The 57671-nt window shown below is 47.9% G+C and carries 34 protein-coding genes and 3 CRISPR repeat arrays (2 of these 37 only partly in view); of the genes, 18 read left to right on the forward strand and 16 right to left on the reverse strand.

Annotation, left to right across the window (positions count from 1 at the left end; translation table 11 throughout):
* Positions 1–638, reverse strand: partial view of a DUF305 domain-containing protein gene (locus AC286M_RS36675; protein WP_488208907.1) — the 5' portion only. Its footprint begins 52 nt before the window's first position; the window shows 638 of its 690 coding nt (coding positions 1–638); the start codon lies at positions 636–638; the stop codon falls past the left edge of the window.
* Positions 639–820: 182 nt separating this feature from the next.
* Positions 821–2932 carry a copper-translocating P-type ATPase gene (locus tag AC286M_RS36680; RefSeq protein WP_488209102.1) on the reverse strand — a complete coding sequence of 704 codons (2112 nt, stop codon included), beginning with the start codon at positions 2930–2932 and terminating at the stop codon, positions 821–823.
* A gap of 215 nt (positions 2933–3147) precedes the next feature.
* Here AC286M_RS36680 and AC286M_RS36685 point away from each other — a divergent pair, with 215 nt between their 5' ends.
* On the forward strand, positions 3148–3339 hold the full coding sequence (locus AC286M_RS36685) for a hypothetical protein (RefSeq protein WP_488209103.1): 192 nt from the start codon (positions 3148–3150) through the stop codon (positions 3337–3339).
* A gap of 66 nt (positions 3340–3405) precedes the next feature.
* Here AC286M_RS36685 and AC286M_RS36690 read toward each other — a convergent pair whose 3' ends face one another.
* Entirely contained in the window at positions 3406–3990 is a 585-nt protein-coding gene (locus tag AC286M_RS36690) for a DUF305 domain-containing protein (protein WP_488209104.1), read from the reverse strand.
* Between the two features lie 534 nt (positions 3991–4524).
* Between AC286M_RS36690 and AC286M_RS36695 the strand changes: the two genes are divergently transcribed.
* The gene (locus AC286M_RS36695) at positions 4525–5946 is read left to right on the forward strand and encodes a multicopper oxidase family protein (protein ID WP_488209105.1); all 1422 of its coding nucleotides are present in this window, start codon (positions 4525–4527) and stop codon (positions 5944–5946) included.
* A gap of 388 nt (positions 5947–6334) precedes the next feature.
* Here the strand turns inward: AC286M_RS36695 and AC286M_RS36700 are convergent, their stop codons facing one another.
* The gene (locus AC286M_RS36700) at positions 6335–9586 is read right to left on the reverse strand and encodes a DUF3854 domain-containing protein (RefSeq protein WP_488209106.1); all 3252 of its coding nucleotides are present in this window, start codon (positions 9584–9586) and stop codon (positions 6335–6337) included.
* Positions 9587–10205: 619 nt separating this feature from the next.
* Here AC286M_RS36700 and AC286M_RS36705 point away from each other — a divergent pair.
* Positions 10206–10817 (forward strand): helix-turn-helix domain-containing protein, encoded by a 612-nt coding sequence (locus tag AC286M_RS36705; protein WP_488209107.1) that lies wholly within the window; start codon positions 10206–10208, stop codon positions 10815–10817.
* 221 nt (positions 10818–11038) lie between these two features.
* Complete coding sequence (locus AC286M_RS36710; RefSeq protein ID WP_488209108.1) at positions 11039–11224, forward strand: hypothetical protein; 186 nt, start codon at positions 11039–11041, stop codon at positions 11222–11224.
* Positions 11225–11484: 260 nt separating this feature from the next.
* On the opposite strand, the gene AC286M_RS36715 is transcribed toward AC286M_RS36710, so the two are convergent.
* Complete coding sequence (locus AC286M_RS36715; RefSeq protein WP_488209109.1) at positions 11485–11961, reverse strand: AF_0619 family ribbon-helix-helix protein; 477 nt, start codon at positions 11959–11961, stop codon at positions 11485–11487.
* Positions 11962–12460: 499 nt separating this feature from the next.
* On the opposite strand from AC286M_RS36715, the gene AC286M_RS36720 reads away from it, so the two are divergent.
* The 4 genes from AC286M_RS36720 to AC286M_RS36735 all read left to right on the forward strand — a co-directional run bounded on the left by AC286M_RS36720 (position 12461) and on the right by AC286M_RS36735 (position 18199).
* The gene (locus tag AC286M_RS36720; protein WP_488209110.1) at positions 12461–12694 is read left to right on the forward strand and encodes a hypothetical protein; all 234 of its coding nucleotides are present in this window, start codon (positions 12461–12463) and stop codon (positions 12692–12694) included.
* Between the two features lie 153 nt (positions 12695–12847).
* Positions 12848–16198, forward strand: coding sequence for a DUF4347 domain-containing protein (locus tag AC286M_RS36725; RefSeq protein WP_488209111.1), 3351 nt, complete (start codon positions 12848–12850; stop codon positions 16196–16198).
* 243 nt (positions 16199–16441) lie between these two features.
* On the forward strand, positions 16442–16930 hold the full coding sequence (locus AC286M_RS36730) for a hypothetical protein (protein WP_488209112.1): 489 nt from the start codon (positions 16442–16444) through the stop codon (positions 16928–16930).
* 273 nt (positions 16931–17203) lie between these two features.
* Positions 17204–18199 carry an endo-1,4-beta-xylanase gene (locus AC286M_RS36735; protein WP_488209113.1) on the forward strand — a complete coding sequence of 332 codons (996 nt, stop codon included), beginning with the start codon at positions 17204–17206 and terminating at the stop codon, positions 18197–18199.
* On the opposite strand, the gene AC286M_RS36740 is transcribed toward AC286M_RS36735, so the two are convergent.
* Positions 18196–18690 (reverse strand): hypothetical protein, encoded by a 495-nt coding sequence (locus AC286M_RS36740; RefSeq protein ID WP_488209114.1) that lies wholly within the window; start codon positions 18688–18690, stop codon positions 18196–18198. The two genes, AC286M_RS36735 and AC286M_RS36740, sit on opposite strands and share 4 nt — an antisense overlap.
* Positions 18691–19003: 313 nt before the next feature.
* Between AC286M_RS36740 and AC286M_RS36745 the strand changes: the two genes are divergently transcribed.
* Positions 19004–19999 (forward strand): nuclease-related domain-containing DEAD/DEAH box helicase, encoded by a 996-nt coding sequence (locus AC286M_RS36745; protein ID WP_488209115.1) that lies wholly within the window; start codon positions 19004–19006, stop codon positions 19997–19999.
* A gap of 10 nt (positions 20000–20009) precedes the next feature.
* On the opposite strand, the gene AC286M_RS36750 is transcribed toward AC286M_RS36745, so the two are convergent.
* Both AC286M_RS36750 and AC286M_RS36755 read right to left on the reverse strand, forming a co-directional pair.
* A complete protein-coding gene (locus AC286M_RS36750) occupies positions 20010–20870 on the reverse strand; it encodes a Tn3 family transposase (protein WP_488209116.1) in 861 nt (286 codons plus the stop codon).
* Between the two features lie 17 nt (positions 20871–20887).
* Positions 20888–23944 carry a Tn3 family transposase gene (locus AC286M_RS36755; protein WP_488209117.1) on the reverse strand — a complete coding sequence of 1019 codons (3057 nt, stop codon included), beginning with the start codon at positions 23942–23944 and terminating at the stop codon, positions 20888–20890.
* 130 nt (positions 23945–24074) lie between these two features.
* On the opposite strand from AC286M_RS36755, the gene AC286M_RS36760 reads away from it, so the two are divergent.
* The 3 genes from AC286M_RS36760 (at position 24075) to AC286M_RS36770 (ending at position 26254) form a co-directional block, all read left to right on the forward strand.
* Positions 24075–24662, forward strand: a complete 588-nt coding sequence (locus AC286M_RS36760) for a recombinase family protein (RefSeq protein WP_488209118.1) — start codon at positions 24075–24077, stop codon at positions 24660–24662.
* 42 nt (positions 24663–24704) lie between these two features.
* Entirely contained in the window at positions 24705–25154 is a 450-nt protein-coding gene (locus tag AC286M_RS36765; RefSeq protein WP_488209119.1) for a tyrosine-type recombinase/integrase, read from the forward strand.
* Between the two features lie 176 nt (positions 25155–25330).
* On the forward strand, positions 25331–26254 hold the full coding sequence (locus AC286M_RS36770) for a DEAD/DEAH box helicase (RefSeq protein WP_488209120.1): 924 nt from the start codon (positions 25331–25333) through the stop codon (positions 26252–26254).
* Between the two features lie 126 nt (positions 26255–26380).
* Here the strand turns inward: AC286M_RS36770 and AC286M_RS36775 are convergent, their stop codons facing one another.
* Both AC286M_RS36775 and AC286M_RS36780 read right to left on the reverse strand, forming a co-directional pair.
* Entirely contained in the window at positions 26381–26956 is a 576-nt protein-coding gene (locus AC286M_RS36775; RefSeq protein WP_488209121.1) for a Uma2 family endonuclease, read from the reverse strand.
* Between the two features lie 557 nt (positions 26957–27513).
* Positions 27514–31831: a CRISPR direct-repeat array (repeat unit 35 nt; unit sequence GTTTCCATTAGTTCAACTTCCGAAGAAGTTTAGAG).
* Positions 31832–32123: 292 nt separating this feature from the next.
* Positions 32124–32456, reverse strand: a complete 333-nt coding sequence (locus AC286M_RS36780) for a ParE family toxin-like protein (RefSeq protein WP_488209122.1) — start codon at positions 32454–32456, stop codon at positions 32124–32126.
* An 86-nt stretch (positions 32457–32542) separates the two neighbouring features.
* Here AC286M_RS36780 and AC286M_RS36785 point away from each other — a divergent pair.
* Positions 32543–33675, forward strand: a protein-coding gene (locus tag AC286M_RS36785; protein ID WP_488209123.1) for an IS630 family transposase whose coding sequence is annotated in 2 segments (ribosomal slippage) — positions 32543–32972 and positions 32972–33675 — 1134 coding nt in all. Because the reading frame shifts where the segments join, the coding sequence is not laid out codon by codon here.
* On the opposite strand, the gene AC286M_RS36790 is transcribed toward AC286M_RS36785, so the two are convergent.
* The 4 genes from AC286M_RS36790 to cas1 (AC286M_RS36805) form a co-directional block, all read right to left on the reverse strand.
* Positions 33661–33774: a DUF7682 family zinc-binding protein gene (locus tag AC286M_RS36790; protein WP_488209124.1), complete on the reverse strand. Its 114-nt coding sequence runs from the start codon at positions 33772–33774 to the stop codon at positions 33661–33663. The two genes, AC286M_RS36785 and AC286M_RS36790, sit on opposite strands and share 15 nt — an antisense overlap.
* Positions 33771–34157, reverse strand: coding sequence for a four helix bundle protein (locus tag AC286M_RS36795; RefSeq protein ID WP_488209125.1), 387 nt, complete (start codon positions 34155–34157; stop codon positions 33771–33773). Before AC286M_RS36795 ends, AC286M_RS36790 begins: the two co-directional genes overlap by 4 nt.
* 84 nt (positions 34158–34241) lie before the next feature.
* Complete coding sequence (gene cas2 / locus AC286M_RS36800) at positions 34242–34520, reverse strand: CRISPR-associated endonuclease Cas2 (protein WP_488209126.1); 279 nt, start codon at positions 34518–34520, stop codon at positions 34242–34244.
* 6 nt (positions 34521–34526) lie between these two features.
* Positions 34527–36503 (reverse strand): CRISPR-associated endonuclease Cas1, encoded by a 1977-nt coding sequence (gene cas1, locus AC286M_RS36805; protein WP_488209127.1) that lies wholly within the window; start codon positions 36501–36503, stop codon positions 34527–34529.
* Between the two features lie 387 nt (positions 36504–36890).
* Here cas1 (AC286M_RS36805) and AC286M_RS36810 point away from each other — a divergent pair, with 387 nt between their 5' ends.
* The 4 genes from AC286M_RS36810 (at position 36891) to AC286M_RS36825 (ending at position 45904) form a co-directional block, all read left to right on the forward strand.
* Complete coding sequence (locus AC286M_RS36810; protein ID WP_488209128.1) at positions 36891–40535, forward strand: NACHT domain-containing protein; 3645 nt, start codon at positions 36891–36893, stop codon at positions 40533–40535.
* A 431-nt stretch (positions 40536–40966) separates the two neighbouring features.
* Positions 40967–41467 carry a helix-turn-helix domain-containing protein gene (locus AC286M_RS36815; protein WP_488209129.1) on the forward strand — a complete coding sequence of 167 codons (501 nt, stop codon included), beginning with the start codon at positions 40967–40969 and terminating at the stop codon, positions 41465–41467.
* On the forward strand, positions 41467–42021 hold the full coding sequence (locus AC286M_RS36820) for an IS630 family transposase (RefSeq protein WP_488209130.1): 555 nt from the start codon (positions 41467–41469) through the stop codon (positions 42019–42021). Before AC286M_RS36815 ends, AC286M_RS36820 begins: the two co-directional genes overlap by 1 nt.
* Before the next feature lie 65 nt (positions 42022–42086).
* A CRISPR array of direct repeats spans positions 42087–44593; the repeat unit is 35 nt; unit sequence GTTTCCATTAGTTCAACTTCCGAAGAAGTTCAAAG.
* Between the two features lie 486 nt (positions 44594–45079).
* Positions 45080–45904: a hypothetical protein gene (locus AC286M_RS36825; RefSeq protein WP_488209131.1), complete on the forward strand. Its 825-nt coding sequence runs from the start codon at positions 45080–45082 to the stop codon at positions 45902–45904.
* Positions 45905–45957: 53 nt separating this feature from the next.
* On the opposite strand, the gene cas2 (AC286M_RS36830) is transcribed toward AC286M_RS36825, so the two are convergent.
* Together cas2 (AC286M_RS36830) and cas1 (AC286M_RS36835) are read right to left on the reverse strand one after the other, a co-directional pair.
* Entirely contained in the window at positions 45958–46251 is a 294-nt protein-coding gene (gene cas2, locus AC286M_RS36830; RefSeq protein ID WP_488209132.1) for a CRISPR-associated endonuclease Cas2, read from the reverse strand.
* Between the two features lie 19 nt (positions 46252–46270).
* Complete coding sequence (gene cas1, locus AC286M_RS36835) at positions 46271–47932, reverse strand: type I-MYXAN CRISPR-associated endonuclease Cas1 (RefSeq protein WP_488209133.1); 1662 nt, start codon at positions 47930–47932, stop codon at positions 46271–46273.
* A gap of 263 nt (positions 47933–48195) precedes the next feature.
* Positions 48196–55350: a CRISPR direct-repeat array (repeat unit 36 nt; unit sequence ATTTCCATTAATTCGACTTCCGAAGAAGTCATTGGG).
* Positions 55351–55761: 411 nt separating this feature from the next.
* Between cas1 (AC286M_RS36835) and AC286M_RS36840 the strand changes: the two genes are divergently transcribed.
* Positions 55762–57671: the 5' portion of a type III-B CRISPR-associated protein Cas10/Cmr2 gene (locus tag AC286M_RS36840; RefSeq protein ID WP_488209134.1), read on the forward strand. Its footprint extends 1396 nt past the window's final position; 1910 of the gene's 3306 nt are visible here — the first part of the coding sequence; it begins with the start codon at positions 55762–55764; its stop codon lies beyond the right edge, outside the window.

Consider the following 57671-nt stretch of genomic DNA (forward strand, 5'->3'; position numbering starts at 1 on the left):
TCTTGCAGCCAAGACTGCATCTGCCAGATTTCCTGCCGCTGGGTATTGGCGATATTCTGGGCAAAAGGCTGTACGTCCTGATGCTCAACCAGACCGTGATTTACCAGACGCTGCGACATCATCACGGCTCCCATGTGGTGCATAACCATATCTTCTAGAAACGCCTGATCCAGCTCATCTCCTTCAAGCTGGCTGAGGTCACGCATCATGGGAGAGTAGGTCAGACTGGTTTCCTGACCGGGATACCATTCGTCTAGCCACGCCTGCATCTGCTCAATTTCGGCGGTTTGCACATCGATAATGTCCTGCGCAAACGCGCGCATCTCAGGCCGATCGCTGTACTCCAGCACGCGCTGAGCGGTGGCAATGGCTTCCTGATGGTGAGGAATCATCAGGCTCAAGAACTCAAACTCGCTATTGGCCTGCATCATGTGCATCATCTGCCCGTGGTGCCCTTGCCACTGGCCTTGGTGCATGGGCATTTGATCCCAGTTCATCGGCATTTGCCAGCCCGCTGGATCAGATGACTGTAATGGGTCAGCATTGGAGGGTGAAGAAAGATAAGAAAAGGTAGCGACACCTGCGATCGCAACACCAACACCTGCGATCGCGACGATAGATTTGGTAAGAAGTTGCATAGGGTGTAATCCCCTTGAAGCGTTATACCTCTATTTTAAATCCTCTACTTGACTAGAGAGTTAAGGGATGATCGTATCGCAGAAACCATAATTTACACTTCTTGATACATCTCAATTCAGCATTCGATGTTCGATCATTGAGAACAAAGCACGATTTCTGCCAAACTCCTACCGGGTTGGACTTAGGCTAGTTTGGCTCGGCGTAGCATCACCGCATTAATTGCCACGATCACGGTCGAAAGGCTCATCAATAAAGCACCTATCGCCGGAGAAAGCACGATACCCCAAGCCGACAGTACGCCTGCTGCCAGGGGAATGGCGATCACGTTGTACCCGGTAGCCCAGAATAGATTTTGAATCATCTTGCTGTAGGTCTTCTTCGCTAGCACCAGCGCCTTTACTGCATCTAGGGGATCGTCTTCCACTAGTACCAAGTCAGCGGACTCAATCGCCACGTTGGTACCCGCCCCAATCGCTAAGCCCATATTGGCTTCCAGCAAAGCGGCTGCATCGTTGATGCCGTCACCCACAAAGGCAGTAGGAGCCTCTTGTTTCAGCTCTCTGATGCGATTCACTTTGTCTTCAGGCAGCACGCGGGCGTAGTAGCGATCGATGCCCAGATCTTCAGCAACAGCACGCGCAACGGCTTCGGCATCCCCGGTAATCATCACCGCCTGGATGTCCATCTCATGCAGGCGATCGATGGTAGTGCGGGCACGTTCTCGGATCTGGTCAGCCATTGAGATAACTGCGATCGCACGTTCAGTAGTCATCAGCACAACAGCACTTTCACCCCGCTCATCGGCTCGGCTTAATGCCTGTTGCAGTGGAGCAGAAAACGATAGATGTTGCTCCTGCACCCATTCCGGTCGTCCAACCCGATAGGTTTGTCCATTGATCAGGCCCTCTACGCCCCGTCCAGTCACGGTTTGGAAGTCATGCGTTTGGGGTAGCGTTAGCTGCCGCCGATGAGCTGAATCGACAATTGCTTTCGCAAGAGGATGCTCGGAGGGATTTTCTAGGGCAGCGGCAATGGCTAACGCTTCATCCTCATCCATGCCGTCCACAGCGACGTTTTGGACGCCAAACTTGCCTTGGGTCAGCGTTCCAGTTTTGTCGAAAGCGACGATTTTGATATCCTTAGCTCGTTCAAGAGAATCACGGTTGCGGACTAGAATGCCGTTGCGAGCCGCCAGTCCAGTGGAGTTGGCAATCACCAGCGGAATCGCCAGTCCCAGGGCATGGGGGCAGGTAATCACTAGCACCGTCACCGCCCGGTTGATGGAGAAGATTAGATCGCTGAGGGTAAGCCAAATGATAAAGGTAAGGGTGCCAACCGAAATGGCAATAATCGTCAGCCAGTAGGCCACTTTATCTGCGAGTACCTGATAGCGACTGCGGGACGACTGCGCCTCTTCCACCAGCCGCATGATTTGACTAATGGCCGTGTCTGCTCCAATACGAGTCACTCTGACCTGTACGGAACCTTCCGTATTCACCGACCCCGCGACCACTTCATCCCCGACTTCCTTGTGAACAGGCTTCGATTCACCCGTCAGGAACGATTCGTTGATGCTGGTGCGGCCCTCAATCACTTCGCCATCATTGGGAATTTGTTCGCCAGGACGAATCAAGATGACATCGTTGACTTGGATCTCATCAACCGAAACATCTTCAATGTGACCATTCCGCATCCGATGCGCTGCGTTGGGCACCAGGGTCGAGAGTTCTTCTAGCGCTTTGCTCGCTCCCTGCACCGAGGCCATCTCAACCCAGTGGCCCAGCAGCATGATGTCGATCAGTGTCGCTAGTTCCCAATAGAAGGGCATTCCCTCCAGGCCCAGGGACACGGCAATACTGTATACAAACGCCACCGTAATTGCCAGCGCAATCAGTGTCATCATACCGATCTTGCCCTGAAACTCGTGCCACGCGCCCTTGAGAAATGGCCAGCCGCCATAGAAATAGAGGGCAATGCCGAGAATGGGATTAATCCAACCAGAGCCAGGAAATGAGATCGCTTCATACCCCAACCAACCCTGAAGCTGTGGCGAAAAGTAGAGAATCGGCAGCGTCAAAATCAGCGAGACGAAAAATCGCTGCTTGAACATGGCCGGACTGTGATGCCCATGCCCGCTGTGACCGCCATGCCCCCGGTGTCCGCCACGGGCGCTATGAGCGTGGTCGCCATGATATGCACCAGCAGCCTCTACGGGATGACCAGTGTGGTTATTATGGGCATCATCAACGCTAGAGTTTTCAGCTTGGGGGGTGGAGTGACGAGGATGATTCATAGAACTTAGGTGAGTAACAGCTCGATATCGTGGGTATGTTTAACCCTAAAGCCTCAAGTAGACTATAAGTTCTAGCGTTTGCAACAAAACTTAAAATTGATGATAAAAAGCCCTATCAAACTACTCATGAGAGTGGCTATCACTGTGACTCGGTTCCGAGTTTCCTGGAGAGGGTTGACCGGATTCAGATCCCGTTTGACCATTGGGAGACTGAGATGGATATTGAGAGCGACTGCTTCCCTCTGAATGGCTATGGCCTGAGCCGCTCCCTTCATGAACATCCAGTAGCTGGTCTGCTTGATCGGTCGGCTGTGACGTATCCAGCCAACAACGAAAATGACCAAGGCTGCGATCGCACCAATGATCGGAAAATGATTCAGCAAGAGGTGTACATGAGTCCAACTTAAAGTCATAGAACGTATTGCGGAGAGTGTGGAACTAGATCGGTTTAGGTAAATCTTTGCTGTTCAGCCCTATTCCGGAATGGGAGTAGAGACAAAGTCTGGAATCTCTCTTCCTTCCAACTCAGCTTCTGATGTGACCAAGCCGTTTTCTCGGATATCAGAAATCAGCCACTCCATTTCATTGATTTCTCGACGCTGAGCTTCAATAATTTCATCGGCCAGTTCACGCACCCGAACATCCTGAATCTGGGCACGTTCACTCGTTAAAATTGCGATCGAGTGGTGCGGAATCATGCCTTCCATGTAGTCTACATCGCTTACGGTAAGCTGACTGCGCACCAACCACAGGGAAGCGCCAAACAGAACGATGGCAGCGACATAGATGGCAATGTTCATGCTGCGACTCTTATACATGTGCAGCATGTATGACAGCATAATGACCATCATGGCGGCACCCATAATCAGCGCCATATAAACCCGTGTTTCACTAAACCAGGCATGATCCAAAATCTGATACGAATGTAGGTACATCAAGAAGAACATCACCACAATTGAAGTACCAATCATGGCAAAGTATCGGACGTAGCTACTGCCCATACCACCATCATGGCCCGCATCAGCATGGTTTTTCATTGCATTTTCTTGAGTAGTCATCGGTGTTCCTTGCAATCAATACTTTGGAAATGATTTTTAGAGTAAAAAATATTTGGAGCAACTCGTAAATTGCCTCATCGCTAAAGAAGAAAGAATTTGCCGCTATGCCAGTAGAAATGCTCCAAAGTTGAAATAATATAAAGCCTGTTTATAAGAATCAAATTCATTAATCTCTTCTGATGAGTGATGGCTTAGAGATATCGAGAAATGCTGCCTCTTATCACCTATCAATGGCGTGAAATCTAACTTCAGCCATAAGTCATAGAGCCATTTCATTTTGATTTCATCGGTAGATGTTAATCCGTTGTAAGTACCTGAAATTGAGCCACCATGTCCTACATTTCATCGCCATTTCATGGTTCATCGATAGAATAGCGATCACTAGATTGAATTTTTGATCACTGTCTTTATCCTCTGGCTAACTAGAGATTCTACGATTGCCCTATCCCCCATCAAGCTTCAATCGTTTTTTGTAGAACCACGTTTATGACCATTAGGAAAACTATCAAGCGACGAATTTTTTTGAGGCTAAGCTTGGGAACTACAGCGGCAGTGCTCTTAGCCCAATGCTCTAAGGACTCGTCACCGTCCTTAGAGCCGAATTCAATCTTGGCTCAAGACCCGGTGCAGAGCAGCGAAGGCGGGTTACTCAGCTTTGACTTAGTGGCTGAGGCGCAACAGGTGAAACTGGGCAATCGCAATGCCAATCTGCTCACCTATAACGGCCAAGTTCCTGGGCCTCGCATAGAAGCCAAGCCTGGTGATACCATCCAAATTCGCTTTACGAATCGATTAAATCAGCCCACCAATTTGCACTATCACGGGCTACACATTCCACCGACGGGGACAGGAGACAATGCTTTTCTAGAAATTCCGCCGGGGGCAAGCCATACCTACGAATTTCAGATTCCCCAAAACCATCCAGCAGGTACGTTTTGGTATCACCCTCATTATCATGGGCTGGTTGCTGAACAGCTCTTTGGCGGCCTTGCGGGACTCTTTGTGGTACGGGGAGAGTTGGATGAAATTCCCGAAATTCAAGCCGCTCAGGAAGAATTTTTAGTTCTCAAAGATTTTGCTCTAGATGACAGCGGCAATATCCCTGATCCGGGCCATATGGCGCAGATGACGGGGCGTATTGGGGATTTGCTGACCGCTAATGGACAATTCAATCCGGCTTTGACCGTCCCCCAAGGTGGCCTGCTGCGGCTCCGGTTGCTGAATGCTTCGTCGTCCCGGTTTTTCTGGCTGTCGCTAGAAGATCACCCATTTTATCTAATTGCAACTGATGGAGGTGCGATCGCATCTCCCATCGAACTCAATGACTTGATGCTAGCTCCTGGCGAACGAGCTGAGGTGTTGGTCAAGTGCGATCGCAATCCCGGACAGTATCGCCTACTCAATCAGCCCTTTAATCCCGCTCAAGGGATGATGGGTGGTGGCATGATGGGCGGCGGTATGATGGGGCGTCCTTCCAACCCAACTCGAACGGAAACCGTTGCTACCCTTACCTATCGCGGCACAGTTAATCCGGTTCCGCTGCCAACCCAACTCATTCCGGTTGAATCCTTGCTAGAACCCCAGACTGTACGCCAGTTCACACTCAACCACGGTATGGGAATGGGGATGGTGTTTCTAATCAACGGCCAAGCGTTTGATCATCATCGGATTGATACACAAGTAGCACTCAATACGGTTGAAGACTGGGAAATAAGCAACACGGGCACGATGGCCCATCCTTTTCATGTCCATGTCAACAAATTTCAGGTGATTAGCCGTAATGGTCAACCTGCGCCCTATGCTGCCTGGAAAGATGTTGTGTCGTTAAGTCCGGGTGAAACTGTGCGGATTCGCATCCCCTTTCGCGACTACATCGGCAAAACGGTTTATCACTGCCATATTCTAGACCATGAAGATCGAGGAATGATGGGAGTTTTAGACATTAAGCAAGCTTAGCTCCAGTACCTCAGCAAGCATCAATAATTAGTTCCAATATTTAAGGGCAAATGCAGAGCAAACCACAATAACCGAATTGGTAGAATCCCTTCTTAACCCTCAGTCAGCTCTAGACTATATTCATTAAATAATCTCAAAGCAAGACTCGCATGCCTCATAGCAAGAGCTTTTTTTAGACTCACCCCTCTCACCCCAAACACTCGGCATAACAAGGAATATGCGTGCAAGATTTTGACGGCTTTACAGGTGGAGGCAAAGGTGAGATCGCAGGTTTCACTTTGGCTCAAAATCATGGATTGCACGACTCAATGTGCTCCTGCTGAGAGTTGTGTTTGCACAGCATTGGCAAGAAGCAGCCTATATTAATTGGCAGCTAATTCGTAACGAACTATGTGCCCACTTCAGTCCGGCTACAGGTTGCAAGAGGCAGCTCTCGCCGGAGTATCGGGCATGACTCAATTGGGTGCTTGTCATGCCGGAAGGCTTCGTCAACGCACTCTCTCCGAAATATCTGACCAAACTGCACCCGGTCACCTATCTGCCAGCTCCGAGAATCGGGTGTAAAACAAGAATATAGAGCCTCAGGACTCTCCGTGTCCATGATCTCTTGATTAGAAATTGGATCTCTAATAGAAATTGTGGACACCGATGCGGATAGCTTTTTTCTAACGGCCTGCAACAGCTTGAGGCGAAGAGGATTCTCCAAATCAGGAAGAGCATAACGGCGAGCCCGTTTTTGATCGCGACGGCCAGGACGACTAATCGCAACCACCTTTAGTCCTAAGCGCTTCACCAGTTTGTTGGCAATTTGGCAGGGTGTCTGCTCGGGGTTGATCGTGAGATTTAACCAATAACGCACTTCATGGATGAATCGAAGGGCCACCTGCTTGATGGCAATTGCTCGTTTGTCGTGATTTGTCCACGGCTTACCATCGAGCAGGTTGAGTACGCCCAATTTGGCAATGATGGCAGCTTTGACATAGCGTCTGGGCAGCTGGTGTGGAGCCCGAATCGAGCTAGCGAGAATGGTCTCCATGATTCCGCGATCGCAGTTCTTGACCGCCTCTAGATTCTCAGCCTGAGCCTGGAGCAAAACACCCCGACGCAGTGCCCCATAGTCGTTACACAACACCTCGTAGCATTCATCTACATCATTGAAGTCGATACCCGGAAATTCCGAACGGCACAGCACTTTATACGCAATCAGGCGAATCTCCCGGCTACTCTCCATGCCGTTTAGAGTGCGGTGCGCCCAGTCTGGAGTATGCCCCGCTTGCGGCTCAGCCTCAGCAATCTCAAGCGCCTCCTCGAACCAAATTTGCTTCTGTGTAGCATGCCACAGTTGGGCAGTCGCCTTGTGAGCCGAGACGGTCGCGGTCGTTACGCCATGGCCCGCACCGTCTAGACGATCGATTAAGGCAGCCTGAGCGATCGCTTTTTGGCTTCCACTCACGGTACGGGCCACCGTTAGATAATCAACGATAGCCGACTCCACTCCAGCGAGTGGATGATCGCGAGTTCCAATATCAAAGAGTCGCGCCAGCGTGATCAGGTTTTGGCTCAGGCGCTGTTTGATCGCGCGGGGACTGCCTAGTGCTTCCTCACCCGTGCCCGTGATGAAGGGCGGAATAAAAATCTGGCGCGGTACCGCCGGTCGATACCGACCCAGTAGTTGGAGATGGGTATCGGTGCTCAGGGCAGGGAAATAGGCCCACACTGCATCAAAATAAGCATCCTCAACCGCCACTTGCCCTTCAATGCTGACCCCTGATTTGGCACTCGGCGAGAGAATCAACACCTCCGGCTGATTGACCTGAAGCCACCGATCTGGGTCTTTGAAAAACAGATTGAAGGTCTCTCCTTCGTTCGTTTCTGAATCGATGCGAGTGGTACGGATGCCTTGACCCTGCAAAATGCGGTCGAGCCGCTTCGCTTCCCGTTGGGAGCTGGTCACCACCAACAAGCGACTTCCCTGCTCAATCCGATGGAGCAGACGCTGCCGAAAGCCAGAGGCTTGGCCAGAAAAGACGTGACAGTCCCATGAGATGCCGTGTTTACGGTGTTGGAAACAGCGCACAGCTAGGGATTCACTAATTGTCTGCCAGAACTGCACAGCCCGATTGGGGAGACCATCTTCGCTGAGAACAATCGCACCTCCCGAGGCGATCGCGTGCTTGGCAACACGGACAATCTGTTCCAGGATGGCTCCATAGCGGCTGTTGAAGGTATCTCCCTGGCAGATATGCTCGGTCACCTGGTTACCCTCATCGACGATCAAGACAACGGGCTTTGACCAGAACCACTCTGGCAGCTTGCCAATGGAGTCAGGACACAACACGAGGCCAGGGCGCTGGCGGGCGGCGTTCCAAAAATCGCGCTGACGTTGACCAGTGGCTCCCTGATCATGGATATGGAGAATGCCCCAGTCTTGGGCGGTTTGCTGCCCCAGTGCATTCAGTGGTGAGAGCACTAGGACGTGTTTGTCTTCCGTCAGGGCAGTGTGTACCCAATCGCGCCCGATGCGGTAGGTTTTCCCAGTATTCATGGTGGCATCTACGACATGAATAACGCCTGGTGTCAGTTCGGGCAATGGTGGCAGATAGGGGCCTTCAGTGCGTCGTTCAATTGGAAACGTGAGCGCATTGTGTCGGTGGATGGCATTGAGCGCAGCCGCGATCTGTCCGCTGCGTTTGTACTGTTTGAGCGTGGGAGCTGCGTTCAAAAGTTCATGGAGTCGCTCTGCCCCGGTCAACTGGCGGGCACGGTCTGGAATAGGATAGTCGCTCGGATCTTGATAGTGTTGATGCGATCGCACTAAGGGGCTAAATCCTTTGGTTACCTCAGAAGGCTGCTCTGACGTTTCAAGATTGAAGGTGTCCAAACTCCCTACGGCTTTCGCTGCGTTGGTATAGCGGTAGAGAACATCATCAATTCCTTTGCCCTCTTGCGGTTGCCAGATTGGACAGCGAACTTGGCAGCCGTGACGGTCTAGAACCTGACCCAGTTGCTTGACCTGCCGGTGTACATTGGCAATCGTTCTGGGCTTGGTGTCTTGATCGAACAGAATGAACAGCCGTCTGCCCTTCGTCGCAAAGCGTTCAATGGCAGCGTGCAGTTGTAGGCTTCCTTTGACATGCCATTGAGTGATGCCGCGCACCGCGATCGCAGGAATGCCATGAGCAATTAGTGCAAGAGCTTTCTTGAGTCCTTCTGCGATCGCAACTGGCAGATTATTCTGTTCGACCACAGCCCAAAAATCCTGACCGGGTAAGGGAGTCACATCGTAGCGCTCGTAAATGGTGGCTGCCGTGATGTCATCAACACGAGGCACAATCGGCTCAGCTACAGCTCCCGGTGGCGTCTCATACTTGATGGTTTTACCGAGCTTGTGAGGATCGGATCGCGGATGGAACGGTTTGGCATACGGGACGCCTTCGCGTGTACACCACATGCCATCCCGCAGTGGTTCATAAATCTTGAGCAGGCGCTGAACTCCGACCGTGATGTAGCTGGTGACCGTTTGGGACTGAGCGATTTTATCTTCTAGGATCGCTTGAATAGCATCGTCACCGGAGAGGATTTGGACATTAGCGGTTGTCAGTCGATCTGGAATAGCAGACTGTCGAAAATCTGCTAGCATCCAGTCCTCCAGTGACAGCAATGCTCGATCCGAGTTAGAGCAATAGCAGGCATTGCTCGGTGTCAATCTCTCGTTCATGCTGTTCTATTCCTCTTATGGCACAGCAGGAATAGACCATTTCAGAGCACCATCAACGTTCACCTTTCGAGGCGGGTTGCCATTTCTGAAAGGCGTGATAACATAGGCGCAATAGTTCTGTGAGCCATTCAAGATTCTGTTGATCCTGGCCTTGAATGTCCCTTACTGGTCTATTCCGAATAATCTGATCCGCTCTAGCGGGCGTTTGGAACTCTGGTTGCTGGCCGCAATCAGAGTTTTTAGCGTTTAAATTGCGTCTCCACCTCCAAGTTGACAATGGCTCAGGTTTTCGCCCTGATCATACTTCACTTATCGATAAAGATAAAATTTATAGCGAGTATTAAGCTAATGACGATTTTTTATCGTTTATTTATTTAATCTCGTGTATTCGTTAAAGCTTTGCGCTGTGATCTCGATCAATTGGGACGAATAAGGGACTATAGAAAACACAGGGGTGCATGATGAGGCGTAAGGGCTCTTTGAGGGTTTGCTTGTGCATCAGCCTGCCATCTCGAATGACGTCGAGACCCCCTTTAGCCCAATGATTGTTAATCGTTTTGCCATGACCAACCCGACTGAGTCGGATCCAATCCCAGACCCCACATCCGCAGAGGAAACCCGTGTCACCGAACGGCTTCGGATCAAAGATGCGTTTTTTGCCGCTATTGATGAGGCCGACGGCTATAAGGCCACTCAATTGGCAGAAGCCGCTGGTGTCACGGATGCGACCCTTTCTTTCATGAGGAATCAGGGACGAGATGTCCGGATATCGACCTTTCAACGTCTCCTAGATGCCATGCCGACTGATGTCTACCTCCGGTTCTATCGAAATCTGGGGGCGGGTCTTGCTGATAATGCGTTGACAGACCCGGACACACCGCCCGACCGGATTATTTCAGCGCTCTTACATCTGTGCACGGATCAGCAGTTGATGGCTCTGGTTCAAGAATTAGGCGCACTGTCTAAAGAACGACAAAGCCAAGGCAGCAAAGTGATATCAATCCTGGTGTTGCTCATGGAACTGATGCAGTATTGCGAACTCGAAGACATCCCTGAACTGATTGGTAAAGTTGGAAAATACACGTCCACTGCGATTCATCGCGCGTCGGACACTCGCTCTGAATCGGACACTCGCTCTGAAGCGCAGCCCTGAGCCGTTTTATACTGCAACTTGGCGCACTGAATCTCAATCTATGAGCAACTATCCAGTTGAATGGGGAACATTACTGGGAAAAAACGCTTCTGAATACCTTTGTGTTGTTTGTTGATACGCTCTTATCCAGAGTAAGAACCGTCTTGTGGCTCTATTGGGTATGACTCGGTGCAAGAGTGATGGTCACTTGCACATCATGCGGAAGGCGAATATCGCAGCCTATGCAATTCGACGAATCAACATCTGCTGAAGCCGTCAATGATTTACTGCGACGGTTTGATGAGCTAACAGAAGACGAACAAACTGCATTCATTGAAGCGTTGATTCGAAAAGAAACAATTCAACGCATCATGAATCTTGTCTCAAGGTGCGCAAAAGCCAAAATTGATGAAATTCAGGATTCATGAGGTTGGCTTCAATTCTTGCGATTGCAGCACGATACTCATTAGAATCCTCATCTTTGGAACGGTACTTAATTCTTTTGGCTCATGTTCAGACAGTGTGAAATGCAAGTCTAAAGCCACCTAAATAAGGTCAAGTTAAAGTCATTTGCACTTTCTTTGAACATGAGCCTCCAGAGTTATGAGGATGTGTGTGGAGTTGAGATCGCGCTTTTCTAGTGAAGGTGTCGCAACTTGCAAAAGGCGTTAATCCAGGTTGTTGTGCTCTATTCACTTAACTGCGTTTCATCCGATTCCTTAAACACAGGATGCTTAATCAGGAATCGTGGCTCGAAGTAGAGGTAACATTCTGTCCAGCCTTGGCCGGGAATCAGGATTTGAGTCTTGTGTCCACTGCTAACTAAGTTTTTCAGTGAGGCTTGCCCAAAGCTGTAGGCACTGATGAACTGGTTGAGAGTTTGCTCAAACCAGTCCTTCAGCATGTCGATTTGCACCTTTTTGGGCTGTCCCCGATAAGGCACTTCAATTACAGTCCCTTTGGCTAGGAACTCTTCGTCAATCACATCAACTTGCCAGCGTTGGTTACTGGGCAGTCTCGGCACTTCAGTTGCTTCAGTGGATTGTGATTCCGCTCTGGCCAGCTCGCCTTCGATTGCCCTGCGGCAAATCTCTGACCAGTTCAGATTTGCCTTATTCATCCGTGCCTTCAGTTCTTCGCTGACGTAGATATTGACGCTTGCCATTGATGATCTCTTAACTAATGTGCCTACATTTATCAGCATGTGGTTCAAATGCTATATGCGCATACTTGCAAGCATAGGCAGGATCAAAGCTGCATCGCCATATCTAGGCATCAAGACTTGGTGAAGCTAAGTCTGATTTGTGACCTGATTGTGCGATCGCAAAGTTGCAGCTCGATTTTGCTTATTCCTCAAACTTTTCGATAATGTTTTTTGTACAGAGTAGAGAAAAATAATCTAGATCTGGAATGCCCTTGTTGCAAAGCCTCTAGAAATAGCTCATTTTTCTCTGCCCTATACCAAATATCATTACCTACTTTTCTTTATCAGTTCTTTATATAAAAAACAGATCTGTTTACGCCCACCTTACGTAGTGACGCATAACTTAAGGTTACAATCGGCACGTTTCCTACTTAGATGGTTGTGTTCAGAATGATCGTCCCTAATAGTTCTGAACGCTTCATAGCATAAACCGCCAGAGATTACAGGTACAACAAGCTTTTTGATTGTTATGAATATTACTACTGCGCTGCCTAGCGCTGCTTTGGGTGCTCTTGTTTTGGCTACTCCTACAAAGGCGGCTTGTTTTAAATTTTCATCTATCTTCCAAGCTCAAACAATTTTGACTGGGTTAATTGACGATGAATTAGACCCAGATGGAAACTATTTTTCCGCTGCCTCAATTCCCTTGACCGCGATCGCAAAGCAACAAGCTGCGAAACGCGACATCGCCTAATTAAATCAGCTGTATTTCATTCAGTCTTTGCATAGCTGTTGATCTGGGTAGGCCATCCATCAGCGGTCTATCCCGTCGTTGACGGTCGCTTTGCTATGCCCAATTTTGCTCCATTTGTCAGTCCTATTAATTGCGAAGGAAGTTAAGAGCAGCATGAGTTTTGCACCTACCGACACCTCTGTTTTCACTGTCAACGGATTTCCTCAGCCTGATGCATCACCCTTGAATCCAGCGCTGATGCCATCTGATTTATTGAGTCACTCTAGCTCATCCCCTGCTGCTAGTAGCTTAGTTGTCATCGATCCGACTGTTGAAGACGCTGCGTTCCTTGCTAACAGTGTTTCAGGGACTGATGTTGTTGTGCTGGATGCTAACCAAGATGGCATTGAGCAAATCACCGCTCTCCTAGCAAACTACGAGCAGCTGTCTAGTCTCCACATTGTGTCGCATGGTGCTGTGGGACAGCTTCAGCTTGGCTCAACAGTCTTGGGTCTAGATACACTTCCACACTATGCTGAACAGCTCACTCAGTGGCAGGACAAGCTGAGCGAAGAGGCTGATATTTTGCTCTACGGCTGCGATGTCGCAGATGGCATCGTCGGGCGATCGTTTGTAGGGCAGCTTGGTCAACTGACTGGGGCGGATATCGCCGCCTCTAACGATCTTACGGGTAATGCCGCTTTGGGTGGTGACTGGGATCTAGAGTGGACAACGGGCGACATCGAAACCAACCTAGCCTTTGATGCAAATATTCAGAACACGTATCAAAGCGTCTACAGCACGAGTGGAGGACTGGATGCACTATTGCTCATTGGCACCTCTAGTACAGAGCTAGAGGACTATACTGAGATTCGATATCGATTAGAGAGCCTGGGTTTTAGCGTTGTACAAAAGCTAGCATCAAGCCTCCAGCTTAGTGACACAACAGGGATGGAGCTAGTTGTTTCCGCTGCTTTTGGTGGAATTAGCATCTTGGACAATTTAGACCTGCCATTGATCGTGTTTAACGACAGTGTTGCTAAGCAGCTTGACATGGGTATTTGGAGCACTTCCGCACTTGGAGTCGGAGGCCGTACTCTCACAATTGAATCGACTGAGCCACTATTAACAGCTGGATTGTCGGGAGTGGTTAATATCTATGATCCTTCTGGAGGCTTGACCTATTTAGAACCCACTAGCAGTGCAATACGAGTCGGAACATTAGCTGAAAGGCCGTATACCACACCTGCGAATGCAACTCCAATCTTTGCTTATGAGGAAGGTGCGGCTCTTTATAATGGTGAGTTCGCTCTAGCTCGGCAAGTCTCATTTTTGGGCTATACGCGATGGGTAAGTGATCTATCTAATCAAGGGTGGCAGCTCTTTGATGCAGCGGTTCAGTGGGCAATTGGGGAGCCAAGTGCTCCGGTTGAGATATCGCTTGCACTGAGCAATGATACAGGGGTCAGCGATAGTGATGGTCTTACGGCTGACCCGACCCTTGCTGGACAATTAAGCACAGCCAACAACATCACTTCTTTGCAAGCGCGGATCGGCAATGGGCAGTTTGTTAGCGTCTTAGATGCTCTACAGTCTGATGGTACGTTCACCCTTGATTTAGAGCAGCTCAGTCACCTCAATGGCGGCGGTTTGGCCTACGGAAATTACACGGTTGAAGTTCAAGCACAGACTGCGGGTGGGTCAACTGACACCGAACTGATAGACTTCAGCTACGAGTTTCAGCAATCTGTACTTCCCTATAGCAATGGGGCATTTGTGCCGCTGGAGCTTGCCGCTGGGCAAACCACATTTCAGTTTGGATTGCCGAACGATATTGCGAATGGGGATCAACTGCTGGTGTATCTCTTAAATGAGAACGATCCAACCGATACCCTCTTGGCCAATGGAGCTGAAGGTAATCCCCTGTTATCGGGCACTAACACCTACCTGTCCTACGATCCCAGCATTGTTAGTGTTAATACCGAAACGGTTACGGTTGATGTCTCTTCCCTGACGTCCGCCGAACTTGATTCGGCGATGGTCTACTTTGTAGTGTTCTCAGAATTTGACTCTCCCTCTGATGATCCGGACTACTACTCCTACGACGGTTATGGATGGGGCAGTGGTTTTGGATGGGGTGGCGGCGGTGGTGGCGGTGGTATCACCGACATTCAGTTTTCATCTCCGGGTTGGGCCACTACGGGTGATGGCAGTTCTGACCCTGATGATCCCGGCTCTGGCGGCAGTGGTTCAGCTCCAGATCCAGAGCCTCCAACCCGGCAGTTTTTGACGCAGCTGGGGGGAGATGGCTATTTCATCTCGTATGATTTGCTCGATGAAGACGATACGTTTACTAAACCGACTGAAATCAAGTTTGGCAACAACGTGCTCACGTTGAACTACTCAGATACGGGCGCATTTATCGGTAGCAGCAATGATGAACTCCTGGATGTGGTGCTCGCTTCGGTTGGACTCACGAGTTTAGATATACTGGCGGCTGGAGAGATCCAATCTTCCGAAGCCAAGTCCTTCTTACCTTCGGCACAGACTCTTCAACTTTGGGATGTTTGGTCACGTATTGGTGAAATTGCAATTAAACCCAACAAGGATTTTGATGTTTTTGCACAGGAAGAGCAAACAAAGCTTTTCGATTTTCAGGAAGACCTTCTGAAGAAAGCAAAAGTAATAGACAAATTTCAAGGCTATAAGGAGAATCAAGAGCAACTTCAAGCAATAGTTAAGTTAGGTAATGTTTACGCTGCACTTGATCCTCAAATCTTTGATACGGTAAATGATAAGCAACTTCAGGATGAGCTTGTTGCTGGCATCTTCCTCCGTACAGATGTTACTCCTGAAGAGGCTAGGGAAGAACTTTTAAGTTTTTTGAATACAGTCGATAGGAATGACTTTTTTACATCATTTTCTGGCGAGATACTAAGGTATGCTTTAGAGCAAGGTGTAAACCAAGACAACCTTATAGCCGTTCATCCTCGGCGACCAACTGGACTACCGACTAGGAATGCACCAACCTTAGTATTTACCTCAGATTCAGAGTTGTCTCAGGCAGTTTTGGATAGCGATCAATTTCAAAATGAAATTAAGACTCGGATTGGGTCGGTTTTGGAAGAGTATTCTCAGATATTATCTGACGGAGAAAGCGTAGTCGTTCCAATATCAGGTGAAGACGTTCCTCTAAATTATAGAGATGGCAGAGAAAAACTACAAACTCCAAGATTATCCGTTTCTTTGGGATTTGCTAATTATGACTTTACAGCTGACATAATGATAGAAAGGAGAGGACAGACTCTTGTTTTTGAGGCTAGATTTATTGGTTTAGGAGATGACTTTTATGACTTTAATGATCCAGGAACTGATAATTTGTTAGATCCGTTTAACAGACTTGCTCGTGTTGCATACATTGCTCAGGAAGGACATACTCTGGCTGTTTTTGAGATTAATTTTGTTTTACAAACAACCATAACTGGAGGTTATCCAATACCTTTCTCTCCTCCTGGAGACTTATAAAGCAACAACAGTTTATCTATTCCTTTTTTATCTCAACAGTCCGGATAAATTTTCTGCTCAAACGCTGACCTCTTAATTCTTTGTTGAATTAATCGCCATAATATGAGCCAAAACCTGCGTTCTTTTTTCAGTCATTAAAAACTATCCGGACTGTTGTTATATTTGAAAAATATCTGAGTATTCATCGTGAGAAAAAACATCGTTTTTTTAGTTAAACTTCTTGGATTAGGATGTACTTCGCTCATGGCACTTTCGCTCCTTGTGATTTTAGGATTAATCGCGTCTTTTCGCCTTGGAGATAACTCAGAATATTCTCTGAATGGAGTCCGATGCCTTGAGATAGATGACGAGATTGACTATTTTCAGGAATCATCAGAATTTGATTTGCCTAATGATGCTGAAATTATTCTAAGCTGTGACGACCATAGCGGTTTTCATTGGGACGGAGAATATTATTTTGTTTTTGATACAACTCCTCAGCAGGCAATGTCTTATGTAGACTCTACACCGTGGAATTCAAATTGGCAGCAAGGACCAGTTCCAGAAGATATCTATGATAATCTTGGCTTAGGAAGATGGGCGAGTGAGCAGTTTGAGTCTTCTACCATTTGGTATCTTGCTGAAAATAATTCTCCTCCAAATACTTCTGTCTATGAAAAGTGGTGGAATGGAAGGGTCATGGTAGTAGATCCAGCAACTGGGCGCGTTTTTTACAGTAAATGGGATTTTTGATTGGTATGCTTCATGTTATTTTAATGAGTCAAAAGGATGGAAAATGTAGTGTTACTGGTTGTTCGTATAGATAGTTTCTTGAGCCAAAATTTTTTAAATCTTTATAAAGCTGAGAACTGATGACTTGCTCTTCCTCTAAGTAGTATGAACAGGCTTTGCGATATTTCAATATAACAATACTGATGCGACTTGCTTTTGAGGATTATGCATGAGCAAATGCTACTACAGCCTTTTCTGGGGGCATCCTAGAACCATTCTCTCTACCCACACCTCATGCCATCTACCCTACGTGACCTAGCCGATCGCTGCCACTTCACTCTCGGAGCCGCCGTCACTAGCGAACGCTACTTTTTAGCCAATCCGACCTACCGTCAAGTTCATACCCAAAACTTCAACCTGCTCGTTCCCGCTAGCGCGATGAAGTGTCATAACGTCTGCAAAGAGCCTCAGCAATACGACTTCAGTCTCTCTGATGCCCTTGTCGATGTTGCAACCCAACATCACCAAAAAGTGCGTGGCCATACCCTCTGTTGGCATGAAAGCTACGCCCCCTGGATGACCTCCCTCACCAGTCTAGAACTCGAAAAAGTCCTGCACGACTATATCACTACCCTAGTAGAGCGCTATCGAGGGCGTATCTATGCTTACGATGTCGTCAACGAAGCTCTCAAAGACGATGGCTACCCCCGTAACTCCATCTGGCGCAGCATCGAAAACTTTATCCCCAAATGCTTCCAGTGGGCGCACGCTGCCGACCCAAATGCACAACTGCTCTACCTCGACTATCGAGTTCACACGACTGCCCGCTGGAAAGCCATCTCCAAAATGGTGCGGGAGCTTCAAGATGCTGGTATTCCCATCCATGCCGTAGGAATGCAGCTACACCATAACCTCTTCCGCTCCATGACCATTAGTGGTATCCGCCTAGCCGGAGCCATCCAAGATTTGAAGAAACTAGGCGTCGCCGTTCATATTTGTGAAGTCAGCATTGGCATCCCAAAATCCGCTCAGGGGCTTCCCCCTGCGGTTAAGTTCAACCTCCAGGCACAAGCCTATCGACAGGTTGTCAAAGTTGCTTTAGAAGCGGGGGCTGAAAGCTGTAACTTCTGGGGCTACAACGACTTGCATCCATTCCATGTGCCCCCAGAGAATGACCCTAACGATACACCCGCTATCTTTGATGAGCATCTGCAACCCAAAGCAGCCTATCATGCCATCCATGATGAACTGGCTCGCCAGGTTAAACGTCTAGAAGGTACAGCCGCTTAGATTGATCCGATATCAGCAGCGGTGGCTCGTGTCCAATTTCCCCGGCCATTGGGCAGCAAATAGTGGCTTAGCTCGTTGGTTTTGGTATGCACCGGCACCGCAATAGCCAACTGGTACAGTTCTGAAGGATCGTTTTTCAGGGTCAGAGTGATGGTTGATGTGGTGGCTTCCAAAGAGGCAGCTTGATAATCCTCAAGACCTGATAGATAAATGGTCAAACTGTCCAGCACTTTGGTGGAATTGACATAACCATCTTCATCGATAAACAAAGCAATCGGAGACTGTAAGTCGCTCACTCGTAGCCATTCTACGCCGTTAAAAATAGGAGAAGGAGCGGCTTCACTCCCTCTACCATCCAGCAGCAATATTAGATAATTTGCCTGTCCTGGTTGCAGGTAGGTATCCCACAGTTTAGGAAAGCCGCTGTAGCATTGGCTCAACAGTTTCAACTCCTGGAATAGATCATCGTAGCGCGATTGCAATTCATTCATAGCTTAGTTAGACAGTCGGAGATAGGTCTTCGTTTTGCTTAACGTAGTCTGCCCAAGAAGAAGCCAGTGATGGCTATCGCTCCCTCTCTTTGGAGCGGATTCAAAATTGGCTTAGTAAAAGAACAGCGACAGCTACTTTTTTTCTAGTGGTTGATTGCCCTGGTGTTGTAACTTTTGACTTTTTGACTTGCTATCTCAAAGTGCGATCGCGCTTTTCTGGTGAAAATGCTGTGACTTGCAGAAATATCTTTTGTAGTGGGCACAATACCCTTATGCAAACTTCCGATCGCCCCGTAAGCTGTACTGATACTCTATGGCTCAGATGATTCCTGACTCTATTCCCTCGAACGCGAGCCAGGGAGAGAAAACGCTGTATCACCTGCTGAGCGATCGCCTGCCAGATGACTTCATTGTTTGGTATGAGCCACGGGTGAAGAACCTCTATCCAGATTTTGTGGTGCTGGGGCCAAGCTTCGGCCTGCTGATTCTGGAGGTAAAAGGCTGGTTTGCCCACCACATCGAACGTGCTAATCACAACTTCTTCGATGTTCGCTATCGGCGCAATGATGTCATCAAAGTAGAAACCTATCCATCACCGCTGAAGCAGGGCCACAACTACTTTGCGTCCGTTTCCGATAAGCTGCTGGGCTATCCGCTCCTGTGCCTTCCAGACGGCAACTATCAAGGTCGCCTTGCTTTTCCTGTGGGTGTTGGCGCGGTCATGTCGAACATAACCGAGGCCCAGGCGCGGGATGAAAACCTATATGTGCTGCTGGAGAAGCCCCAGGTTGCCTACCGGGATGAGCTGCTGGGATGGGAGAACATTAGCGCTCTCAATTTGATTGCCCGACTGAAGGCCATGTTTACGGTTGATTTTCCGTTTCCACCCCTAACCCCTGACCAGATCAGCACGGTTAAAGGAGTGCTGCATCCTGAAACCGTAATCAAGCAGGTGCCAGCGAGCCAAATGAGTTTGCCGCTGGAGATTGAACAGCCACTGCCATCGAACAGTATGAAGCTGGTTAGTCTTGCAATTGAGCAAGAACGGCTTGCTCGCAAGCTCAAAGGTGGTCATCGTCTCTTCTCTGGCGTTGCGGGTTCCGGCAAGACATTGATTCTATTGGCCCGTGCCAAAGCTTTGGCCAATCGGCTCTCACGACCACGAGTACTCATTCTCTGCTTTAACATTACGCTGGCTGCTCACCTGCGATCGCAACTGCACTCGGATGCTCAAAATCCTCAGTATCGAGCGCAAATACAGGCTCAGCATTTTCATGACTGGCCATCCAATAGCAATGGAAAAATTTAGCCAATAGACCTCACAAGTTCTGTGGCTTGCGTAGCTTTCTGAGTTGCCTATTCTTTTTGATTTCATTGAGGTTGAACTGATATCGCCCATGCACATTGAGATGCTCAGAGCGAGTTGGCCAGATGTGCATAAGGTCTGCATTATCAACAGGATGGCCTTCCTGACGGAGCTGTTCGACAGCCTTGTTCATGTAGATGGTGTTCCAAATAATCACAATATTGGTCACCAGATTGAGGCATTCAACTTGATGCAACAACTGCTCGTCTGACTGGCCCTTCACCTTGCCTTGATTGGCATAGAAGAGATGTCTCTTGAGGGACTGCATAGCTTCGCCCTTGTTCAACTGCCGAGATATGCTGTGCCGAGTGCCTTCATCCTCGTACCAGCGGAGTGTTTGTAGGGTTGAGATCAACTTACCGTATTCCTGTAAGGCCAGCATAAGTGGATGCTGGCTTGGATAAGCCTGCAACTTTTGAATGAGCAAGGAAGCGGTGACCCAACCTTGCTTGAGCGACCCCACCAAGCGCAAAATTTCATCCCAGTTATTGATGACCCGCTGCTTGTCGATTACCTCAGTAATATGAGCTTTGAGCTTCGGGAAGCGCTTCATTTTAATATTGGCTGTACGATAAAGCCGTTGACGGCCAAGATCCCGAATCCGAGGACTGAAGCGCATCCCCAGAAGATCAAACAGTGCCGAAACCAGTTCAGTATATCCAGCCGTATCAGTCGTATGTTCCAGTAGTGACAATTCTGTCTCGTTATTGAGCTGTTCATCAAGGACATAGGTGGCATCTCTATGGGTAGACGGAATGGGCTTGGTTCCGTACTGGGGGTTTTTTGCATAACCCCCCGAAAAGGTATATTCCACAATGAGACTCGCTCATCTCACTCAAGCGGCAGCCGTATCAACTGTTGAATAATCGCTTCCATATCAATGGTTTCAGGCTGCCTATTGAACTCATAGCGACCATAGAAATTGATGTGCTGCCACGCGACTGGCGACACCTGGCTGAGCAGGGCCACCCTAGCCGCGTCACCGCAGCTATCGCTGTGAGTCAATAGGTCGGACAGGATAGAGGCGTTGTAGTAGATGATGCAGTTGGTCAGCAAGCGAGCGCAATCTCCCCATATCTGCTGCTCATACTCGGTCTTAAAGCGAAGCTTACCGAAATTGGCGTAGGAAACGGCTCTGCGCAATTGATGATAGCTTTCGCCCCGGTTCAGCGCCCGCTGGACATTCTGACGCAGGGGAACCGAATCGACATAATCCAGAAGATAGAGGCTTTTGATGATGTTGTCGTACTCCCATAGCGCTCGCCGGGTCTTATTCCTGCGAGCATAGGCACTCAGCTTGCTAACAAGGATGCTCTGAGTGGTGGTCTTCAGAGCCAATGACACCATAATGCGCTGGATGTTGTCCCACTCGGCCACAATGAGCTGAGTATTGATCTTGCGAATCGGCCTGAGCAGGGCATCTCTATACTGACTGGGATGTTTGAACCCATAGAGCGCATGGGTGACCTTGTCATGGATATCCCGGTAGCGCGGGGCGAACTGATAGCCGAATAGGTGCAAGATGGCGAAATTGACCTCGTTGGTACCATGCGTATCGGTGGAATGAACTGTGGGCTGAACCTCAGTCGTGTTGTTGAACAGCAGGTCGAACACATAATGGCTCTCGTGCTCATTCGCGCCGATGATTCTGGCATTGACCGGCACATGGTTGGCCACCAGGGTGTAGGAAACGACGCCCTTTTTCAACCCAAAATACTTGGGTGAATGACGGGCATTGATGGTCTGAATCTGGCTTTCGAACTTTTGTCCATCGCTGCTGGAGTGAAGGGTTCCGTCAATATCGTAGTGCCGAAAAATAGGGAGTTCAGCAATGGCATTGCTGACGAGATCGTTAGCCTTTCTGAGCGTTTCTGGGCGGAGGAAGTTATCGGATGCGTTTGCCAGGGCGTGATAGCTGATATCCGAGGTCTCGCCCATGCGACCCAGCCCCATATTGGTGCCCCAAGCAATCAGGCAGGCGATCAGCACGCTGTCGTCTGATTTTTGTTTGACGTAACGTCCCAATCGGTGTTCAAAGGCTTCGCTAAACTGACAGTGCTGATTGGCGAAATGCACGACGCTGCTGAGGTTGGCGTGCTTCAGCGTACTGAACATCCGATGGTTGATTGACTCGCGAATGCCGGGTGACTGAAGCGTCCACCGGATGGTTGCCCCCCGCTTTTTGATCTCAAAATGTGGATTCTCACCAGCACTCAAGCGTTGATTCACCTGCGCCAGTTGAGCCTCCAACTGCTGTTCGAGCGCTGCCAAATGCGCTTGAATCGGTTGCTTGAGGATCGTTAGCCCAATTGCTGTAATCAGCTCAGTCTTTGCCTGCCACTGCTGCTTGCTGAGTAGGTCATCCTCGAAACTGCGGAAGCGAACACTGTCGCGGCAGAAAATATCGCCAGATTCCAAACCGTTTCGCAGCAGTCGGTAAACCAGAAACTCGTAGCGGTTTGGTAGTAGATGACCACCGACTTCTGCTGAGGCATAGAGATAGCGTTTGGTTGAGTCTGGAATGAACTGGGTTGGAAACGAGTCTAGGCGATATTGACTCAAGGGTCGCCCTTTTTGCGCCGCTGCTTTCAAGAACGCAAGCGCCTTCAACACAGGGGCATACCCCGAAGCACTGGCAAACTCAATCGCGTGTAGGATAGGCCGCAGATTGCATTTGAACTGTCGCGCCAAAGTATCTACATGCTCCCATTGAAAAGCCGTCTCATCGAAGCTGGCTTGAGTGGCAATGTGCTCAGCCACGAAGGCTAATTTCTGACGCTCTAGGATCTCAAAGGCTCTTGTCCGAACTACCTGAAAGGGAGTGGTTTCGGCAATGGTGTCGTCGGTAAAAAGCTTGAGGATCTGACTGGCTTTTTGCAGGTTTTGGTTACCCTCAACCCGATACTCATACACCTGTTCTTTAGCCGCTATTTTGCTCTCTTCAACATACCGTCTGACGTTGTATATCAGGCTGTTGATCAGATTGTCGTGTGCCCGCTGGTAGCGATGGTAAACAAAGCACAGCAGATACACATACACCGTACCCTCAGTCAGTTGCTTGAGCCGGAAGACAGAGTAATAAGTCACCAGTGACGCATAGTACTTGATGCTCTCGCGGGAAATCTCCAGTGCGGGCAGTAGGTTCTGGGCCAAGCGATAGAGTGGCTGAATCTGATCGCTGCGACGAATCTCACGCTTCACCTCACCGAGGCTGAAATCTTTGGGTTCTCGTTTCAGCTGAGTGATTTCGTACAGCCCTGGTGCATCATCTATCATCCGGTTTAAGGCTTCAGTATTAGCGACTGTCAGATGCTGTTTCACCACGGCAACCAATCGGCCTTGCTCATAGGCAATGGCCTGACCCACTACATCCTGCATAAAACTATATCCAGGTGCGACAAGGCATTGCTCTTCGAGATAACGCACTAGCTCGCGAAAGATGTAGATGGGCTTGCCACAAACCCTGGCAGCCTGTTGAGCTTTGCGCATCAGTGCTTGACGCTCCGCCTCAGCACAGGTGCGGTAGTTGCAGAGTTCAAGGATAATGCGCTGGTGTTTCAGTCGCGTGACCTTCGTCAGTTCAAACTCAGTCAGATGGAAGGTTGGGAAGTAGCGTGCCTGAATATATCGAACATCGGCAGCGACAGCTGAAAATTTGAAGACAAAAAAGAGATGGCGAGCCTTGAAATAGCCCAGTTGTAGAATGGCGTATATCCGGGACTTGATGCTATGCAGCTGCTCGATGGCGGTAGCGTCTCTAGACGATAGCGCGAAGTACTCGCTTTGCTCTTCAGGGGTGAAGTGAGGCAATCCATAGAGGTCGGTAATCTCGTCATCACCCAAGATTTGCAGACGTTTTTGAGTAGGAGCCGCTATCTGCTCTGCCATAGGAATTAGCGATCTCGCTGGGGCGTTGCGTCGTTTACAATAGTCTCAGAAAGTAGACCTTTTGAGACAGGCCCATATTAATGTCTCAATCCATGTCTCATTATTCGATTCTCAAAAGGTCTTAGACCTAATGAAACCTTTGGGGGCGATCATGGCTGTCGTCGGCTATGCGCGGGTCAGCTCTGTGGGACAAAGTCTCGATGTGCAACTCGATAAGCTGAAGCATTGCGACAAGATCTTCCAAGAGAAGCGGAGTGGTTCTTCCAGCAAGCGGCCTCGACTGAAAGCTTGTCTCGAATATGTTAGGGAAGGCGATACGCTGGTGGTGACCCGCTTAGACCGGCTGGCGCGCTCCACGCTTCATCTCTGTCAATTGGCTAAGCAGTTAGACCGAAAGCAGGTCAATCTCCAGGTGCTTGACCAGAACATTCACACCGGCGATGCTACCGGACGGCTGCTCTTTAATATGCTGGGGGCCATTGCCCAATTTGAGACCGAAATCCGGGCTGAACGTCAAATCGATGGCATCCAGAATGCCAAAGCCCGTGGTGTTAAGCTGGGTCGGGATAAGCATTTGACTGAGCAGCAGTGTTTGAAACTGCGACAGAAGCGAGCGCAGGGCGTGCTCATCAAAACCCTGATGAAGGATTACAACCTCTCGAAGGCCAGTGTGTATCGCTATCTGGAGGGTACGAAAGTTGCGCAATCACTAGATTGAGACTCAGATGTCTCTTTGTGGAATATACCTTTTCGGGGGGTTATGCAAAAAACCCCTTATCGGCATGGGCTGAGGGTTTCGGAGCTGTGTGCGCTGAGGTGGGACCACATTGACTTTGCCCAAGGAGTGTTGCATGTCAACCGACTCAAGCATGGTATGCCTAGTGTTCATCCGCTGAGGGGGCCGGAATTAAGAGCACTCCGTAAGCTCAAGCGAGAATCGATTCAATCTCCCTATGTGTTTATGACGGAACGGCAAGCCCCGATGACGGCAGCAGGGTTCAGGCAGATGTTATCCAGAGTAGGGGTACTGTCGACACTTGACTTTCCGGTTCATCCACATATGCTTCGTCATGCCTGTGGGTATAAGTTGGCTAATGACGGTCATGATACTCGGGCCATTCAGCTTTACCTGGGGCACAAAAATATTCAACATACGGTTCGATACACCGAACTCTCAGCCAAATGTTTCTCAGATTTCTGGAATGACTGATAAATACTGCCTGTGAATGATCTCTAAACAACCTCAATAGCCAATCAAGTGGCTCTTAACGACTCAAACACCCACCACGTAGTCTCGAAATACCAGAATCGAAATCCTATTGGCTAAATTTTTCCATTGCTATTGGATGGCCTGACTGGGCGCGATCACTGCTCGGACGGCTGCCGGTGCCCAGAGAATTTAACAGCAGTGAGGAATACGAAACGTTTCTTGGTCAGCAGGTCTTGCTGCGGTTGCAGCAGCGATCGCCCGATCAAAAGTGGGATGCAGTCTTGGTGGATGAAGCGCATACGTTTTCCCCTGACTGGTTCCTCTGCTGTGTTGCCGCTTTGAAAGACCCCCTAGAGGGCGATCTGATGATTGTTTCGGATGGTAGTCAGAGTCTCTATCAGCGGCGCAAGTTTACCTGGAAATCAGTTGGCATACAGGCACAGGGCCGCAGTCAGCGACTGGCTCAAAACTACCGGAATACGCATGAAATTCTCTCAGCCGCATGGCAGGTCGTACAGCCGACTTCAAATGTATCTGATGAAGATGCGACGTTTCCCATTGTTGAACCGAGGGCAGCGCTCCGGCATGGGCCAAAGCCTGTTCTGCATCTGACTTCATCTAGAGCCGATGCAGTCGAAGCTGTTTTAGAGCAGGTGCGATCTCAGTGTGAATCGGGTTATGCTCCGGCTGAGATTGCGATTCTCTACCGCTACAAGTCCAAAAAAGATGAGCCGCTGTTTCAGTCAATGCTGAAGCGGTTGGACGATATGGGTGTGCAGTCTTATTGGATAACTGAGAGTACAACAACCAAGCTGAACTACAGCGTTCGCAAACCAGGGGTGCGCGTCCTCACGACGCTATCTTCGCTGGGCTTGGAATTCAAGGTTGTTCTGCTGATCTGGGTGGAGCAATTCAACGACTGCTGCGATCTCAACTCTGATGCAGCAGCCTTAGCGCGGCGGCAGCTCTATGTGGCGATGACTCGTGCTCAGGATGAACTACATCTGTTTGGCCATGTCAGATCGCCCGTTGTTCGAGAACTGAGAGAAAGCAATGCATTTAGCGCGATCGCTGTTCGAGCTAGCCAGGTGATGACATAGACGAAAGCGCTTCCAATGCTTCATAAAGAAGAGACCCGGCGCTGGAGTATGGCAAACGCAAAAACAGAGTCAGGGCTTTAGCTACGTAGATTCTCACATGGCTTTTTACAGGTTGGGTGATTGAACTCAGTGGGAGATCTGCGATCGCAAAAAGTCTTGGATGGCAATCTCACACTCCGGAAACGCGAGCGGTGCAACAGTATCCTGTTCCGATAGTTTTCGTTGTACCCTATAGCCTGTTTGCTCTGGCTCTTGAAAGACATGCAAACACCGTTCTTGCACATCCAAAATCCAGTACTCCTGAATGCCAGAACGTCCATATATGGGAACTTTTAGATCGCGATCGCGCCGCAGTGTACTGTCCGCTACCTCGATGAGTAAAAAGATTTCCCTTGGTATTGGGTGGTGATCTTCATAATCAAGCGGATCAATTTGCACCACTGCTACATCAGGTTCGGGTTCTGAGAAGTCGCTCAACTGTACTGGGTCTTGAAACCGCAGCAATGCTTTTCCTGCCAACAGACGAGACAATACTCGATCGATGCGCGTTACTGCTGCGCTATGCGCTGTCCCTTTTGCGGCCATCCTGTAGAGCTGTCCTTCAATCAATTCCACTCGTTCATCAGCTGCCAAAATTCCCGCTTCTACCATGCGGTGATAGTCTTGCACACTGAGTGCTCTGAGTTCTGCGGCAATACTCATCCTTTCAACCTCTCAGCAGCTGCAATTTCTATGTCTAGTTTGGCACTATCTTCAGCATTAGCCTAGTACAGCGTTAAAGCTTAAATTTGTAGGTTGGGTTAGCGCTAGCGTAACCCAACGGAACCATTGCCGCTGTTGGGTTTCACTTCGTTCAACCCAACCTACAGTAACCCACTAAATCAAATCCAATTGATGGCTTATGTTGCTGAGCAGATAAGCAAAAACTCCTCACATTCTTTTTGCCAAAGTCCAATGTGAGGAGCTGAGTCGATTTCTGATTCCTTCAAATGAAGGACAGTAAACGCGGAGTGGGTAAGTTTTATTGTGGAATTGGAGGATGGGCAAAAGACAGAAGGCGCACAATTTCATTCATTAATTATCAATCGATATTTAATGGCTAGTACTGAAAGGCAGAAGTAAGAAGGCAGAAGGCAGAACGGAGATTCCCTATCTTGAAAGAGTTTCAGCTTTAGCAAAAGGGTGAGTTATTTCTGCTGTCGAATACTAGTTAGGTAACCTTTTCATCCTTCTGCCTTCTGCCTTCTGCCTTGGTAGACGTTTCCATTAGTTCAACTTCCGAAGAAGTTTAGAGCTTGGATTCGATTAATGCCGATTTCTGGCATATCGAGTTTCCATTAGTTCAACTTCCGAAGAAGTTTAGAGCAACGTTACGTTGGACGCCTGGAATGAGGGAGTCGAAGCGTTTCCATTAGTTCAACTTCCGAAGAAGTTTAGAGATGGAGCATCGACGACATTGATGACTCCGAAAAAAGGTTTCCATTAGTTCAACTTCCGAAGAAGTTTAGAGTATTGCGACTATTGATTTTCGTGGTGAATACCCTGACGGTTTCCATTAGTTCAACTTCCGAAGAAGTTTAGAGAATCGCTAATTGATCCACTACTGAAGCATGACACTCCAGTTTCCAGTAGTTCAACTTCCGAAGAAGTTTAGAGAATCGCTAATTGATCCACTACTGAAGCATGACACTCCAGTTTCCAGTAGTTCAACTTCCGAAGAAGTTTAGAGACGATATCCAAATCAAACAATAGATCCTTAATTTAGAGTTTCCATTAGTTCAACTTCCGAAGAAGTTTAGAGATTACAGGTGTTACAAACTACACCCCTCACCACTCTTCGTTTCCATTAGTTCAACTTCCGAAGAAGTTTAGAGGAGGCTACGCTTACGGTACAGGGGCAACTCTCAATGTTTCCATTAGTTCAACTTCCGAAGAAGTTTAGAGTTTCGTGTCTGGTGGACAAGTCCAATCTGGTGAACTGTTTCCATTAGTTCAACTTCCGAAGAAGTTTAGAGTATACGACTCAATTCCAGAATTTTTGAGAAATCAAGCTGACGTTTCCATTAGTTCAACTTCCGAAGAAGTTTAGAGATTTTTTTGGAGGAAACTTACAAGGTTTCGCTGAGCGTTTCCATTAGTTCAACTTCCGAAGAAGTTTAGAGTATGTCGGAATCACTATGCCTTAACTGGGGATACGCCTTGTTTCCATTAGTTCAACTTCCGAAGAAGTTTAGAGCTTTTCAGCGAAGCTGAAACGCTGCGGCAGACACCAGAGTTTCCATTAGTTCAACTTCCGAAGAAGTTTAGAGTGTTGAGGTAATCACCTGGGTGGAAGACATAGACACGTTTCCATTAGTTCAACTTCCGAAGAAGTTTAGAGCACAGCTTTTCAGCTTCGCTGAAAAGCTTCGGCAAAGCCCAGTTTCCATTAGTTCAACTTCCGAAGAAGTTTAGAGTGGAAATTTTCCAAGAAGCTGAACAGCTTCGCCAAAGTTTCCATTAGTTCAACTTCCGAAGAAGTTTAGAGAAGACGCTGTTCAAGAGATTCAAGTTGGCGGGCACAGTTTCCATTAGTTCAACTTCCGAAGAAGTTTAGAGTTTCAGAATACATCGAAGCTGATGCCAAGGAAAAGGCTCCAACGTTTCCATTAGTTCAACTTCCGAAGAAGTTTAGAGTAGATGCAGATACATTGACGGAAGTACTAGGACAGTAAGATTTCCATTAGTTCAACTTCCGAAGAAGTTTAGAGCTGTCTTGTTTTCAGTTGCTTTGGCTTTTTCATTAGTTGTTTCCATTAGTTCAACTTCCGAAGAAGTTTAGAGAGGGTAAATCAGATATGCTAGATCCAAGAGATTTGGTTAAGTTTCCATTAGTTCAACTTCCGAAGAAGTTTAGAGCGGAGCTTTTCCGTAAGCCTCACTGTGAGCCAGTGGAAGTTTCCATTAGTTCAACTTCCGAAGAAGTTTAGAGTCTTGATTTTTGTAGGGCCAGCGTTCTCAAAATGAAAGTTTCCATTAGTTCAACTTCCGAAGAAGTTTAGAGCAGGAATTGGTACCATCAAGTCGGGTAACGCCTGGTTTCCATTAGTTCAACTTCCGAAGAAGTTTAGAGGATTTATTGGATTTTCGTAGTCTTTTCGATAGCTCGTTTCCATTAGTTCAACTTCCGAAGAAGTTTAGAGAATATGACGAAGCTTGGTATGAACGCTCTACTCGATAGTTTCCATTAGTTCAACTTCCGAAGAAGTTTAGAGGTGACGGAGACGGTACCGAGGAAACTCGTGGCAGCTGGTTTCCATTAGTTCAACTTCCGAAGAAGTTTAGAGAGTAGCGTTCTGGGCTTTACGATTCAAGAAGCATCTCGTTTCCATTAGTTCAACTTCCGAAGAAGTTTAGAGTTTGGACTATCTACGGGTGGTTCACGAGGTTTGGTGAATGTTTCCATTAGTTCAACTTCCGAAGAAGTTTAGAGACCTCCAAACTGGTCAGGGCGGACCGTTCTCCTTAACGGGTTTCCATTAGTTCAACTTCCGAAGAAGTTTAGAGCTGCAAAGGCGGAGGTACAACCTACTCAACTGACTCGTTTCCATTAGTTCAACTTCCGAAGAAGTTTAGAGCTGAAAAACTAGATTTATCCCTAGTGATCGATAAACTGTTTCCATTAGTTCAACTTCCGAAGAAGTTTAGAGGGTGCGATGGCACCTACTACCCGGATTGGAACTCTTGCGTTTCCATTAGTTCAACTTCCGAAGAAGTTTAGAGATTTGATCTCGTACCAATTGGAAGTGCAACTATAAGTTTCCATTAGTTCAACTTCCGAAGAAGTTTAGAGACTTTACCAAAGCACTGGCACTGGCCCCGGTTTTATTGTTTCCATTAGTTCAACTTCCGAAGAAGTTTAGAGACGTCGTCGAATCTGACGATGTCTGCACGAGCTGGGTTTCCATTAATTCAACTTCCGAAGAAGTTTAGAGATTTCCTGGTGCCCTACACGTCCAGGTTACGATATTTCGTTTCCATTAATTCAACTTCCGAAGAAGTTTAGAGTCTTTGAGGGGAGTCGATTAGTACTTCATGGAAATATCGTTTCCATTAATTCAACTTCCGAAGAAGTTTAGAGGGGTCAATGTCCGGCAAGAACCAAACGTCTTAGCCGAAAGTTTCCATTAATTCAACTTCCGAAGAAGTTTAGAGGATTTACGATTCCGGAAGGTGCATTCAATGCGCCTTACAAGTTTCCATTAATTCAACTTCCGAAGAAGTTTAGAGTTATAGAGTCATTACTGAAGAGAAACTAAGTAATGAGTTTCCATTAATTCAACTTCCGAAGAAGTTTAGAGTTTACGGAGGCGTCACCTCCAGTGATGTCCTGCTCGACGAGTTTCCATTAATTCAACTTCCGAAGAAGTTTAGAGATTAGTCTGAGACTAGTACATACGTACTTGGCGGTTTCCATTAATTCAACTTCCGAAGAAGTTTAGAGAACACTTCTCACAGGAGCAGTTATTGTCCCGGGAGCTATCGGTTTCCATTAATTCAACTTCCGAAGAAGTTTAGAGTGTTTGTTGCTTTCGTTCTTGTTGTTCTGTTGTTGCTTTCTGTTTCCATTAATTCAACTTCCGAAGAAGTTTAGAGACGATGGGTCATCCGATGATCCATGGGGGGATTTCGAGTTTCCATTAATTCAACTTCCGAAGAAGTTTAGAGAGCATACAATCCATTCTCACGTGCCCTTGGTTTGGAGAGTTTCCATTAATTCAACTTCCGAAGAAGTTTAGAGAAGACATGTGTTCTAGTTGGAAAGCCTCAGGACAGTTTCCATTAATTCAACTTCCGAAGAAGTTTAGAGTTTATGAGTGGTTGCATCGTGTTTGGCGATTGTGCCGAGTTTCCATTAATTCAACTTCCGAAGAAGTTTAGAGAGATGATTAACCATATCGCTAACCAAGCGAAGGCCACGTTTCCATTAATTCAACTTCCGAAGAAGTTTAGAGCCATAACACTTGGGATACTTCTATTGATAGAGTGTCCAATGTTTCCATTAATTCAACTTCCGAAGAAGTTTAGAGTCCTTACGCTTATCGTAGCAGATGTGTTACGAATCGCAAGTTTCCATTAATTCAACTTCCGAAGAAGTTTAGAGGAGAATTATCTCCCTATCAAAAGGGGAGAGACGTTAGTTTCCATTAATTCAACTTCCGAAGAAGTTTAGAGTATCGGGGCAAGAATTTGATTCTGTCCCCTCAAGGACAGGTTTCCATTAATTCAACTTCCGAAGAAGTTTAGAGCAGCAGCAAGATCAACGCCTATGGGGTGAGTACTCGCAGGTTTCCATTAATTCAACTTCCGAAGAAGTTTAGAGCAGTCGAGTTGGGTCGCATTACCCGGGAACTGTCCAAGTTTCCATTAATTCAACTTCCGAAGAAGTTTAGAGATTGTATTGCGGCCAAATTCATTAGCGATTAACTGTTTCCATTAATTCAACTTCCGAAGAAGTTTAGAGTGCCTACTACTTTGCCGCAGTCCGATACAGGTAGTAGTCGTTTCCATTAATTCAACTTCCGAAGAAGTTTAGAGGGGTCGGGTTCTAGAACCCTTGCTCCGTCTACATTCTACACCCCCATTTTTCTCGGGGTCACCCCAAACCCAAAATAAATGCAAAGATCTCTCAACAACGCCCTGTGGAAAACCCCTGGAACCCTTATTCCATAAGCCTCGCGCTGGGTTCAACGAAAGAATGCGGGTTTCAGCGATCCGTAGACCCCGAGAAGAAATCGAGTATACAAACGTAAACAAGAGCAAATCGTAAATACATAGACCATAAATCACTCTGACGACCAAAAACAAGCAAAAACCAGAATTTGAGTTCTCATCTCTTTCGCGAAAACAACCGCTGGATCAGGCGTTTGGGGCTTTTCGTTAGCGGATTGTACTCCTCGTGGGAAATCACCTTCATTGGCGTTACCTGATCGCCATCATCATGACACAGCAACCGATAGCGATCCGTCACTGGAATTCTAATCACATCGTGCGACATTTTCAGCCGCTTTCCTGAGAGTTGCCAATAGCTTTTTCCCTGGTTCAATGCTGACAAAACCTGTCGCGCTTTCTTCACAATTGCCTTGGGTAAATCACTCAGATCAATCACATCCGAGCTGAATGTCGCTGCCCAATTCTGCCGTTTCGCCTGTCGGTTTTGCAAGGCTTGTTGCTTGCGCCTAGTGTTCAGTCAATAAAAGGATGACGGGTAAAAGAGTAAGATGAAGTCAGTGCAATCAAGGTGCTGACATGGTCAAAAAGTACATCGTAAGCTTAAGCGAAGCAGAACGACAAGAACTCGAACAAATGGTTAAAACGGGCAAACGAGCGGCTTACACGATCAATCATGCCCGGATTCTCCTGAAAGCGGATCGCAATCAAGCCAACGGGAGTTGGCGTGATCAGGAGATTAAAGATGCCTTTGGCCTGAGTATCAGAACGATTGAGCGAGTGCGTCAGCGATTTGTTGAGGAAGGACTGGAAGCAGCGCTGAAGTGCCGTCCCGGTGGCGGTCGAAAACGGAAAATAGATGGCGAAGTCGAGGCGCATTTGATTGCATTGCGCTGTAGCGAGGCCCCTCAGGGAAAGGGGCGATGGACGTTGCGCTTGCTAGCAGATCAGATGGTCGAGTTGAACTATGTTGAGCAACTGAGCCATGAGAGTGTGCGACAAGTGCTGAAAAAAACGAACTGCAACCCTGGCGACAAGAGTGCTGGGTAATTCCGCCTGAACAATCAGCCGAGTTTGTCTGGCGCATGGAATGCGTGTTGGAGGTGTATCAAACAGCTTACAATCCCAAGATTCCTGTGATTTGCATTGATGAGGCAACCAAACAATTAGTCAAAGAAACCCTGGTTCCCATTCCTGCTGAACGGGGACACCCCAAACGCTTCAATTATGAATATAAACGCAATGGTACAGCGAATCTGTTTATGATTTGTGAGCCAATGGTGGGATGGCGACGGGTGGAAGTGACGCAGCACCGCACGGCACTCGATTATGCTCACTTGCTCAAAACGTTGGTTGATTCAGATTATGTTCAGGCAGAGAAACTGATTGTGATTCAAGATAATCTCAATACCCATTCGCCCGCATCGCTCTACAAAGCGTTTGAGCCACAAGAAGCACAGCGAATCTTGAGTCGGTTGGACTTTTGTCATACGCCCAAGCATGGAAGTTGGTTGAATATGGCAGAAATCGAATTGAGTATTCTCAGTCGTCAATGTTTAGATCGTCGTATTCCGGATTTGGAGACGCTCAAATCCGAGGTTGATGCCTGGCAGGACAATCGTAATTACGAAGAAACCTGGATTGATTGGCGGTTTACAACAGCCGATGCCAGGGTCAAATTACATAGACTTTACCCGTCAATCATTAATTGACTGAACACTAGCCCGATCCGCGCAGCAGTGGCAATAGCGACCAAATCCCCGATGTCCACAGCGGAAGCGCTTTTTATGTTTACGACTACGATGACTCATGATGACACCACCCAGGCATCCGCATTCTCAATGAAGCGAGCTGCCGTTTTCAAGACAATCTCATACTGATGAAACGTTTCCTGACCTACTTCCGCATCCAGGTAGTTACATAAAATCGCAAACTCCAGCCAGGTTTGAGTTTCCGCTGCTTCCGCCTCCACTTCATTCAGCTTGGCTACAAACGCTTTGTGATAGCGTCGCTTCTGCCACGCTTCGGCTAAGTTAGCGCAGACCGATCGCGACGAACGAATCAACTGCTCCGTCAGCAAATAGCGCTCATTCTCTGGAAACGTCTGCGTCAGCTCAAAAATCCGCATTGCCGCTTCAAAGGCAACCTGGTACATCAACAGCTCTCGATGATCCGCAACAAAATCAGCAGACATAATTTTTCTCCAAATCATTCAAATCTTGAATAAACCTGTTCTTGCCCCCCTCTCCCGCTGGGAGAGGGGCTGGGGGTGAGGGCATCACACAATAAACGCCGCGTCATCAACTTGGCGCTCGGGCTGCATCCCCAAAATCAGCACCTTGCGGCGAGTATGGGCCGTCATCGGATAAAAGCGCACCTGGTCTTCTTCTGCTTTGATATAGCGAGTCAGCTTGCGTTGCAGCAGACCAAGCTGGTTGTCTTCCAGAACGCATTCAAACACCGACTTTTGCACCCGCAGACCATAGCCTTCCAGCAGATGAGCCACCTTGTTGCGCCGACTGGTTTTCACGATGTCGTAGCAAATCAGATAAAACATTGGTAACTACTTACTCCATCGCATCGGGCGATAGACCTCGCGCTCTCCCATCAGGCAAGTCACATATTCCCAAACCTGGAGTTCAAAACAGCGGCGATAGTTGACCTTATGCCCCGTACCGGGATGGGTCACTTTTTTGTTGAGAAACTCTTCCCACTTCTGGAGAAACTTCTTCAGCGCATCCGGCTGGAGATACACCCCACCCCGAGCATCCGGGGGCGTAAAGTCTTCTTCGGTGAAAATATTGCTGTTAATCAAATAGGCCACACAGGCATCGACCACTGGAGCACGGAATTCTTCAATCAGGTCGCACACTAACGAGGGTCGATTTTTCTGGGGCTTATGCAAATTGCCAAAATGGGTGTGCAACCCCACCGTTTCCACCATCGAGTGCAGATTCTGTGACAGCAGCGTATAGCCCAAACTAAGCAGGCTGTTCACCGGATCGGTCGGTGGCCGACGCGTCCGCTTCTCAAACTCAAATTCACCTTTCAGCAGCGACGCATAGGCGCGAAAGTAGAGGTTAGCTGCCTGCCCTTCAAAACCCAGCATCGTTTCAATCGACTCGGCCTGTTCAATCTGCTGCATCAGATTAGGAATGGCTTCAATTGCCTCTTCAGCCAGATCTGTTGGCCGCTTGCGCTGCATTCGCTTCAAGACCACTCGGCTGTTGTGCAGTTTTGCCAGGATAATGCTCTGTGCCTGTCGCTGGGTAAACTCCGGATTTTGAGCTTTTTCCACCTGCTTGGTTAGATAGTCAATTTGAGCATGACCTTCCGTATCCAATCGGCCAAAATAGCGACCGTTGCTGGCCAGATACAGCACCGGAATGCGACGTTGCAGCGCTAAACTGACGGCTCCATGAGATAAATTGCAGCAGCCAAATAGCACGACATGGCTAACCTGGTTGACGGGGACGCTAATTTTTAATTCCTGCTCATGAAACACCTGAAATTGCTTATAGCGAGCGCGTAGATATGCGCCTTGGTCGGTTACATAGAGAGTTGTCATTGGTTCACTCCAATAGGTATTGGCATCGGCAGAACGTCGCTGCCGTTTGGTTTTGACAATGCTGCATGCCTTGGGTGGGCCATAGGATTGGGCAGCCTTCGCCGCTTTGGGTTGAGCTGCCCGGATCGGATACTTGCGCTCTGGAGCAGTTACCTGTCCATTGCTAAACTGATGGCCCAGAAACGTAAACGGCTCGTGGGGAGCCAGAATCTGCGTTTTCTCAGGATGCAGCGATAGGTAGAGGTCATCCAGCAGATCGGTGATTACATCCAGCGCTCGGTGGGCCTGCATCCAGCTGGGGCTGACGACGATACAGTCATCGCCATAGCGCACCAGCGGAATCCCATATTCCAAACAGGTATGGTCAAACTGGCTGAGATAGAGATTGGCCAGTGCGCCAGACAGGCTGCTGCCCTGAAGTACGCCTTTATTAAGGAACTGCCGCCGCCCGTTGACCGAAATGCCTGCTTTGAGCTGCTGCTCCAGCAGTTGCACAGTTTCTGGCCTCAAACCCAGTGCTTCTAGCTGTTCTAGTAAGATCGGCCAAGACAGATTGTCAAAAAACTGCTGAATATCGGCTTTGACCACCCAGGCGGGCTGATGCTGGTAAAACTCCATCACTTTGGCCACGGCCTGATAGATCGACAGACCCGGACGATAGGCAAAACAGCTTTCGGAAAAGGTTTCCTCCAGATAGGGATAGATGGTCTGGAGCAGGAACCGCTGCACAATCCGGTCTTCCACGGTGGGAATACCAATTAAGCGCCGCCCACCATTTTTCTTGGGCAGCCAAATGCCCCTGGCTGGACTGGCCGCATAGGACTGTCGCCGCAGTTGAGTCTGCATCTGGCGGATTTGTGTCTGGGCAATTCCGGCAAACAAATCAACGGAGATGCCGTCGATGCCTGCGGCTTGGCTGCCTCGCTGGACGAGATGCCAAGCGGCCATTAGCTGTTCGGTCTGCACATTCATGGGCTTGTCTCCCCTTGTCGTGTCTAGGTTTGAGGCTTGTTTGGTGACCTCTGTATTTAGCTTGACAAGCCCGGATCGCAGTACAGATATGCGTTATATGGGCAGCGTGTATGAGTTGTATATGACTTTTGAGCGTCCTGTTGCACTTGGATTTGGAAGGGTATATGCCCTTGCCCTCAATTTTTCTGTTGCTGGGCCACCCTTGGCCCTCACCCCCTCAGTCCCCCTCTCCCAATAATGGGCGAGGGGGAGGCCAGACGGTTGTTTTCGGCTCTGCTTCTCCCGCTCGTTGAGAAAGGAATTGACTAGATAATTGGCAGTTTTCGCGCTATATGGGCTACTTTGGGCTAAAGTCTTGCTGATTTGTGATTGAAGGAACGCTAGCGCATGGTGGGGCGATCGCTAAAGCTATCAGAACATGGAGAACAACAGGCTCGCCAAGCCCTCGTTTATAGAAACCTGACCCAAAAAGCGATCGCAGTTGAAGAAGGCATTGCCTCTTGGTCAACCATCAACCGATTTTTTAACCGCAAACCCGTAGACCGCTTCATTTTTCAAGAAATCTGCCGGGTGCTGGATCTGGACTGGGCGGAGGTAGTAGAGCAGGAAGAGGGTCAGGCCGATGAACCAAACAGGGAAATAGAAAGCGACAAAAAACAGCAGCTATCAGAAACAACTTTCATTCCTGTTGTGCAGAGTGATCTACTGGAAAAAGTGCGATCGCAGTCTGCGGCGGCACGGGAGGCACTAACACCCCGGATTTTGGAGCGGATTTCGCGTCAGGTAGTGCGGGAGAAGTATTTGAGTGCAATTGATCGAGGGGTGACGCTGGAACGAGAGCGGCTGATTCCGATCATTGGTCCGGCTGGTTATGGCAAAAGCACGATTCTGGGCGACATCTACGATCAGCTAACGGCCAAGGGCACAGCGTGGGTCGGCCTGGTGCTGTGTAGCAACCTGTCGCTGTCAACCAACTATCTAGACAGTGTGGCCTATGGCTTAGTTTCCTCAACGTTTGCGCCACAGGCTGGTCAACCGATCAATCCTTCGGGCAGTCAGCAGACGATGATCGACCAGGCAATGGGGCAAAGTCTCTGCGGCGATCTGCGATCGCTAATTGACGTGGCTCAGGAGTTGAACCAAACGTTGGGGCGGGGTGTACTGCTAATCGATACGCTCGACCTGGTGATTAACCGGGACTTTGTGCGGATCTTTGGTGCCTTGATGCGTCAGCTTTTGGCCCAGGGAACAACGGTAGTGTTTACCTGCCGCCACCATGAATATAACGACTATCTGGAACCCGTCCATCAGCGATTGCCGGGACTGGGGCAGTCGATTGATCGCTATGCGGTGCCCAATTTTTCCACGGAGGAAATCCAGGCAGCAGCAACGGCATTTTTTCGCCGCTTGGCACCAGATGATCCCGAACGGGGACACGCGTTTGCGGATAAGGTGCTGGCACTCTCGGCAGATAACCGATCGCTGCGGGAGATTCTGGAAAATCCCCTACTGCTGGCTTTGCTGTGCGATCTGTTTGGTGCAGAGGGAAATGTGCCGCCGGATTTGACGGTGAGCAAGCTGTATCAGCGCTACTGGCAAGAGAAAGTCACCTACAGCCGGATTGACCAGAGCCACTATGCGCCACTTGCGATCGCAAAAGAGAATCTCTGTTTACGCACGGCAGAGCGACTGTTTGATCTGTCGCAAACGCGGCTGTATGAGTCGTTTTATCGTGATGAGATGGGGCTGGAGTTTACACCAGACGTGACAGCGGCCTATAGCGACTTGCTGAGTGAAGGGGTATTGACGCAGTTGCCGTCTGGCAAGCTGCATTTCTTTCACCAAACCCTGCTGGAATATGCGATCGCATATTGGCTGACGCGCCAGTCGGCTCAGGCACAGCGAGCGGAATTTTTTCGGCAATTGTCTGAACCGGATACGGTTAGAGATTCTAGTTACTGGCTGCCTGTGCTGCGGCAATTTTTGGCGATTGTGGATGAGGCGGAGTTTGAGCTGTGGACGGGATGCTTGGATTTGGAGCATATGGGCATTTTCGGGGCGGTGGCCTATGCGGCGGTTTCGCGGGATCGACCGGATGCGCTGCGGCAGTTGCTACCCGTGGCGCTGAAGCTGGGCGAAACGCATCAGCGACGATTACGGCAGGCACTGATGGCCGCTCCTCAGACGCTGATTGAGCGGATTTGGGATGTACTGCTGACGCTGCTGCGCGAGGCCGAGCATGTCACAGCCAGCAATACGGTGCAGATGATCGGTGAACTGCTGGAGCGCTGGTGGTCGGGTTTGTGGAGTTACTTACCCGATACGCTAACTGCGATCGCAGATCGACCACTGGTGGAACATGCCAAGTACAGCGATGGCTATGATGACCGAGTCCAGTTATTGGGCTGGCTGCTCCAGCCTTGTATGGCTTTGATTCAGGCTAATTCAGAGCCAGAGCTATTGCGGGCATTGCGACAGCAGGTACATTTAATGGGGCATGGCACAGCGGCGGGAGTGATTCAGTGTCACGAGTTGGCATCGCCGGAGGCGCAGCAGGATCTGTTGCGGCGATTGCTCAAAGAGCCAATACCGCGTTATGAGGATATTCGGCAGGCGCTGGCAGATTTGGTGACGGGCATGCTGCCCCAGCATGTGACTATCGGCCAGTTTCCGCTGGGCCAAACCTGGAGTGAGGTGCTGCATACGGTTTATCCCGACCAGTGGAATAAAATTCAGATTCGGGCCGTGGGGCAGTGGGCGGCGCAGGATGAGACAATCTTTCGGGCCATGCTGGATGACTATTTGTTTGGTACACCAGAGCGGATTGGTCGCAATCTGAATGCGCTGATTGAGAGTATTGAGTCGGGTGCTGGAGACTGGATGGTGCGGTGGCTTCAGGCACTCACGCCGGAGCGGCAATCAGATTTACCGCTGGATCGGTTGACCAAGCTGTTGCCGTCCAGTCCAGTCGTATCAGCACTTTCAGCAGAGACGCAGGAGGCGCTGGCTCAATGGTTGTTGCCTTACCTATCTTCTGAGCAACAGGTGCAGGTGCTCTGTCCACTGCTGAATATGCTGGCGGATGCGGCTCCGACGGCGCGGCGAGAACTGGAGTCGCGCGTGGATGGCCTACCGCCCAAGCTACGGCAGCAGATGCAGCACCAGCTTTTGCGGTTCCAGCCAATTGAAATGCATCCGCCGCTTCAGGGGATGAAGTCGAAAGACCAGCGTTTTTTGATCATGGTCTATCGGCAGCAGGCCAGCGAGCATCCGGCGGCGTTGGCAAAGCTGATTGAGGTGGCGCTGGGGAAGAGTAATGATGCAGCAGTGTCGGCTAGTCATGAGCTAGATCAGATCAGTGGGGGACAGATTAGCGTTGCTGATTTATTACCGCTATTGCGATCGCCGTTTGTCGGGGTACGGGTGAATGGGTTAGCTGCGATCGCACGTGTCTCGCAGTTGGAACCGCTATCGCTGGAGCAGATGGAGCGGGTATGTCAGCTCCTAGCGCAGGAGGATAATCAGACAGTAGTGCGCTATTTCTGTGAGCTGGCAACGGATTGGGTGCGGCGACGGCAGCGGGTGCCGGAGCCAATGGTGGGGACGCTGGCGGGGATGCTGACGCGGGTGGCGGATCGGGGTTTGCTGGAGGGCGGTTTGGGTCGGGCGCTGATTGCGGTGCTGAAAGTGATTGCGCGATCGGAGGATGCGGGGCTGGATGTGGCGCAGCTTAGCGGGGTGGTGCATCAGTTGTTGACGAGTTTGCCCGTAACGCAGATTAAGAATGGCGAGTCGGAGATGATTGATGTGCTGTGTGCGGTGCATCGGTTGCACAGTGGCTTTTTGCGGGAGCTGGTGGATGGGGATTGTCCGCTGTTGCTGGAGCGGGATTGGATGCGGAATGTGGCGGCGATTATTAAGGCGGTGCGGAAGCTGGAGGGGGAACGGTCGCCATTGTTGGATGAGGTGATGCGGCGATATGGGGATTTGCCGATGATTGAAAGTGTAATTTTGGAGACGAAGGGCATTTAGTTGAGGGTTATTTTTGAGTAGGAAAAAGCCCCTTGCTGGTTGATTTGCAAGGGGCTTTTTATAGTTTAAACTCGTTCAATTTTTAAGTTCTTTTGTAGGTTGGGTAGAGCGCTAGCGAAACCCAACAAAACCGGGATTAACGTTGGGTTTCACGTTGTTCAACCCAACCTAAGTGGGGAACTTTTGATTAAACCCGCAATCGCAACTTTTTTAGATTTCTGCCTTCATCCTTTTGCCTTCTGCCTTGATTTCCGTTTCCATTAGTTCAACTTCCGAAGAAGTTCAAAGACTCGACTTATACAGTTCCGCCAAAGAATGGGCGGAAGTTTCCATTAGTTCAACTTCCGAAGAAGTTCAAAGTCAAATTAACTTATACCAATACAAAATGAATATACTCATAATATAAAGAGTAGAGTTCATTTGGTCGGTCAATGTCTAGACCCTTCAAACTTGAGATCGCCGAAGAAGCAGAGTATCTCGAAAAAAGTCTCAAACAAGCCAGAAGCGGGAGTCAGAAAGAACGCTTGCAAATGCTGTGGTGGATCAAGAGCGGACAGATCCAACATCGCCAGGACATCAGTGAGCGATTGAGCCGCAGTCCATCGACCATTACTCGCTGGCTGTCGCGTTATCGAACCGGGGGTCTCTCAGCCTTGTTAGAAGAGAAAAAAGCTCCGGGAGCGAGCCCGCATATTCAAGGAGAAGCCCTCGAAAAACTGAAGCAGAAACTTGCCTCTGAAGAAGGATTTGGCAGCTACATTGCCATTGTGGAGTGGCTCAAGAGCGAGTGTGGACTCGACCTCAAGTACGAAACGGTGCGTCATTTCGTCAAAGAGACCCTCAAGGCGAAACTGAAGGTCCCTCGGCCTCAAAGCCTCAAGCAAGCTCCTGAAGCCATCGAGCGGTTTAAAAAAACATCCAACTTGCCCTGATGGAACTACAGAGCATCCTGCAATTGCCCGCATTACGCTATCTGGCGCAGGATGAAAGCCGCATTGGCCGAAAGACAGAGACGAAACGGGTCATCACCGCCAAAGGCGTCAAACCGATTGCCAAAGTGGAGTGGCCTCGCGAAGCCGTTTGGCTCTACGGGGTCGTCGAGCCTCTCAGTGGTTGGCACTGGACTCAGCAGTACCAACAGCTCAACTCCATCAATTTTCAGCAGTTTCTCACTGACCTCTCGCAGGCGCTCGGCGAGACGGTTGCCGTGCTGCAACTGGATCGAGCCCCCGCTCATCGCGCCAAATCCCTTGATTGGCCCGACAATATCATTCCTATTTTTCAGCCGCCTCATTGTCCAGAGTTGAATCCAATTGAGCGCTTTTGGCAATATCTCAAGGGATTATGGAAAGGAGAAAATTTTAAGACACTTGAGGCGCTCGAACAGCGAGTCAATAACGAATTAAGTCAGTTGAGCCCAGCCCAAGTTCAGTCTTTGACCTCGTTTGATTTTATCCTGGAGGCTCTGTTGCAAGCGGCCTTCTGACTGCCTCTTCTATTCTGCTTAACCTCATTTTGTATTGGTATTAGACCTCATCTGCGAGGTCACTCGTTTCCATTAGTTCAACTTCCGAAGAAGTTCAAAGTTGAGGAGTTGCAGAGTATGCAACCATTCAAGTTAGCCGTTTCCATTAGTTCAACTTCCGAAGAAGTTCAAAGTAGATCTCCCGTCGACTTGGAACTTTGAAAATGGTTTCCATTAGTTCAACTTCCGAAGAAGTTCAAAGTTTTACCCAAGCTGCTCGTTCATCTGAGTCAATTGGATAGTTTCCATTAGTTCAACTTCCGAAGAAGTTCAAAGGGTCCGGTAACGCAAGTTTCACTGAAGCTTATGGAGAAATGTTTCCATTAGTTCAACTTCCGAAGAAGTTCAAAGTCTACGACCAGAATGGTGTCGACCTAACTAGCTAGTTTCCATTAGTTCAACTTCCGAAGAAGTTCAAAGCTGTAGCAATGTCTCGTACCGACGGTGGGCCTTACTGGTTTCCATTAGTTCAACTTCCGAAGAAGTTCAAAGGATGAGTTATGTGCAATTTATAATTGTGCAAGCCAGTGTTTCCATTAGTTCAACTTCCGAAGAAGTTCAAAGTACTAATGTGCTCTCTAATCTTTGGAGGCTTATTTTGTTTCCATTAGTTCAACTTCCGAAGAAGTTCAAAGCGCAAAATATCGTGATGGCGATTACGCCTATCACATTGTGTTTCCATTAGTTCAACTTCCGAAGAAGTTCAAAGAGTTCGGTGACCGGGTCTTGTTCAATGTGTGTGGTAATGTTTCCATTAGTTCAACTTCCGAAGAAGTTCAAAGACCAAGGTAGAAGTTGAAAAGCATTTATTGCAGGGGAAGTTTCCATTAGTTCAACTTCCGAAGAAGTTCAAAGCATTCCCTCCATCTGAAGTAAATGGAGTGGATACTTTGTAGTTTCCATTAGTTCAACTTCCGAAGAAGTTCAAAGGATAGGACTATAGTCCTCGATGAAACCATTGACCCGTTTCCATTAGTTCAACTTCCGAAGAAGTTCAAAGCATTTGCAACAGTAGTAGGATTTCAAACCTTAGTTTAGTTTCCATTAGTTCAACTTCCGAAGAAGTTCAAAGGTGTAGGACTGTCAGCAGTCACTTTGGGAGCGGCCCTGTTCCGTTTCCATTAGTTCAACTTCCGAAGAAGTTCAAAGTGCGTCAGCAGGCTATCCGTGATCTCTACGCTTTGGTTTCCATTAGTTCAACTTCCGAAGAAGTTCAAAGGTGACGCTGGTGATGGGATGGCGCAATATGACGCTATGGTTTCCATTAGTTCAACTTCCGAAGAAGTTCAAAGCACAAACCCGTAAGGTACGTGTAAATCTTGAAGAATTTGTTTCCATTAGTTCAACTTCCGAAGAAGTTCAAAGGTTCGCCGCTTGGTTGTTGCTAGCACTACTGTTGCTGGGTTTCTATTAGTTCAACTTCCGAAGAAGTTCAAAGTCCTAGGAACTTCATTGAGACTGAACGATATGGGACTTAGTTTCCATTAGTTCAACTTCCGAAGAAGTTCAAAGTTTCAAATGACGATTGCAATTCGTTCCAACCGTGCTCTAGGTTTCCATTAGTTCAACTTCCGAAGAAGTTCAAAGTTAGCTGTCCAACTGGCTTGGGAGAAATCGCAGAACGGATGTTTCCATTAGTTCAACTTCCGAAGAAGTTCAAAGTTCTGTTGCTATCACATGGAATTAACGGCTTACGCTGTGGTTTCCATTAGTTCAACTTCCGAAGAAGTTCAAAGCTGTTTTGGAGTTTAGCGGAAAAACGCTGAATTACCATACGGTTTCCATTAGTTCAACTTCCGAAGAAGTTCAAAGTGCATATGTACCCCCGCAGCCTCAGCGCTCACGCCAGTAGTTTCCATTAGTTCAACTTCCGAAGAAGTTCAAAGCTCAAGTTACTCCCGCGACGGTACCGGCTCAAGTTACTGTTTCCATTAGTTCAACTTCCGAAGAAGTTCAAAGTTTGGTACGCTAACGGTACAGAACGCACCAATTTTGAGTTTCCATTAGTTCAACTTCCGAAGAAGTTCAAAGAAGCGATTTTGAGAATTGTATTATGTCCTGACGGCCTAGTAAGTTTCCATTAGTTCAACTTCCGAAGAAGTTCAAAGTTGTCTTGAGGAAGAACAGGAAACATGTACCCGTGTTTCCATTAGTTCAACTTCCGAAGAAGTTCAAAGATTTAATCTTCGTATCTGAGATGTCGGGTACATCGAGTTTCCATTAGTTCAACTTCCGAAGAAGTTCAAAGGTTCGGATACACTGAGGAAGTAGACCAAGTTAATTTGTTTCCATTAGTTCAACTTCCGAAGAAGTTCAAAGGATGTATGAAGCGATTTGCCAAGGCTAATCACTAAGTTTCCATTAGTTCAACTTCCGAAGAAGTTCAAAGTATACACTTAGTAGAATCTTGCTAGATGTCCTACAGGTTTCCATTAGTTCAACTTCCGAAGAAGTTCAAAGCTTGCCCTGACAGCTTCTACTCTCGGGGCTGCCTTTCTGTTTCCATTAGTTCAACTTCCGAAGAAGTTCAAAGGGTCGGGTTCTAGAACCCTTGCCTCGCCTACATTCTACACCCCCATTTTTCTCGGGGTCACCCCAAACCTAAAATTAATGCAAAGCTTTCTCAATAATGCCCTATGAAAAACCCCTGAAACCCTTATCCCGTCAGCCTCGCGCTGGGTTCGACGAAAGAATGCGGGTTTCAGCGATCCACAGACCCCGAGAAGAAACCGAGCATTTGCAAGCTCTAGCCACATAATGCCTAATTATTGCCTTTAATCTACGCTCACCACCCAAAACGCCCATAAATCTTATTTTGCCCAAAATCAGCCACCCTCATCCCGATGATTCAGAACCACAGATTACCCCTCTACCAGCACCCTGATATCGCCTTTATTCAATCCAAAATCGCCAATCCAAAATCCAAAATCGCCACCACATTAACCTCCATCAAAAAACACCACCCAACCCCCAAAGACTCACTATAATTAGCCCCAGCAAACTAACGAATAACCTCACTATGGATTGGCTCCCCTGGCTCGATGTTGCCCACTCCCTCCACTGGCTCTCTCAAACACCTACGCCAACTCCACCGCCCAGCCCCACTGCCACCGAACTCGAACTGCTCAGACAGCAAATCGACTTCCTCAAAGAAGCCAACGCCTCCCTCGCCGACAACTTTGATCGCTACGTCAACATGATGCAGCTCAGCATTGGCGTAGCAGGAGGAGTCATTCTGGCTCTGGGGGCAGCGCTCTCTGTGAAGAACCTAAATGACTTTAACTCCGCCCTCAGAGGAATCAATAGCAAAGTGCGCGAAGCCGTCGATCAACGAATCGCTATCGCCATCCGCAGTGAACGACAACGCCTCAATCGCCTCGAAGCCGTCCTCGACCGCGAAGACACCCCAGAGCGGATCACAATTGATTATGTTGTCCCTGCTCAAAAGCCACGGCAGCCAAAGAAAGAACTCAACATTTTGCTCAAAATTCTAGAAAACCGAGGCTTCGGAACCTTCTTGAAATATGAATCCGAATTTCAAGAGCCGAACTCAACCCAGCACAAATCCGAATTTGGAGCTGATGTTGTAGTTCTTGATCTCCATCATGCTGGTCTAGACAACGATATAGATAAGGATAAAGCCGAAGCGGTGATCCGAGCCGTTGGAGCCAAACTGCGATCAACTGAGCCATCGGCACTGGTCGTTTATGGCAACGGTTACTTTGATGCCGTCACTCAGCTTAATCGGGATGATAAGTACTGTGGCGCATCCAACACCCCTCTAACCTTTGTCGCCAGAGTCCTAGAAGCAGCTTACGTCGTTGATGCCGTAAAAAGGTTGTAAACGCCCTCACCCTGGCCCTCTCCCGCGAGGAGAGGGAACAAGAAATGAGTTGATTACACCACCATATGCAGCTCTGGCCTAACCTGCCACGCATCAGGCCGATTACACGCCTGAATTCGCTCCACGCAGCGGTTACACAAACCCACAATCAGCAAACTATCCTCATCCACCAAAATTTGCTCCAACTGCCAGCGCAGCAATTCGCGATCGCGCTGATTTAGCCGTATCCGAAAAATAGAATATTGCAGCGTTTCACCATAGCCCTTCAGTAGCTTATGCGCCTTGCGCCAGCGCTTCGGATCGCGAATGTCGTAGCAAATCAAATAGTCGTGTTTCGGTTCCGCCATTGGTTTACCTCATTGCATCTCATCGCAACACCAGTTGAGCAAACAAGCCGCCTTCACCTAACCATTCCTTCTCTAGCAGTCGCACTTCCAGCTCAATCAACCGCCGATAGGTCAGCGAATGCTGCACGATTGGGTGCTTCCAGGTGTCCTCCTTCCGCCGCTCATACAGATCAATCAGCTTGCGGCGACCCGCATCACTCAGCCACACCTGCTCATCCGTAATCTCAAAATCGGTTTCAGGATGCCACTGGTTGCGATTAATCGCCGCCACAATTGGCATATCCACCAGCGGTACCCGAAAGATCTCCATCAAATCCAGCGCTAACGGCGACACCTGCCGCTGCGGCTGATGATAAAAGCCGATGGCAGGCTCCAAGCCAACCGCCAAAATTGCATTCATTACATCCTTCAGCAACAGCGCATAGCCAAAGCCCAACATGGCATTGAAGCGATCCTTAGGTGGGCGACGATTACGGCTAGCAAACTGAAATTCTGGTGCCGCTGTCGGTGCTAATAATTGTGGTAAAGCCTTGAAGTACAAAGCCGCCAAGTTTCCCTCTAAACCTAGCAGCGATGCTAGTGAATCCACCTGTGGGATCTGCTTCAATACCCGCTGCATCTGCTGAATCGCCTGCTCCAGTTCTGGATTCGCCGTCCCTGCATTGCGCTGTCCCCGCATCAAAAACTTGCGCTGGCTCTGCCCCCGACAGATCACCAACTGTTGCGCCAAATTCAAGCACAGCTCTGGCTTCGTCAACGCCTGATACTGTCGCAAGCGTCGCTGAATCTGTCCCTGCCCAGCATTGAAACTGCCCAGATATCGTCCCCGACTGGAGACAAAATGCAATCCCACATCCCGCTCTGCACAAAAGTACATCGCCTGGGTCGAAATCTGCACGTAGCCATGCAGCACCAATTGCCCAACCTGCCGAGACGGTAAGGCCATCTCGCCCCCATCTCGCTTGGTGATCTTGAACTGCTCCCCGCTTTTGCCAATCACCGTTCCCGCCTCGGTGACATGGACAATTTGGCGTTCATCATCCACTGGAAACAACCACAGCGGCTTGCTGGTCTCTCCCTGAGCTAGGCGCGTTGCGTTGGGCAAGCAAACATTCACGACCGAACAGCGATCGCACAAGTTTTCATTGGTTGCAATTGGTGGACGCTCAGTGGCAACCTGCAACCGCTGTACCTGCTCTAGTACCGCCTGCACATCCTGTCGCGCTGCATCATCAAACGGTACATGCACTAACACATTATCGGCATGGTAGCGAATCCGGCATTCTGGCACGGTGTAGCCCAATTCGGCTTCGATCAGACAGGCATAGGCTAAAACTTGAATGCGATCGCTCTCCCAGGCTTGCGGCTGATTCTGCTCATCCCGATAGGATCGGCCTTTTTTGTGTTCGTAGGGAATCGCTTGTCCAGACTTTATCTTCAAAACATCAACTCTTCCTCTTAAGCCCAAATCGGCATTTTCTAGCACAAATTGCTGCCATTCATTGCCACCATCACGCTCTAGTTCTGTATGAAGCCGCAAGCCAGAATATACATCAGCGTTTGGAGTATGAACGCCTTCTACTTCTTGCAAATAAAACTGGCGTGGGCAATAAAGAAAAGCTTTGAGCGCACTAGCGTTGATAATCTCGTTCGATGAATGCAGAGTGTCTAATGCTTTCATGATTAATTCTCATAAAATCAAATCACAAAGTACCAGTTAATTCAGTACAAAAAGTTGCGATTTGCTTTACCTTCTATCTGTTCATTAACCCCAGAAAATCTGGCTCATGCCTGGGCAATCCTGCAGATCTTTTTCTGCGAATACATCTGTATTTCTTGGAAATCATCTAGATACAGTTGATCTAATTGATATATTAAAACTTAATTTTTGGTTTTATTTCTAATAAAAATGGAAACGAGATTTTGGGTATTACCCAAAATCTCGTTTCCATTAATTCGACTTCCGAAGAAGTCATTGGGGCTAGCAGCTAACGGAGTCTCTATCGATCCGATGGCAGTTTCCATTAATTCGACTTCCGAAGAAGTCATTGGGGCAAACGGAATCCAGGACTCATCCGCCATGCAGATCGTTTCCATTAACTCGACTTCCGAAGAAGTCATTGGGTTATCCAGAGTAAACTACCAAGAACTTTACGAGTATTACAAGTTTCCATTAATTCGACTTCCGAAGAAGTCATTGGGAAAAAACTTGTAGCCGATTATGAATGGTTACGAGAGTTTCCATTAATTCGACTTCCGAAGAAGTCATTGGGAGGTTTTGTTTACTGTGTGATAACCAAAAAAGCTTGGAAAAGGTTTCCATTAATTCGACTTCCGAAGAAGTCATTGGGTTGCGAAGAGCGAGGTTGTGTATTATCGGATAGCCTAACGTTTCCATTAATTCGACTTCCGAAGAAGTCATTGGGCTGCCCAAATTTACCACCACGGCAGTTGCTGCCAGTTTCCATTAATTCGACTTCCGAAGAAGTCATTGGGATGATTATGCATTGGTACACCGCAGCTGATGGTCAGCATGTTTCCATTAATTCGACTTCCGAAGAAGTCATTGGGACAAAGGTAAGCCCGTTAAGCATCTGCGACTAAACATGTTTCCATTAATTCGACTTCCGAAGAAGTCATTGGGTCCAGTTTGACCCGCGTTGGCGCTCAATTTACTAGCCAGGTTTCCATTAATTCGACTTCCGAAGAAGTCATTGGGAATTATTATTGCCAAACGATTTGAAGGTTCCGATTTACCGTTTCCATTAATTCGACTTCCGAAGAAGTCATTGGGCAAGAAAGTAAGTAATGAAATAGAAAAAGATCTGACGTTTCCATTAATTCGACTTCCGAAGAAGTCATTGGGACTCCATAACGTAATGATGAACAAGCAGAACGCTATCCGTATTAGGTTTCCATTAATTCGACTTCCGAAGAAGTCATTGGGGATGTCGAAATAGTCATTCATGGAGTTAAAAACATAATCATGCGTTTCCATTAATTCGACTTCCGAAGAAGTCATTGGGGGTATTCCAGCCCTGCCATGATTGCGATCGCAAGTAGGGTGAAGTTTCCATTAATTCGACTTCCGAAGAAGTCATTGGGTAGCGAAAGCGAAAGTAAATAAAGACATTAGCGGAGGCAGTATGCCGTTTCCATTAATTCGACTTCCGAAGAAGTCATCGGGAAACCTACGACCAATTGTGGATTAGCCTGGGATATAATTTCCATTAATTCGACTTCCGAAGAAGTCATTGGGCTCACTATTGGAGGTGTTGATGTAAGTAGCTATTTCCATTAATTCGACTTCCGAAGAAGTCATTGGGGGGCGTGGCTATCAATGCCACTACAATCAACTATGAATTTCCATTAATTCGACTTCCGAAGAAGTCATTGGGGGCCAAAAAGTTATTCTCTTCAGATTCTGAACAGCCCATATTTCCATGAATTCGACTTCCGAAGAAGTCATTGGGAGAGCGATGTAGGCAAAAGCTTGATCGGATCAAGTCTGAGTTCCAATTTCCATTAATTCGACTTCCGAAGAAGTCATTGGGTGGGGGCAAGAAGGGTGGGCGACTAGGTGCCACCACTCCAATTTCCATTAATTCGACTTCCGAAGAAGTCATTGGGTCAGGCTGTTACTGCTCCTGAAATCTTGCCAACCGGATACATTTCCATTAATTCGACTTCCGAAGAAGTCATTGGGTGTAGACCAAGATGCAATGCAGCTTATTGCGCATTTCCATTAATTCGACTTCCGAAGAAGTCATTGGGGAGAGGACTATCTACGCCCGCTTAAGCTTCAGCCTCGAATTATATTTCCATTAATTCGACTTCCGAAGAAGTCATTGGGCTACTGCATTGTTGGAGATTTTAGGGATTTAAGGAATTTCCATTAATTCGACTTCCGAAGAAGTCATTGGGTATTCCAATATCCCGGATTTCTTTGACGCAGACGGGAAATTTCCATTAATTCGACTTCCGAAGAAGTCATTGGGTCATGACCGAACTACGAAAAACAACCCACCCCATGCGATTTCCATTAATTCGACTTCCGAAGAAGTCATTGGGCTTCACCCATAGGGGGGCGTGAAGCAGCGTCTGAATAATTTCCATTAATTCGACTTCCGAAGAAGTCATTGGGTTACATTTATTTTGTCATAGTTATAAACTGATTTAACTAATTTCCATTAATTCGACTTCCGAAGAAGTCATTGGGTCTAAATCTCCCTGTTTAATGACGACTTTCTCAGGAATTTCCATTAATTCGACTTCCGAAGAAGTCATTGGGTTGTCGGCAATGGTTATTAACCAAAGCTTTCCCATCTATTTCCATTAATTCGACTTCCGAAGAAGTCATTGGGACGTAGAACGCAGTGAATTTTTGGTTGATCTGGTTCAGCTTTTAATATTTCCATTAATTCGACTTCCGAAGAAGTCATTGGGACAAACAACAACTTTAGTCATTAAGATAGACTTAACAACTTATTTCCATTAATTCGACTTCCGAAGAAGTCATTGGGAATACGAAATTATCGAGCCAATTTATATTGATTAAAATTTCCATTAATTCGACTTCCGAAGAAGTCATTGGGTTGGGAGCGAACTTGCGATCGAGTCGGCCCAACTCCCCCAATTTCCATTAATTCGACTTCCGAAGAAGTCATTGGGTTTACACCTATGGCGGATACCGGACATTTGAGGACCCCAATTTCCATTAATTCGACTTCCGAAGAAGTCATTGGGCTGATAGTTACATTATGAGTGAAAAGTTAACTTATTTTTGATTTCCATTAATTCGACTTCCGAAGAAGTCATTGGGGAAGTTAGTAGTGAAGTAAGCACAAGAGCAATCTATCAATTTCCATTAATTCGACTTCCGAAGAAGTCATTGGGTTACCCGTTATTTCGATGTGACTATTAACGGAGTTAAAATTTCCATTAATTCGACTTCCGAAGAAGTCATTGGGAGACTGAACAACTACCGTACTTAGGAGAATGACCGATATTTCCATTAATTCGACTTCCGAAGAAGTCATTGGGAAACCGAGTGTTGAGGCGGACATACGAGAACGTTGCTGGCGATTTCCATTAATTCGACTTCCGAAGAAGTCATTGGGTGGTCAGCAGGTCACGGCGACCATCGGCGAAATCGAGAGATTTCCATTAATTCGACTTCCGAAGAAGTCATTGGGGCGACTGACCCAGGATGAAAAAAGCGATCTGGAATTCCTCAGATTTCCATTAATTCGACTTCCGAAGAAGTCATTGGGTATTTCACCCCTCACCCCTGGCACGGTTACGCTAATTTCCATTAATTCGACTTCCGAAGAAGTCATTGGGCAGACGAGATCAAGGAGTACTTTGAAACAGAACTGCGACTGAATTTCCATTAATTCGACTTCCGAAGAAGTCATTGGGTTACGAGAAGTGCGCGGTATTGGCCCTAAGAACTTTGATTTCCATTAATTCGACTTCCGAAGAAGTCATTGGGGCTTATTTAGGATTGTATCTGGATTCTGGGTTATTTCCATTAATTCGACTTCCGAAGAAGTCATTGGGCACCCGCACTAGACCGCCCCACTTTTTGTCAGCCTCCCAAATTTCCATTAATTCGACTTCCGAAGAAGTCATTGGGTACTGGGTGCCCTTTCAAAAGGTTGTTGATTTACTATTTCCATTAATTCGACTTCCGAAGAAGTCATTGGGCAATCGCACTCCAGCCCAACATTCAAGCGGTGGCTGAATTTCCATTAATTCGACTTCCGAAGAAGTCATTGGGTTGTTGGCAAGAGAAAGAACGGCAACGGAGAGCAAACGTATTTCCATTAATTCGACTTCCGAAGAAGTCATTGGGGGTTGAATACACAATGACTTTTCGCGTCAACAAAGGAGAATTTCCATTAATTCGACTTCCGAAGAAGTCATTGGGACACGCTAACCCTAAAGCCTAATAAGACGGGAACCCCTAGATTTCCATTAATTCGACTTCCGAAGAAGTCATTGGGAAAACCAAACTATCAAAACCAATATTCAAGGGCTTGCACAAATTTCCATTAATTCGACTTCCGAAGAAGTCATTGGGGAGGCCAGCAACGCCAATCAGCACGATTTGGTAGAAATTTCCATTAATTCGACTTCCGAAGAAGTCATTGGGTTGATAGATCAGCTATACATCAAAACCTATAAACTGCCATTAGAATTTCCATTAATTCGACTTCCGAAGAAGTCATTGGGGTGCCATTACAGCAATCCAATCGTTGCGGATTTCGGCGATTTCCATTAATTCGACTTCCGAAGAAGTCATTGGGGTCAAATGTTCCCGGTAGTCCGGCAGGTGAAGCAAGCTTGGGATTTCCATTAATTCGACTTCCGAAGAAGTCATTGGGCTGTCGCGGCGAGTGCTGCCGTCACAGTCGGTTCTAGAGTCGTGAATTTCCATTAATTCGACTTCCGAAGAAGTCATTGGGTGCCGAAGCGATACGAAGAAAGAGTAAAGCAAACCACAAATTTCCATTAATTCGACTTCCGAAGAAGTCATTGGGTTGGTCGATAGAGACTCGCACTCCCAGATCAACTTTTCTCTTTATTTCCATTAATTCGACTTCCGAAGAAGTCATTGGGAATCCGACGCTCAAAGAGCCGTACAACAACAATAAATTTCCATTAATTCGACTTCCGAAGAAGTCATTGGGCTGCACAGAGTTTGCAGATTTATTAAGCGTTCCCGTCGGATTTCCATTAATTCGACTTCCGAAGAAGTCATTGGGTCCCGTCAAGCGCTTTCGCGGCATATCCTCACTCGGTCGGATTTCCATTAATTCGACTTCCGAAGAAGTCATTGGGGGGCACGGCCTCTATATTTCTCTTTGTCTCGCTCTAGCATTTCCATTAATTCGACTTCCGAAGAAGTCATTGGGGCCGGGTGCGGTGTCATGATTTCAATCCGACGTGTCATCATTTCCATTAATTCGACTTCCGAAGAAGTCATTGGGTTGTGTTCAATTCGCTTCCAAAAGTTAGAAGCAATTCCTAGCATTTCCATTAATTCGACTTCCGAAGAAGTCATTGGGCTTGCATAAGACAGGATATATGCAAAACTCTGCTGAGCTTATTTCCATTAATTCGACTTCCGAAGAAGTCATTGGGTCGGCATAGACTATATCTACAAGGGTAAGGAGTGGAAGGAAGCATTTCCATTAATTCGACTTCCGAAGAAGTCATTGGGATATGAAAAATTAGTTGTAGCCAGTTTGTACGGGCAATTTCCATTAATTCGACTTCCGAAGAAGTCATTGGGTCAGTAAAGAATTTCGGCACAACCTATTAAGCAATGTGAGGATTTCCATTAATTCGACTTCCGAAGAAGTCATTGGGACATTCAAAACAGCATCAAACCTGAACGGGCTTACATTTTATTTCCATTAATTCGACTTCCGAAGAAGTCATTGGGATCTTTGGGTAACGCTGGATATGCTAATCGGGACGATTTCCATTAATTCGACTTCCGAAGAAGTCATTGGGGGTGGAAGAACTCACAGGTATTGCAGATTGCCTGAAATTTCCATTAATTCGACTTCCGAAGAAGTCATTGGGCACCTCTTTGTACGTGAGATGACCGATTACCCCGATTTCCATTAATTCGACTTCCGAAGAAGTCATTGGGAACCGATGAGCAGGCGTACGACCTGTTTCGACGTGATATCCCAAATTTCCATTAATTCGACTTCCGAAGAAGTCATTGGGGGGCACACCCACCGGATTTACGGCGTTGACGGTTCGTTATTTCCATTAATTCGACTTCCGAAGAAGTCATTGGGTGTTTGGAACTTTTACCAGTACGGGTTCAGTTTGCGTTTTTGTGCCCATTTCCATTAATTCGACTTCCGAAGAAGTCATTGGGTCTCCGCAAAGGATTACGAGGACTACGCAGAAAAGCTAATTTCCATTAATTCGACTTCCGAAGAAGTCATTGGGGCCCATACTGCTAGGCTGTGGTCATGGGCCGGCATCTCAGATTTCCATTAATTCGACTTCCGAAGAAGTCATTGGGAACGGGCGCAAAGTGCAAACCATCGTGTCCGCTCCACACTAATTTCCATTAATTCGACTTCCGAAGAAGTCATTGGGTAAAAAATTTCGCAGCATGGGCCGAGCAGTCTTTGCAATTTCCATTAATTCGACTTCCGAAGAAGTCATTGGGCTGTGCTGCAATCTTCCCAGGACTGGTAAGGTCTCCATTTCCATTAATTCGACTTCCGAAGAAGTCATTGGGCTGGCCAGGCTGCATTAGTATTCAAACTCAATGGTCGGGTTGCATTTCCATTAATTCGACTTCCGAAGAAGTCATTGGGCTGTATCGGGGTCAGTGCTACAAGCTGCATGGGGTTGAGATTTCCATTAATTCGACTTCCGAAGAAGTCATTGGGTACCGCCAGGGAGATTATAGAGGTCGTAGTGACCTTAGGGCAATTTCCATTAATTCGACTTCCGAAGAAGTCATTGGGCTTAGAGGCTAAGCTGCCTGTCTTCAGCTTCTAGTATACATTTCCATTAATTCGACTTCCGAAGAAGTCATTGGGGCCTAAGCCAGAGCATACCGCCAAAGTATACAGAGTATATCGGATTTCCATTAATTCGACTTCCGAAGAAGTCATTGGGTTAACACAGTCAGTAGGACAACCTACAAGGCTTACCGGGAATTTCCATTAATTCGACTTCCGAAGAAGTCATTGGGTTCCCTTGTGGGGGTTGCCGTCCTCGAAGCGGATCTATTTCCATTAATTCGACTTCCGAAGAAGTCATTGGGATATCTTTGCAAAAGCAAAGGAAGTCGCCCCTCACATTTCCATTAATTCGACTTCCGAAGAAGTCATTGGGATCGAGTTTGGATCAGGGCATTGCTGAACAACCAGATTTCCATTAATTCGACTTCCGAAGAAGTCATTGGGATTGGGAAGATGAAGGCGGTTTGATGATTCCGGGTATTTCCATTAATTCGACTTCCGAAGAAGTCATTGGGCTGCATGGTCAAATTGAACGGGTTCGCGGGCATGTGATCGAATTTCCATTAATTCGACTTCCGAAGAAGTCATTGGGAGCGGAACCTAGATTCCCCATCCCATCTGCATTCTATAGCAACTTCTCAAGGTGGACTCAAACATTGTCAATAAAGTAGCCTTATTTACAATACCAGCACCCGCAAAACAGTTGAAACTCCTATTCCACAAGCGATTCAAGGTGGATGACAGCACCATCATTGATCCAGCAATCCCCCAAAGATACTTGCGTCCAGCATTTGACGTCCCACAAACCGCGATTCCTGCACAGCCACTCCATAACACACAAAGGTGCTTGCATGGACAACGTAACAAACTTTTTGACCTAGCCAAAGAAAATCTGAAGCTTTCTCGCTATCACCAAATAGAGCGAATAATTTGGAAAAACATGTCCGGAAACAGCCAATCCCAGGCTGAAGACCCCAAAAGACGAAATCGTTGAGGTTCGAGTTTGACATCCTCTGAACGCAGCTTCTATCGCCGTAAACTTTATGCACTCCTGCAACTGCCATCTTCGCAGTCATCCGAATTTTCCACTCAAATCAATGACCTCCGCGAAAGTCTAGCCTGCTTTAACGATCATCTTGATGGTCTCAACACCTGGTGGAATCGCGAAACAACCGGAGGTCAACTTGCACAGGCCATTGGCGCATCTAGCGATCGAGTCAACTTGCACGCCGCTAACACTGATCCAACTAGTATTCCAATCCGTCATCCCATCAGCGGTGAACCTGGCAACGTCAATCCCCTACCGCCACCGTTAAAAGACGAAGATATTCCCGATGAAGTTCTGGCAGCGGACGATCCCAAAAAAGTCTTCTGGTGGTTTTGGCGATTTTATCCAGAACTGTGGCTCAATCCCCAGTCCAATCAATCGGCAACTCTACAAGACGGCCTGCTTTATCCCGCTCATACCGTCCTGCCCGACTGTCCTATCCATAGCCATCAAGCCACTGTCTCAGCACTAGTGGGGGCGATGTACCCAGCGAGTTGGCACGAAACGGATTCTCAGAAACCCGAAACTCCCTATCTATTGCTATTCAGCTTTTCACCAGTCCAAGAATTCATCAAGGCATCGCGCAAGTTCCTTGACTTCTGGGCTGGGTCATACCTGCTTCACTACCTGAGCACCCGACTCTGTTGGTATGTCGCTCAGAAGTATGGGCCAGATTCAGTAATCGTACCCTCCTTGTGGAGCCAGGAAATCATTGATGCACTTATGTTGCAAGAGCCAGATTTCGCTGGCTTCGAAAGCTCTTTTAGAGCTATCGCGTCAGAAGCCTCAGAGTACAAAACGCCAATCGAACGATTCAAAAATAAAGAATCTAATATTCTTAGCACGGCTGGCTTCCCAAACATGATTACAGTGCTAGTGCCGGGAAAAGCTGCGGCTGAAGAGTTGGGCCGACAGCTAACTGAGCAACTAGTTAAGGAATGGCAGCAAATAGGTATTCAGGTTCGTGATCACATTCGCGATCGAGTCATTGGTTGGCTGAGCCAGCAAGACTTTGATGCCCAGAAGAAATTGATTCTGCAAGAAGCATTCCCCAACTTGTTGCAAGAAGCCTTTCCAGAACTTACTCAAAATGAGTTGAAAGAGTTGTTTGACCGCCTAGCTCCAGATGATGTTCAAGATAACGATACGCTCAAGGCTTACTGGCACGAAATCGCCACCCTGCAAGACCGATGCGCTTGGCACTGGCCTAATCTTTGGGAGCAGCAGTTGAGTCACAGTTGGGAACCCTACTGGGCTGGCGTACCTCTTGGCAATCCTCAAGTAGAAAAGCTTGAAATTAAATTGTCTGACTCTAAAATTGAGGACTGGCTACAGAAACAAAAGGACATTGCCTTCAGCCCTGAAAAGCTGACGATTCCTACCGCCGAAGAGCAAGAACTCTATAAAGCAATTGAAGAGAGCCGCATCAACGTGGGGAGCTGGTGGGGGCCATTACAACAGCGGCTGATTGTCTGCCTCAATGCTGTCAAAAACACTCGTAACTGGAAAATTCCCGCTGCTCCTGGTGGGCGATCGACGATTTCAGGTCAATTCAGTGCTGTACATCCCTGGCTAAAATATCACGGTAGTTTTCGTGAAGGTGGCGGATTGCCAGAGAGCACAATGCGGCTGTTTTGGCTGATTATGTCGAAGGCGATCGAGGGGCTATTTAATGGCTCTGAAAGGCTAAATGCGCTTGAACTCACTAAGCGCATGGCTTGGCAATACGGCGGTGTAGCAGCAAGGCTAGGTGTTCTCGAACCCTTGGACGATGCTGTTCCTGATTATGAAAATTTGGTTCGATTTCCGAACCTGAGTTCTATTGCAGCTGCTCGATACGTCAAGTTAGCGCCTGATCAAGCTTG

The organism is Thainema salinarum CENA647, assembly GCF_057732415.1.

Coding starts and splice junctions, on each gene's coding strand:
- AC286M_RS36680 (WP_488209102.1), bottom strand. CDS start 2,932: ATGAATCATCCTCGTCACTCCACCCCCCAAGCTGAAAACTCTAGCGTT.
- AC286M_RS36685 (WP_488209103.1), top strand. CDS start 3,148: ATGGATATTGAGAGCGACTGCTTCCCTCTGAATGGCTATGGCCTGAGC.
- AC286M_RS36690 (WP_488209104.1), bottom strand. CDS start 3,990: ATGACTACTCAAGAAAATGCAATGAAAAACCATGCTGATGCGGGCCAT.
- AC286M_RS36700 (WP_488209106.1), bottom strand. CDS start 9,586: ATGCTAGCAGATTTTCGACAGTCTGCTATTCCAGATCGACTGACAACC.
- AC286M_RS36705 (WP_488209107.1), top strand. CDS start 10,206: ATGATTGTTAATCGTTTTGCCATGACCAACCCGACTGAGTCGGATCCA.
- AC286M_RS36710 (WP_488209108.1), top strand. CDS start 11,039: ATGCAATTCGACGAATCAACATCTGCTGAAGCCGTCAATGATTTACTG.
- AC286M_RS36715 (WP_488209109.1), bottom strand. CDS start 11,961: ATGGCAAGCGTCAATATCTACGTCAGCGAAGAACTGAAGGCACGGATG.
- AC286M_RS36725 (WP_488209111.1), top strand. CDS start 12,848: ATGAGTTTTGCACCTACCGACACCTCTGTTTTCACTGTCAACGGATTT.
- AC286M_RS36730 (WP_488209112.1), top strand. CDS start 16,442: ATGGCACTTTCGCTCCTTGTGATTTTAGGATTAATCGCGTCTTTTCGC.
- AC286M_RS36735 (WP_488209113.1), top strand. CDS start 17,204: ATGCCATCTACCCTACGTGACCTAGCCGATCGCTGCCACTTCACTCTC.
- AC286M_RS36740 (WP_488209114.1), bottom strand. CDS start 18,690: ATGAATGAATTGCAATCGCGCTACGATGATCTATTCCAGGAGTTGAAA.
- AC286M_RS36745 (WP_488209115.1), top strand. CDS start 19,004: ATGGCTCAGATGATTCCTGACTCTATTCCCTCGAACGCGAGCCAGGGA.
- AC286M_RS36755 (WP_488209117.1), bottom strand. CDS start 23,944: ATGGCAGAGCAGATAGCGGCTCCTACTCAAAAACGTCTGCAAATCTTG.
- AC286M_RS36760 (WP_488209118.1), top strand. CDS start 24,075: ATGAAACCTTTGGGGGCGATCATGGCTGTCGTCGGCTATGCGCGGGTC.
- AC286M_RS36765 (WP_488209119.1), top strand. CDS start 24,705: ATGCAAAAAACCCCTTATCGGCATGGGCTGAGGGTTTCGGAGCTGTGT.
- AC286M_RS36775 (WP_488209121.1), bottom strand. CDS start 26,956: ATGAGTATTGCCGCAGAACTCAGAGCACTCAGTGTGCAAGACTATCAC.
- AC286M_RS36790 (WP_488209124.1), bottom strand. CDS start 33,774: ATGAGTCATCGTAGTCGTAAACATAAAAAGCGCTTCCGCTGTGGACAT.
- AC286M_RS36795 (WP_488209125.1), bottom strand. CDS start 34,157: ATGTCTGCTGATTTTGTTGCGGATCATCGAGAGCTGTTGATGTACCAG.
- cas2 (WP_488209126.1), bottom strand. CDS start 34,520: ATGTTTTATCTGATTTGCTACGACATCGTGAAAACCAGTCGGCGCAAC.
- cas1 (WP_488209127.1), bottom strand. CDS start 36,503: ATGAATGTGCAGACCGAACAGCTAATGGCCGCTTGGCATCTCGTCCAG.
- AC286M_RS36810 (WP_488209128.1), top strand. CDS start 36,891: ATGGTGGGGCGATCGCTAAAGCTATCAGAACATGGAGAACAACAGGCT.
- AC286M_RS36815 (WP_488209129.1), top strand. CDS start 40,967: ATGTCTAGACCCTTCAAACTTGAGATCGCCGAAGAAGCAGAGTATCTC.
- AC286M_RS36820 (WP_488209130.1), top strand. CDS start 41,467: ATGGAACTACAGAGCATCCTGCAATTGCCCGCATTACGCTATCTGGCG.
- AC286M_RS36825 (WP_488209131.1), top strand. CDS start 45,080: ATGGATTGGCTCCCCTGGCTCGATGTTGCCCACTCCCTCCACTGGCTC.
- cas2 (WP_488209132.1), bottom strand. CDS start 46,251: ATGGCGGAACCGAAACACGACTATTTGATTTGCTACGACATTCGCGAT.
- cas1 (WP_488209133.1), bottom strand. CDS start 47,932: ATGAAAGCATTAGACACTCTGCATTCATCGAACGAGATTATCAACGCT.